The sequence below is a fragment of the Shimia sp. R9_1 genome (genome assembly GCF_017743775.1).
Lineage (GTDB): Bacteria > Pseudomonadota > Alphaproteobacteria > Rhodobacterales > Rhodobacteraceae > Shimia.
On record NZ_JAGHRN010000003.1, the window covers coordinates 338478 to 396148 of the forward strand.

Annotated in this window: 53 protein-coding genes and 3 tRNA genes (2 of these 56 cut by a window edge); 20 read left to right on the top strand and 36 right to left on the bottom strand. The window is 56.9% G+C overall.

From position 1 onward, the window contains the following. On the bottom strand, positions 1–282 hold the 5' end (the start) of the coding sequence (locus tag J7399_RS12630; protein WP_209086667.1) for a 50S ribosomal protein L21. 324 nt of this gene lie to the left of the window's left edge; 282 of the gene's 606 nt are visible here — the first part of the coding sequence; the start codon lies at positions 280–282; the stop codon falls past the left edge of the window. A 236-nt stretch (positions 283–518) separates the two neighbouring features. Continuing rightward, the gene (locus tag J7399_RS12635) at positions 519–1391 is read right to left on the bottom strand and encodes a DUF2059 domain-containing protein (protein ID WP_209086670.1); all 873 of its coding nucleotides are present in this window, start codon (positions 1389–1391) and stop codon (positions 519–521) included. 221 nt (positions 1392–1612) lie between these two features. On the opposite strand from J7399_RS12635, the gene J7399_RS12640 reads away from it, so the two are divergent. Both J7399_RS12640 and J7399_RS12645 read left to right on the top strand, forming a co-directional pair. Continuing rightward, positions 1613–1702 (top strand) — tRNA-Ser (locus J7399_RS12640). Positions 1703–2156: 454 nt separating this feature from the next. Beyond that, on the top strand, positions 2157–3941 hold the full coding sequence (locus tag J7399_RS12645; RefSeq protein WP_348539470.1) for a tetratricopeptide repeat protein: 1785 nt from the start codon (positions 2157–2159) through the stop codon (positions 3939–3941). Positions 3942–4078: 137 nt separating this feature from the next. Here the strand turns inward: J7399_RS12645 and gmd are convergent, their stop codons facing one another. The 9 genes from gmd to J7399_RS12690 all read right to left on the bottom strand — a co-directional run bounded on the left by gmd (position 4079) and on the right by J7399_RS12690 (position 12742). After that, positions 4079–5200 carry a GDP-mannose 4,6-dehydratase gene (gmd, locus tag J7399_RS12650; protein WP_209086676.1) on the bottom strand — a complete coding sequence of 374 codons (1122 nt, stop codon included), beginning with the start codon at positions 5198–5200 and terminating at the stop codon, positions 4079–4081. Positions 5201–5244: 44 nt separating this feature from the next. Continuing rightward, complete coding sequence (locus J7399_RS12655) at positions 5245–6438, bottom strand: DegT/DnrJ/EryC1/StrS family aminotransferase (RefSeq protein ID WP_209086678.1); 1194 nt, start codon at positions 6436–6438, stop codon at positions 5245–5247. Positions 6439–6468: 30 nt separating this feature from the next. Beyond that, positions 6469–7242 (bottom strand): glycosyltransferase family 2 protein, encoded by a 774-nt coding sequence (locus J7399_RS12660; RefSeq protein ID WP_209086680.1) that lies wholly within the window; start codon positions 7240–7242, stop codon positions 6469–6471. Further along, positions 7235–8056, bottom strand: a complete 822-nt coding sequence (locus tag J7399_RS12665; protein WP_209086682.1) for an NAD(P)-dependent oxidoreductase — start codon at positions 8054–8056, stop codon at positions 7235–7237. Before J7399_RS12665 ends, J7399_RS12660 begins: the two co-directional genes overlap by 8 nt. After that, entirely contained in the window at positions 8053–9003 is a 951-nt protein-coding gene (locus J7399_RS12670) for a glycosyltransferase family A protein (protein ID WP_209062752.1), read from the bottom strand. The genes J7399_RS12665 and J7399_RS12670 overlap by 4 nt, the downstream gene beginning before the upstream one ends. 195 nt (positions 9004–9198) lie before the next feature. Next, on the bottom strand, positions 9199–10167 hold the full coding sequence (locus J7399_RS12675) for a GDP-L-fucose synthase (protein ID WP_209086683.1): 969 nt from the start codon (positions 10165–10167) through the stop codon (positions 9199–9201). Positions 10168–10354: 187 nt separating this feature from the next. After that, positions 10355–11485, bottom strand: a complete 1131-nt coding sequence (locus J7399_RS12680) for a S8 family serine peptidase (protein WP_209086684.1) — start codon at positions 11483–11485, stop codon at positions 10355–10357. Positions 11486–11519: 34 nt separating this feature from the next. Next, positions 11520–12116: a hypothetical protein gene (locus J7399_RS12685; protein WP_209086685.1), complete on the bottom strand. Its 597-nt coding sequence runs from the start codon at positions 12114–12116 to the stop codon at positions 11520–11522. A gap of 83 nt (positions 12117–12199) precedes the next feature. Next, positions 12200–12742, bottom strand: coding sequence for a sigma-70 family RNA polymerase sigma factor (locus J7399_RS12690; RefSeq protein ID WP_247738732.1), 543 nt, complete (start codon positions 12740–12742; stop codon positions 12200–12202). 274 nt (positions 12743–13016) lie between these two features. Between J7399_RS12690 and J7399_RS12695 the strand changes: the two genes are divergently transcribed. Continuing rightward, positions 13017–13091 (top strand) — tRNA-Asn (locus J7399_RS12695). Between the two features lie 103 nt (positions 13092–13194). On the opposite strand, the gene J7399_RS12700 is transcribed toward J7399_RS12695, so the two are convergent. From J7399_RS12700 to dctP, 4 genes are all read right to left on the bottom strand, one after another. Next, the gene (locus J7399_RS12700; protein WP_209086686.1) at positions 13195–13497 is read right to left on the bottom strand and encodes a hypothetical protein; all 303 of its coding nucleotides are present in this window, start codon (positions 13495–13497) and stop codon (positions 13195–13197) included. Between the two features lie 165 nt (positions 13498–13662). Beyond that, positions 13663–14922, bottom strand: a complete 1260-nt coding sequence (locus J7399_RS12705) for a TRAP transporter large permease subunit (protein ID WP_209086687.1) — start codon at positions 14920–14922, stop codon at positions 13663–13665. A 1-nt stretch (position 14923) separates the two neighbouring features. After that, on the bottom strand, positions 14924–15397 hold the full coding sequence (locus tag J7399_RS12710) for a TRAP transporter small permease subunit (protein WP_209086688.1): 474 nt from the start codon (positions 15395–15397) through the stop codon (positions 14924–14926). 8 nt (positions 15398–15405) lie between these two features. Further along, positions 15406–16404 (bottom strand): TRAP transporter substrate-binding protein DctP, encoded by a 999-nt coding sequence (gene dctP / locus J7399_RS12715; RefSeq protein WP_209086689.1) that lies wholly within the window; start codon positions 16402–16404, stop codon positions 15406–15408. Between the two features lie 353 nt (positions 16405–16757). On the opposite strand from dctP, the gene J7399_RS21200 reads away from it, so the two are divergent. After that, positions 16758–17129 carry a helix-turn-helix transcriptional regulator gene (locus J7399_RS21200; protein ID WP_209086691.1) on the top strand — a complete coding sequence of 124 codons (372 nt, stop codon included), beginning with the start codon at positions 16758–16760 and terminating at the stop codon, positions 17127–17129. A gap of 24 nt (positions 17130–17153) precedes the next feature. Here J7399_RS21200 and J7399_RS12725 read toward each other — a convergent pair whose 3' ends face one another. The 8 genes from J7399_RS12725 to J7399_RS12760 form a co-directional block, all read right to left on the bottom strand. Next, positions 17154–18446, bottom strand: coding sequence for an amidohydrolase family protein (locus J7399_RS12725; RefSeq protein ID WP_209086693.1), 1293 nt, complete (start codon positions 18444–18446; stop codon positions 17154–17156). A 10-nt stretch (positions 18447–18456) separates the two neighbouring features. Beyond that, positions 18457–19398, bottom strand: coding sequence for an ABC transporter permease (locus J7399_RS12730; RefSeq protein ID WP_209086838.1), 942 nt, complete (start codon positions 19396–19398; stop codon positions 18457–18459). Beyond that, positions 19398–20471 carry an ABC transporter permease gene (locus tag J7399_RS12735; protein WP_348539471.1) on the bottom strand — a complete coding sequence of 358 codons (1074 nt, stop codon included), beginning with the start codon at positions 20469–20471 and terminating at the stop codon, positions 19398–19400. Before J7399_RS12735 ends, J7399_RS12730 begins: the two co-directional genes overlap by 1 nt. Continuing rightward, positions 20471–21988 carry an ABC transporter ATP-binding protein gene (locus J7399_RS12740; protein ID WP_209086696.1) on the bottom strand — a complete coding sequence of 506 codons (1518 nt, stop codon included), beginning with the start codon at positions 21986–21988 and terminating at the stop codon, positions 20471–20473. The genes J7399_RS12735 and J7399_RS12740 overlap by 1 nt, the downstream gene beginning before the upstream one ends. A gap of 39 nt (positions 21989–22027) precedes the next feature. Continuing rightward, complete coding sequence (locus tag J7399_RS12745; RefSeq protein ID WP_209086697.1) at positions 22028–23020, bottom strand: BMP family protein; 993 nt, start codon at positions 23018–23020, stop codon at positions 22028–22030. 203 nt (positions 23021–23223) lie between these two features. Further along, entirely contained in the window at positions 23224–24501 is a 1278-nt protein-coding gene (locus tag J7399_RS12750) for an aminotransferase class III-fold pyridoxal phosphate-dependent enzyme (protein ID WP_209086698.1), read from the bottom strand. A gap of 3 nt (positions 24502–24504) precedes the next feature. Beyond that, positions 24505–25608, bottom strand: a complete 1104-nt coding sequence (locus J7399_RS12755) for a mandelate racemase/muconate lactonizing enzyme family protein (RefSeq protein WP_209086699.1) — start codon at positions 25606–25608, stop codon at positions 24505–24507. Continuing rightward, on the bottom strand, positions 25599–28055 hold the full coding sequence (locus J7399_RS12760; protein WP_209086700.1) for an FAD-dependent oxidoreductase: 2457 nt from the start codon (positions 28053–28055) through the stop codon (positions 25599–25601). The genes J7399_RS12755 and J7399_RS12760 overlap by 10 nt, the downstream gene beginning before the upstream one ends. Positions 28056–28120: 65 nt before the next feature. On the opposite strand from J7399_RS12760, the gene J7399_RS12765 reads away from it, so the two are divergent. The 8 genes from J7399_RS12765 (at position 28121) to J7399_RS12800 (ending at position 37890) form a co-directional block, all read left to right on the top strand. Beyond that, on the top strand, positions 28121–29005 hold the full coding sequence (locus tag J7399_RS12765; protein ID WP_209086701.1) for a MurR/RpiR family transcriptional regulator: 885 nt from the start codon (positions 28121–28123) through the stop codon (positions 29003–29005). Beyond that, complete coding sequence (locus tag J7399_RS12770; RefSeq protein WP_209086703.1) at positions 29005–30096, top strand: aromatic ring-hydroxylating dioxygenase subunit alpha; 1092 nt, start codon at positions 29005–29007, stop codon at positions 30094–30096. Before J7399_RS12765 ends, J7399_RS12770 begins: the two co-directional genes overlap by 1 nt. Positions 30097–30334: 238 nt before the next feature. Continuing rightward, positions 30335–32224 (top strand): biosynthetic arginine decarboxylase, encoded by a 1890-nt coding sequence (speA, locus tag J7399_RS12775; protein ID WP_209086705.1) that lies wholly within the window; start codon positions 30335–30337, stop codon positions 32222–32224. A 31-nt stretch (positions 32225–32255) separates the two neighbouring features. Further along, a complete protein-coding gene (locus tag J7399_RS12780) occupies positions 32256–33467 on the top strand; it encodes a saccharopine dehydrogenase family protein (protein ID WP_209086707.1) in 1212 nt (403 codons plus the stop codon). A gap of 120 nt (positions 33468–33587) precedes the next feature. Continuing rightward, positions 33588–34757 carry a carboxynorspermidine decarboxylase gene (locus J7399_RS12785; protein ID WP_209086708.1) on the top strand — a complete coding sequence of 390 codons (1170 nt, stop codon included), beginning with the start codon at positions 33588–33590 and terminating at the stop codon, positions 34755–34757. Then, the gene (speB, locus tag J7399_RS12790) at positions 34754–35593 is read left to right on the top strand and encodes an agmatinase (protein ID WP_209086709.1); all 840 of its coding nucleotides are present in this window, start codon (positions 34754–34756) and stop codon (positions 35591–35593) included. The genes J7399_RS12785 and speB overlap by 4 nt, the downstream gene beginning before the upstream one ends. Before the next feature lie 107 nt (positions 35594–35700). After that, positions 35701–36576, top strand: coding sequence for a transferrin-binding protein-like solute binding protein (locus J7399_RS12795; RefSeq protein ID WP_209086710.1), 876 nt, complete (start codon positions 35701–35703; stop codon positions 36574–36576). A gap of 78 nt (positions 36577–36654) precedes the next feature. Then, positions 36655–37890, top strand: a complete 1236-nt coding sequence (locus tag J7399_RS12800; protein ID WP_209086711.1) for a tetratricopeptide repeat protein — start codon at positions 36655–36657, stop codon at positions 37888–37890. Positions 37891–37969: 79 nt separating this feature from the next. Here the strand turns inward: J7399_RS12800 and J7399_RS12805 are convergent. Then, positions 37970–38044, bottom strand: a tRNA-Asn gene (locus tag J7399_RS12805). Positions 38045–38149: 105 nt separating this feature from the next. Beyond that, positions 38150–39064, bottom strand: a complete 915-nt coding sequence (locus tag J7399_RS12810) for an MBL fold metallo-hydrolase (RefSeq protein WP_209086712.1) — start codon at positions 39062–39064, stop codon at positions 38150–38152. Between the two features lie 39 nt (positions 39065–39103). Here J7399_RS12810 and J7399_RS12815 point away from each other — a divergent pair, with 39 nt between their 5' ends. Next, entirely contained in the window at positions 39104–40408 is a 1305-nt protein-coding gene (locus J7399_RS12815; RefSeq protein ID WP_209086713.1) for an ATP-binding protein, read from the top strand. Between the two features lie 98 nt (positions 40409–40506). After that, a complete protein-coding gene (locus tag J7399_RS12820; RefSeq protein ID WP_209086714.1) occupies positions 40507–41538 on the top strand; it encodes an N-acetylneuraminate synthase family protein in 1032 nt (343 codons plus the stop codon). A 90-nt stretch (positions 41539–41628) separates the two neighbouring features. On the opposite strand, the gene J7399_RS12825 is transcribed toward J7399_RS12820, so the two are convergent. The 3 genes from J7399_RS12825 to J7399_RS12835 form a co-directional block, all read right to left on the bottom strand. Beyond that, the gene (locus J7399_RS12825; RefSeq protein WP_209086716.1) at positions 41629–42456 is read right to left on the bottom strand and encodes a glycosyltransferase family 2 protein; all 828 of its coding nucleotides are present in this window, start codon (positions 42454–42456) and stop codon (positions 41629–41631) included. Positions 42457–42460: 4 nt separating this feature from the next. Beyond that, on the bottom strand, positions 42461–43234 hold the full coding sequence (locus J7399_RS12830; protein ID WP_209086718.1) for a hypothetical protein: 774 nt from the start codon (positions 43232–43234) through the stop codon (positions 42461–42463). Between the two features lie 170 nt (positions 43235–43404). After that, complete coding sequence (locus J7399_RS12835; protein WP_209086720.1) at positions 43405–44079, bottom strand: class I SAM-dependent methyltransferase; 675 nt, start codon at positions 44077–44079, stop codon at positions 43405–43407. A gap of 229 nt (positions 44080–44308) precedes the next feature. On the opposite strand from J7399_RS12835, the gene neuC reads away from it, so the two are divergent. Beyond that, the gene (gene neuC / locus J7399_RS12840) at positions 44309–45430 is read left to right on the top strand and encodes a UDP-N-acetylglucosamine 2-epimerase (RefSeq protein WP_209086721.1); all 1122 of its coding nucleotides are present in this window, start codon (positions 44309–44311) and stop codon (positions 45428–45430) included. Between the two features lie 13 nt (positions 45431–45443). Here the strand turns inward: neuC and J7399_RS12845 are convergent, their stop codons facing one another. Genes J7399_RS12845 through J7399_RS12855 form a run of 3 tightly spaced genes read right to left on the bottom strand, consistent with a single transcriptional unit; the run spans position 45444 to position 47882 of the window. Then, complete coding sequence (locus J7399_RS12845; protein WP_209086722.1) at positions 45444–46379, bottom strand: Gfo/Idh/MocA family oxidoreductase; 936 nt, start codon at positions 46377–46379, stop codon at positions 45444–45446. Beyond that, a complete protein-coding gene (locus J7399_RS12850; RefSeq protein ID WP_209086723.1) occupies positions 46373–47164 on the bottom strand; it encodes an SDR family oxidoreductase in 792 nt (263 codons plus the stop codon). Before J7399_RS12850 ends, J7399_RS12845 begins: the two co-directional genes overlap by 7 nt. Before the next feature lie 13 nt (positions 47165–47177). Continuing rightward, positions 47178–47882: an acylneuraminate cytidylyltransferase family protein gene (locus J7399_RS12855; RefSeq protein ID WP_209086724.1), complete on the bottom strand. Its 705-nt coding sequence runs from the start codon at positions 47880–47882 to the stop codon at positions 47178–47180. Positions 47883–48102: 220 nt separating this feature from the next. Between J7399_RS12855 and J7399_RS12860 the strand changes: the two genes are divergently transcribed. Further along, the gene (locus J7399_RS12860; RefSeq protein WP_209086725.1) at positions 48103–49002 is read left to right on the top strand and encodes a lysophospholipid acyltransferase family protein; all 900 of its coding nucleotides are present in this window, start codon (positions 48103–48105) and stop codon (positions 49000–49002) included. Positions 49003–49135: 133 nt separating this feature from the next. Further along, the gene (locus J7399_RS12865; protein ID WP_209086727.1) at positions 49136–49339 is read left to right on the top strand and encodes a hypothetical protein; all 204 of its coding nucleotides are present in this window, start codon (positions 49136–49138) and stop codon (positions 49337–49339) included. 21 nt (positions 49340–49360) lie between these two features. Here J7399_RS12865 and J7399_RS12870 read toward each other — a convergent pair whose 3' ends face one another. Further along, a complete protein-coding gene (locus tag J7399_RS12870) occupies positions 49361–50077 on the bottom strand; it encodes an RlmE family RNA methyltransferase (RefSeq protein ID WP_209062827.1) in 717 nt (238 codons plus the stop codon). Positions 50078–50149: 72 nt separating this feature from the next. Beyond that, a complete protein-coding gene (locus J7399_RS12875; protein WP_209078809.1) occupies positions 50150–51262 on the bottom strand; it encodes a Ppx/GppA phosphatase family protein in 1113 nt (370 codons plus the stop codon). 300 nt (positions 51263–51562) lie between these two features. Here J7399_RS12875 and J7399_RS12880 point away from each other — a divergent pair, with 300 nt between their 5' ends. Genes J7399_RS12880 through J7399_RS12890 form a run of 3 tightly spaced genes read left to right on the top strand, consistent with a single transcriptional unit; the run spans position 51563 to position 53903 of the window. Then, the gene (locus J7399_RS12880) at positions 51563–51859 is read left to right on the top strand and encodes a virulence factor (protein WP_209086729.1); all 297 of its coding nucleotides are present in this window, start codon (positions 51563–51565) and stop codon (positions 51857–51859) included. A gap of 26 nt (positions 51860–51885) precedes the next feature. After that, entirely contained in the window at positions 51886–52824 is a 939-nt protein-coding gene (locus J7399_RS12885) for a methylenetetrahydrofolate reductase (RefSeq protein ID WP_209086731.1), read from the top strand. An 11-nt stretch (positions 52825–52835) separates the two neighbouring features. Next, positions 52836–53903 (top strand): methyltetrahydrofolate cobalamin methyltransferase, encoded by a 1068-nt coding sequence (locus J7399_RS12890; protein WP_209086732.1) that lies wholly within the window; start codon positions 52836–52838, stop codon positions 53901–53903. A 67-nt stretch (positions 53904–53970) separates the two neighbouring features. Here J7399_RS12890 and J7399_RS12895 read toward each other — a convergent pair whose 3' ends face one another. The 3 genes from J7399_RS12895 to J7399_RS12905 form a co-directional block, all read right to left on the bottom strand. Then, complete coding sequence (locus tag J7399_RS12895; RefSeq protein ID WP_209086733.1) at positions 53971–55572, bottom strand: AMP-binding protein; 1602 nt, start codon at positions 55570–55572, stop codon at positions 53971–53973. Positions 55573–55643: 71 nt separating this feature from the next. Continuing rightward, positions 55644–56489 (bottom strand): YihY/virulence factor BrkB family protein, encoded by an 846-nt coding sequence (locus tag J7399_RS12900; RefSeq protein WP_348539466.1) that lies wholly within the window; start codon positions 56487–56489, stop codon positions 55644–55646. Positions 56490–56987: 498 nt separating this feature from the next. After that, positions 56988–57671 carry the 3' portion of a NapC/NirT family cytochrome c gene (locus J7399_RS12905; RefSeq protein ID WP_209062842.1) on the bottom strand. Its footprint extends 18 nt past the window's final position, so only the last 684 of its 702 coding nucleotides appear in the window; its start codon lies off the right edge, out of view — the gene reads right to left on this strand; the stop codon is at positions 56988–56990.

Consider the following 57671-nt stretch of genomic DNA (forward strand, 5'->3'; position numbering starts at 1 on the left):
AGTCAGTTTCTGACGGTGGCCCACGGTGCGCTTGGAGCTGTGCTTACGACGACGCTTCACGAATTTGATCAGCTTTTCGCCTTTGATCTGGTCGATCACGTCTGCCTGCACGGCTGCGCCTTCAACGAAAGGTGCGCCAACAACGGTGTTGTCACCGCCAACCATCAGCACGTCGTTGAATTGGATTTTTTCGCCAGCGTCTGCAGCCAGTTTTTCGACACGCAGAACATCGCCTGCCTGTACTTTATACTGTTTGCCGCCGGTCTTCAGGACTGCGAACATGTCCTATTCCTTCGATCTGATCGCGTCCTGTGGCCCCTCCCCCTTGCGGGTTTGGCGTTTGTGGCTTTGTCTTACGACGGTGCCGCCTCGAACAGCGCGCCCCTTTTACGGGGCTGTGTTACAACAAAAACGCGGCGCAAAGTGCACACTCCACGCCGGTGGCGCGCTTATGCGTCGGATTTTGGTCTGGGTCAAGCCTTATATTGCAGGCGCTTCGCGTCCTCCAAGTTGGCCTTTCAGAGCTCTTGCGCCGGCTGCAAATCCGCCATCCGGGCGGCCAGAGCCTGAAAGCGGTTTGACATGACCTCAAAATGCACCGCGTTCATCAGCTCATAGACCGTCATCATGGTTGGGTCTTCCAAGGCTTCGGTGTACTCGACGAGCTCTTCAAGCGAGAAGTCCTGATAGGTATAGGCCGCATTGCGCAAGGTCGCCAGCGCGATCTCCTCCTCCATCTCCGCCGCGTTTTCGCTCAAAGCCGCGCGCAAACCGTCCTCATCCGTGCGCAGATCAATCACGCCCGCGTAAGATGCCGCCAAAATAAACCGCACCTGGATTTCAAGAATGGCATCTGAGCCGACATCTTCTGGATCAATTGCCACGGTCATGCGGCGAAAGAGATCCACTCGCGGGTCATCTGCGGCTTCAAGATCCGCGAGCAAAGCCCCGCCAATCAACTCTTTTTCCTCATCATCGCCCATATGCGCGGCGTTTTCGACCTCGACCAAACGCTGCCCAAGATCACTGGCATAGAAGGCCGCAGCATGCGCTAAGCTCTCATCATCCAGCGTTGCCTCCAGAATATCGAGCGCCCGGTTGTGCATGAAGTTCGTGTCAAAAACCTCCTTGGTCAGGGAGGTCCATTGCAGCCCGAAATCTTCCTCTTCAAGCCCCAAAAGAAGCGGTGCCGAAGAAGCTGACAGCGCAATGGATTCTATGGCCACATCAAAGCCGGTCACCTGCAGGAAGGCTTCTACCCGCGCACGATCAGCGGCCTGCGCCGTTGGAGTAAAAGCGCTAAACCAAGCAAAAATGGTAGCAACCAGAACAGTTGCCAGACTCGAAAACGGGACAGAGGACGGGGCCAGGCGGGCGGTGAGTGTGCTCATGGCTCTACGCTAGTTCATTTCCCAAAGCGTTTCGAGATTAAGTTGAAACACAACGAGATTTTGAAACGTCCGCGATGTCGATAGGGTCCGAGCATTTCGACGTATTGTTATGTCTCAACAATCAATCGAAAGGCTTTGGGCAAAACAATGCAAATCCCACTTGCGCCGAAATCGAAAGGTGATTAAACGACGCCCTCACCAAGACCACGGTCTATGCGGACGGAGAGGTGCCGGAGTGGTCGAACGGGGCGGTCTCGAAAACCGTTGTCCCTTCACGGGGACCCAGGGTTCGAATCCCTGTCTCTCCGCCATTTCTTCCCTTGATCTAATCTTCAAAACCACACTGAACTTCGATGTCACTCGGCTAGCTATACGTGACTTTCGTGCGTGTTGTCTGCAGCACTAACCAGCGTCTGCTTTTTGTGAGTGGCAACGCTCTCGCGCGCCGGGGTTTCCTCTCAAAAAAAGGGTCATGAGATATTGAAAAGAACCGTTTATTTCTTAAATTTCTCGTGGCTTTGCAAGGCTGGCTCCATGCGTTGAGGGGGCAAATATAGACAATCGGTTAACCATACTGTGCGAGGTTGAAGGCAAAGATGAGCTTTATGCTTTGTCGTATGTTGATGGGACAGATGATCAGCCATGCAAAAGAAAAAACTCAAAAAGCCAGTTCTTGCGCAACAAATTGATGCAGCTTTCAGACAGTTGTTTGAAAGTGGCATGTATGAGGATGTTATAGATCAAGGTCTTCCCGTTCTACAGCAGATGCCTGACCTGCATTCTGTAAAGCAATTCGTAGCCTTGGCTCTATCTAAGACTGGTCGCCACAGTGAGGCTGTGCCTTTTTTTGTGTCCCTTTTAAAAGTCTTCCCTGAGAACGTCACAACACTGCGAAATCTCGCTGTTTCTTTGCGTGAATCTCGTGAATATCAAGCAGCTGCAGATGTTTACCTGACACTTCTCCAATTGGATCCGACGACGGCACAGGAAGTGTATCTGAATCTGGCTGATATTTCCCGCCGTCTTGGCAATCGCTCAGCGGCGTTGGATTTTGCGCAAAAAGGCTATGAGCTTAACCCCGAAAACCTTGATCTTGCCAAAAACTATGTCGGCCTTCTATCGGCGCGCGGAAACATCTCCAAAGCCATTGAGATCGCGGAGAAAACACTTCTACAACATCCGACGCAGGATGATCTCAAAGCATTTGTGATCAAAGAGTTGGCGCATGTGTGTGACTGGGCCCGCCTCAAACCCTACGAAAATGAGATGAGCCAGATCGGGCTGGGTGCTGTGGCTGTTGATCCCTTCAGCTTCGTTTCGCTGGATGGCGATCCTGAGAGCACACGTCAAAGAATGCGCAAGCACACGGCGCGCGCGCTGGCTGCCACCCAGATGACACGCCCGCCTCTGGTATCGCCAGAGGGGCGCAAAATCCGCATTGGTTATTTTTCTTCCGATTTTTATGCCCATGCCACCATGGATTTGTTGCGCGGGGTTCTGCGAAACCACAATCGTGATCTGTTTGAAATCCACCTGTTTTACTATGCAGATTACGTGGATGATGCGGAGCATCAATTCGCAAAGACCCATTCAGATTTTGTCCACTATGTCAGAGACAAATCCGATCTGCAGATTGCACAGCTTTCGCGTGAGCTGAAGATTGACGTGGCCGTTGATCTGAAAGGCCATACCAACAACAACCGCATTGCGATCTTTGGTTGGGGTGCAGCGCCAATCACCATCAGCTATCTTGGCTACCCCGGCACGCTGGGCAGTGAGGTGTTTGATTACATGGTTGTTGATGCGGTGACTGTGCCACCTGAGTTTGAAAACCACTATGATGAAAAGCTGATTTTCATGCCTGGCTCGTATCAGCCAAATGACGATCAGCGTATGCAGCCTGACTGGACAAAGACACGTGCAGACTATGGTTTGCCCGAGGATGCATTTGTATTCTGTTCGTTCAACAGCGCCTATAAGATCACGGAAGACTGTTTTGAGCGCTGGATGGAGATCATGACGCGCGTTGAGAACAGTGTTTTGTGGCTGCTTGCACGCAATGATCTCGCCTTTGAAAATCTACAAAAGGAAGCACAGGTACGTGGCATTGCACCGGAAAGGCTGATCCGGGCACACCCTGTGTCTCGCATGGAGCACCTCGCCCGGCATCACTTGGCAGATTTGTTCATTGATACATTCACCTGTAACGCCCATACAACGGCCGCAGACGCGCTCTGGATGGGTCTGCCGGTCATCACTATGCCCGGACAGGTGTTTCAGTCACGCGTGGCAGCGAGCTTGCTGAGCGCGCTTGAGATGGATGAGCTGATCGTAGAGACGCAGGAAGAATATGTGGCGCTTGTTTGTAAGCTGGCACAATCAGATGCGGCCCTCAAAGCGGTCAAAGAAAAGATCCTCAAAAACCAGAAAAGCGCAGCGTTGTTTCACACGCAATCCTATACGCGGGCTTTGGAAAGCGCCTTTGTCGAAGCGGTGACGCGCCATCATCTTGGCAAGCCCCATGAGCACCTGCGCGTCGATAACGCTTGAGGCGCCAAAATATTTAGAGCGGCGCGACCTGCACCTATTTGAGCATCCCAATAAAAAATCGCGGTACATTCTACCGCGATTTTTTGTGCTCTTATGAGATGATTTGTAGAAATAGATCTCGCCATGGGCTGCGAGGGTCAGGCTTCCATACAGACCGGATACTCCATGCCATGTGCTTTGAGCAACGCGTGGCGTTTGGCAATCTTGAGATCCTCAGAAACCATCTCTGCACACATCTCTTTAACCGAGATTTCCGGCACCCAGCCGAGCTTCTCCTTGGCCTTGCTGGGGTCACCCAGAAGCGTGTCCACCTCAGCGGGGCGGAAATACCTTGGGTCAATGCGCATGATCACATCGCCAACAGAGAGTGCTGGCGCCTTGTCACCCTTGATAGCGGCCACCACAGCCACCTCATCTCCGCCCTGCCCCTTGAACTCCAGCGTAATGCCAAGTTCCTCGGCGGACCAGATAATGAATTCGCGCACGGAATGCTGCACACCTGTCGCGATGACAAAATCCTCAGCAGAGTCCTGTTGCAACATCATCCACTGCATGCGGACGTAGTCTTTTGCATGGCCCCAGTCGCGCAGGCTGTCGATGTTGCCCATATGCAAACAAGGCTCCAACCCTTGCGCAATGTTGGCCAGCCCGCGCGTGATCTTGCGCGTCACGAAGGTTTCGCCACGCCGGGGGCTTTCGTGGTTAAACAAAATCCCATTGCAGGCATACATTCCATAGGCTTCACGATAGTTCACGCAAATCCAATAGGCATACATTTTGGCAACCGCATAAGGAGAGCGCGGATGGAAAGGTGTGGTTTCCCGCTGTGGTGTTTCCTGTACCAAGCCAAAGAGCTCTGAGGTCGACGCCTGGTAAAAGCGTGTGGTTTTCTCCATGCCTAGAAAGCGGATGGCCTCCAGCAGGCGCAGCGTGCCCATGGCATCCACGTCTGCGGTGTATTCAGGCGTCTCAAAAGACACCGCAACGTGAGATTGCGCCCCGAGATTGTAGACCTCATCCGGAGCCACTTCGCGGATAATTCTGGTCAGATTAGATGTGTCTGAAAGGTCGCCGTAATGGAGCTTAAAGCGGGCGTTATCGACATGCGGGTCTTGATAAATATGATCAATCCGGTCGGTGTTAAACGAGGAGGCACGGCGCTTGATGCCATGCACCTCATAGCCTTTTTCAAGTAAAAACTCCGCCAGATAAGAGCCATCCTGACCGGTGATGCCAGTCACAAGAGCGCGTTTCGTCATGGGGTCCTCTTTTCTTTGTCAGATCGAGAAAGATCGTTTGGGGCTTAAGCGCGGCTTTCGAAGGGTTCGGTCAAGGGGCGAGCCACTGCGTTAAAGCAGTCCGCCACACGCGCTATGTCGGTCTCTGAGAGATTGTGATGGTTCGGCAGATAGATGCCAAAGTCATGGATCACATCAGCAGTCGGCAGGCTTTGTGCGCCATAGGTTCGCAGCCAGAAAGGGTGCCGGGCGATATTGCCGCAAATCAATGGACGGCACTCGATATCTTGGGCTTTGAGGGCCTGAGCCACTTCGATCCGGTTTTTCACCAGCGTGCCATAGGCGAAGGAAGACAGGAAATCGGTCTCGCTGCTTTGGGCATAAAACCCGGGCAGAAGCCTTTTATACGTGTCGAAGTTTTTCGCGCGGGTGACACCAATCTGATCGAGTTTTTCCAACTGTTGCAGGCCAATGTAGGCCTGAAGATCCGTTGAGCGGAGATTGAAGCCCGCATAATAAAAAGTGTAGAGATTGCGGAACTCGTCAATCTGATGGGTATTTTGCAGATCCGCCTGTCGGTGTGCTGACAAATCACGGCTCCACCCGTGTGAGCGCAACGACAGCATCACCTGATGAAGTTCCGGATCATCCGTGACCACCATCCCCCCTTCGATGGTCGAAATGTGATGGCCATAGTAGAAGGAAAAGCTGCCCGCCAAACCGTGGCAACCCAGTTTGCGCCCATCAAAGGTAGACCCAAGCGCTTCACAACTGTCTTCGAGCAAGACCACATCGTAGCGCTCACAGATGGCCTTGATTTCTTTCAAGTGATTGGCGTGACCAAGCACATGCACCAAGATCAGCATTGCAGGTGCCTCTTCTCGACAGAGTGTCTCCAGATGCTCAAGATCAAGGCCAAGGTTGACGGCATCGCAGTCACAAAGCCGGACATCAAAGCCCAGTTGCATCAGAGGTGACACGGTGGTCACCCAGCTAACAGCCGGAGCGATGACCTTGTTGTTGCGAAGACGCCCTGCCTCTTTGGCGGCGTAGATCATCAAGAGGTTGGCGGAGGAACCAGAATTGACAAATACGGCATGCTCGCAGCCCATCCAGGCAGCAAACGCTGCCTCAAATTCCGTTGTGACCTCCGCTTTGGTCAAACGATTGCCTGCAAGCATCCATGCTGCTGTGGTTTCAAGATCTTGCTGAGAGATGGTCTCTTCTGCCAGCAGAACCGGTTTGTGAGCTGAGGTCATGATCGAGCCTTTCCTGTCTTCTGGCTGCGTTTATTGAGTGGCTCGAACCATTTGCATGGCTTTTAGCTCGACGTAGTAGGCTCGCACCTCATTATAGGCTGCGGCGATCTCGCGCTGTTTTTGCGCATCTTTCAAAGCGTCGATGGTGATGCTGCCATCATGGGCCCGAAAGCTGGCCAGCGGCTCTCTCACAAACCCAAGTTTTGGATAGCGCAGCATCGACAGAAGCGAGACAAAGATGTCAGGGCCAACACCGTGATATTCGTTGGTTTGCAGGGGCAACCCGCCCTGATAAAGCGCATCAATCAGCACCTGTTTGCGATACAACGCCGCGCCCGGAGAAATCAAAGACGCGACGATGCTGTCTTCGGCCAGGTGATTTTCAAAAATCCCAGTCGCCGGTAGCCAATCGAGAAATTGGGTCATCATCTGTCGCCCGGTTTTGTCGTCAACGACCTCTGCACCGCTGAAGGCAAATCCTACGTCATCGCCCATGACACTCACACATTTTTCAATGAAGTTGTCTGCGATCCAATCATCGTCATACTGCAAATGCACATATGTGCCATTGGCGTGAAGAATGCCTTCCAACCAGCAGAAATGTGGTCCAAAATCTCGCTCGCGACGCACATAGGTGACTTTGTCGCCATACCCGGCCACGACATCAGGTGTCTTATCCGTGGCCCCATGATCCACCACGATGACTTCGCAGGGGAAAGTTTGCGCCAGAGCGCTGTCAATCGCCTTGGGGAGCATGGCTGCGCGGTTGAAAGTCGGGATGACGATGGAAACAGTCTCAGTCATTTACTTCTCCAAGGAGGCTTTTTAGGAGGGACACATCCGGCACCAGCGCATTGTCTGTGCCGATTGGTTTGATGTTCAAAGGAAATGGCGCGAGCGATTGTGCAAATTCCGCGACAGTCTGCGCCTTGCCAGATCCCACATTCACGACACCGTCGAAGGATGAAAAAGCCAAATCGACAAGATGTTGCGCCGCGGTTTTGGCAGGGAGAAAATCGCGCAAGCTGCCCGCGCCATGCAGCTCAAATACCTTCGCAGGGTCGGCATCTGCGAGACGCGTTGTCAGTGCGGGCCGCAGATAGCTGCCGGTTTGCGCGGGGTCGTGGATCGAAAACAGCCGCGCAACACACAGGGATCGCTCAGTCTCGGCACAAATGGAACGTGCCGCCTCCTCGCCCATCAGCTTGGTCTTGCCATAAACAGACGCTGGTGTTGTTGGGGCATCTTCACGAATAGGCTCCGCCTGAGGTGCGTAGACATGGCTCGAAGAGCAATAGAGCAACCGCGCCGATACGCCTGTCTCACGCTCACAGGAAGCCAAAGCGCTCAGAAGGTTGATTGTGCCACCGGCGTTGACAGCATAACCCAGCGCGGGGTTGCTGACCACATCATCAACGGGCACCAGCGCAGCAAGATGGATGACTAGATCGAGGGGGCCCGCAGCCTTTATCGCCTCTGTGGTCTCTGTCAAATTGGTCAAATCCACAGTGTTGCAGATCAGGCCACATTGCGGATGCTGCGCGCGGAGTGCGGTGGCCACATGGCGCCCGACAATACCATTGCTTCCCGTCAGAAAAATACGTTCGGGCCGGTTCATGCGGTGCGCCGTTCCTCTGCTGGGGCCTGTGTTGTTTGCCCAAATAGCGCGAGCATCTTCGCAGCCAAGTCACGGCTTTGTGTTTCGACCTTGTTGCGCGGAATTGGCAAGGTCTTAGGGGCCTGCTGCAGCATGTGGTCAAATGTCGTGCTGACCTGCTGTGCGAAGGACACTTTGTGAACACCATGGGTGCGCAAAGTCTCTTCGTCGTTATGTGGCCGAAACTCTGCCTGTGCGTCTGGGGAGGAATAGTACCGCCCTACCACCAAAGGCAGTCGCGCCATACGAAGTTTCTGGCTCATAAGATGGCGCCAGAACACGCTGTCACCAATCGACAGAATGGGGTCTTCGTTGCCAAAATAACTTGGATACCACCGCCCGGTTTTGTTCAGATCCCAAAGAGTTGCCGGGCCAAATGTGCCCCGCTCCCCGGTGCCACTCCCAAGCCGAAGCGGTTGCGCGTCTTCCAAGGGTTTTGGCGGCCAAGCGGATTCAAAGCCTGTTTGCTTAACTTCTGAAACCGGGAATTGTTGGGTTTGAAACGCATGATCAAAACTGATGATCCATTCGCCTCCAATCAGAGTCGCATTATGCTTTTGCAGTTGGGAGAGCATGATTTCGGCGGCATTGGTCGCCAGACGATCATCCATATTGAGATTCATGACATAGCGCGTACGCGCAAGCGCCACACCTGCTGACCAGGCCTCATAGATTGTCAGTGGTTCAGAAAAGGAATGCCAAGGCGCGTCAAGCCAATCTGGCGCTGTATCGCCGTTGTCAAAGATATAACAAGGTTCTACCTGAACTGACTGTTGCTTTAGGTTTTCCCAATGGGATTTCAGCAACTCTAGTTTGTTCGGTTGTTTATGCCACACTGCGCAGAACACGGTTACTGCGGGGCGTGCCGGTGCGTTCATATCCGGCGCATTATGGGATGCCAGGCGCATTCTGCGTCTCTCAATCTAGTGTTTATACGCCGAAGCGCAGGCCGTTTTGGCCCTTTAACACTCGTTAAATGAGATTGCTTAAATCGTGGTTAATGCGCGAAGGCCCTTCATGAAATTCAGTTGTACCTGATGCAGCTGTTGCCACTTTGTGGAAAGTAAAACGACCCTGTAGAGGCCTTGGCGCTCAGGCCTCAATTAGCTGCGAATGTCCTTGCTCGTTTTGTACCACGCATAGGTCTCTTTGAGCCCCTTCTCGAGAGGTATCTCAGCACGCCATCCCATATTGGCGAGCCGCGATACATCCATCAGCTTGCGTTCGGTTCCGTCCGGCTTGCTCGGATCGGTTTCGATTTTTCCTTTAAAACCGGTAGTATCTGCGATCATCTGAGCCAACTCTAAAATCGACATATCCGTACCGCTGCCTACGTTGATATGGCTGATCATTGGCTCTGTGTTGGCTGTATAGAGCCCCTTGTCCAACTCATGCACAAACAGGCTGGCGCGTGCCATGTCTTCCACGTGCAAAAATTCCCGGCGCGGTCTGCCGCTCCCCCAAATGGTCACACTCTTCGCGTCAGAACGGGCCGCTTCATCAAATCGTCTGATCAGCGCAGGAACAACATGAGAATTTTCCGCATGAAAATTGTCGCCAGGCCCATAGAGGTTCGTTGGCATCACCGATCGGTAATCAACCCCATATTGACGATTGTAACTTTCGCAGAGTTTGATACCCGCGATTTTGGCAATCGCATATGGTTCATTTGTGGCCTCTAACACACCGGTTAGCAAGGAATTTTCCGGCATAGGTTGTTGCACTGCGCGCGGATAGATGCAGCTCGACCCGAGCTGCAAAAGCTTGGGCACACCAACCTCAAAGGCAGCATTGATAACATTGCACTGAATCATCAGGTTTTGGTAGATGAAGTCGGCGGGGAAACTATTGTTGGCGTGGATCCCCCCCACTTTCGCGGCCGCAAGGATCACCTCATCGGGTTTTGCATCTTGCATGAACCGCTGCACTGCAGCCTGATTTGTCAGATCCAGCTCATTCGATGTACGCGTAATCAACTCTATCTTTTCACCCGTAGATTGACGGGCCTGAAGCTGTCTCAATATGGCACTGCCAACCATTCCTCGGTGGCCAGCAACATATATCTTACGCATTTTCGTTTGCTCCCGGTCTCTACTGTAACGAGCCAATTCACCGCTCAAGTGCCGATTAGGGTCGTAAGCCCAATGCACGCACATCTCAGCGTATTCGGCGCTGTATCATATCTCAGCAAACCGTCAACTTAGTGTTATTACGCAACATTTGGGAGGGAAATATCGCGAGAAACGCGCAAGCCGAGCACTACCGACAGGCCGCTGGTGCCTGTATCAGTCCCTGACCAAACACGTCATCTTGCCCCGGCGCGCCAATGTCGCGGGTCATGGTGCGCAGGTCTTCTTTAACCTCTTCGACCGAGAGCGCTTTCCAGCCGCTGTTGGCTGCAATGGAGGCTGTGACAAAGGGCGTTGCGGCCGAGGTGCCGCTGAGGATGCGTGTGCCGGTGCTGTCTTGCACCAGAATGTCGACGCCGGGGGCGGCAACATCAATCTGTGACCCCTGCACGGCCCGGTCATATACCGCTAGCGCGCTATCAACCGCCGTCACGGCCACAACATAAGGAAAGGCTGCCGGAAACTGCGGCGGGGCGCTGGCGCCTTGATTTCCTGCCGCTGCGACAAAGATCATGCCGTCATTGGCGGCACGCTCCATACCACGGTTGAGCAATTTGTTACGCGGCCCCGCGAGGCTGATGTTGACGACCTCCACATCCTGCTTTGCAAGCCAGTTCACCGCCTCAAGCATCGCGCTGACACCTGCGGTCGTCTCTCCGTCTGGGCCTTGTTCCACCACACCAGCGCTGTAAAGCACCGTATCCGACAGGCGCCCCTCTCCAATCAAAAGGCTTGCCATCTGCGCGCCATGCTCGGCGTTGGCAACGGGCTGAGGAGCGACAAAAGTGGTTTGGACAACCCGCCCTGAAGCCAGATGTTCGTGCGCTTGCGGCAGTGCTTTATCTATGAGGCCGACGCGGCGCACCGCGCGGCAGCCGTCGTCCCGCCATCCGATCAGCCCATTCGCGTAGTTGGCACCGGATGCGGTAAACGGGTTGGCTTGCAGGCGATACACATGATGCGCCCCGGCGGTGACCCCCGGCACGGCCTCCTCGATTTGCTTAATTGCCTCGGGTATGGAGAGCCCTTCGGGGATCGTGAAGGCGACCAGCACGTCCCCAAGCTCTTCAAGCGGGCGCACCGACCGGGTGACGTAGCCAAGGTTTTCGGCGTTGCTGATTAGCTCATCTGGCGCACCAGCAACCATGACAATGAGTTCGCGTGTATCGCGCACGTCCGCGCGTGCGACCGTAGAGGGACGTGAGCCGACACATGCGGTTAGTAACAGCGTTCCGAGCAGAACTCCGATAAGTCTGGACATGCACATTCCCTCACCTGTTTGGGTTTTAGCCCTATCACGGTTGTGCCACGAGGGTCACGATATCTGAGCTCTCCAAAAGGATTTTTCCATCAATGAGAGCTTGTTGTGATTGAAACTTCACACGAAAGAGCCCCAAGGCGCTCGGCCCATCCGCCAATTGCGCCCCAGCACTATCCAGAAGAGTGCCAATTTCAGCGATGCTGGCCTCTGCCTTAAACGCGATGGCCAATTCGATAGCCGCCTCTAGCTGAGACGCGGTTTGAAATCTTGCCTCGTTGGGGGCAAACGACGGCGCAACAAGGAATGCGCCCTGAATAAGTACGGCAACACCAAGGGCAATGGCTGCGATGCGCCAATTATCTGGCTGCGTGGGGGCAGACGTTTCGTTGGATTGAGGCGCATCCGCCAGCGCAACCTCCAGACGCCGCCAGCCAAGCTCACCCGGCGGCATGCCAGTCGCGATCTCGGAAAGCGCGGGCTTGAGGCCTTGCTGTAGGGAGATCTCCGCACGCAGTTTGTCGTTGTGCGCCATCTCCCGTTCGATCTCTTCTACAAGCGTCGGTGCCGCCTGCCCGCGTACAAACGCGGTGACGTCTTCTTCGCTGAACCTATGTTCCCATTCATCGCTCATCGATACTCTCGCTTACTTTAGGCACATCGCGTCGCATGACACGTCTGCCCATTGGTCGACTGGCACATCACAAAGGTTCAAAATTACTGCTCCCCCTTGGACAGGCAGCGCATCAGAAGCTGCTTGGCGTGAAAAATGCGCGATTTGATTGTGCCTTCTGGCACGTGTTCGATCTCAGCGATTTCCGCATAGGTCAGCTCTTCGAAGTAGGACAAGTGAATCGCCGCACGCTGACGTTCGCCAAGTTTGGTGATACACGCGCGCAAGCGATTGGCATCCTGAGCAGCGGCCACCACGACCTCGGCGATTGGGGCCTCATCCGGAACCGTATCATCCGCATCCCTCAAGTCGAGCCGCCCGTGTTTGCGCAGATGATCGACCACTTTGTTGCGTGCGATGGACAGCATCCAGGACCTGACAGAAGCCCTGCCCTCGTAACGTGCAGCGGTCCGCCATACGGTGATCATCGTTTCATGGACAATATCATTGGCTTCGAACTCATCGCTCAAGCGACTGCGCACAAAGCGCCAAACAGCTTCCGAATGCGCCTCATATAAAGCGCGCATGGCTGTCTGGTCACCTGACGCCACACGGGCGATCAGCGCGCTTTCGAGATCATTTTGCAATGGGGAGCTCATGAGGTTTGGAACAGTGCTCTCAATCAATAAAACAGCTATATTTTCTGTCACCTAAGGTCAGACTGTCAACCGCTGCTGATGCTGGAATTTCGGGTCTTGATGATGAGTTTCACGCTGCCGTTTCAAGTTGGGTGGCCAATACATGACCGATCAAAATGTCCTTCTGCGAGAAAAGTCACATTTCTTGCAGAGACCCTCTGGACGTCCCCGAAAAGCAAAGTTATACCCGCCACATCTTCTGAGCCAGCTCAGAGACAGATGTTCCGGCGTAGCTCAGCGGTAGAGCAGTTGACTGTTAATCAATTGGTCGTAGGTTCGATCCCTACCGCCGGAGCCATAAAAAGCCCTTAGGTCTCAACGATCTGAGGGCTTTTTTGCTTTTAGGAGCGCTTACAGGTTTGCTTGCCGCTGAAGATGCCCCATTTGTACCAAGCCGCACCTCATTCAGGATCGCGCACCGAGTTGACCACCTCTTCCGCATTGCAGCCGATTTCTTCCATGCAGATCGCTCCGAGCGTCTTGAGCAGCGACGCCGGCTCTTCGCTTTCCAAGACGCGGTTGGCATGCATCGACGTGATCACCGTGCGGGAGGGTAGCGCCGCGGTGAAGCCGCTGCCTTCTGGGACCACGACCCAGACAATGGCGGCCTCAGCGTCAAAAACACGTTGGGTGAGCGCACCTATGCGGGCTTTCAGGCTGGCTTCCACTGATTTCGGCACCTGCCCTGCCTGGACAACGCACATCACTGGGATCACCCCTTCTTGGCCTTCCTGCGGGTATGAAGGGCACTTAGACATGAAACTTCGTGGGAATTGGCGTGCTGCCGGTGTGGGTCCCCCGGCGCGTTTGATTTGCGCCGGGAGGAATGGCTTTTGTGATCAGCCCAAAGCGATCTGACCCGAGAGGTCTCATTTGATCAGATAGAGCGTCAGCTCCGGTATGAACGTCACCATCATCAACGCAAGAAGCATCAAGAGGATGAAGGGCACCACAGACAGGCTGACCTCGGCAAAGCGCTTTTTGAAGGCGCCTGAGGCAACCAAGAGATTGAGGCCAATGGGCGGCGTCAACAGGCCGATCTCCAAGTTGATGATCATGATGATGCCAAGCTGGATCGGGTGCACACCAAAGTGCTGCGCCGCCGCCAGCATGACCGGCGCAAGCAGCAGGACCGCCGACACCACATCAATCAGACAGCCCACCAGCAACAGCGCCACATTGAGCGCAAGCAGGAAGGCGATCTTGCTGGAAATCACGGTTTGCAGCCACTCTGCAAAGGCGCCGGGAATGCCTTCGATGGCCAGCACCGATTTCAGCGACAGGGCCACGGCCACAATCGGGAAAAGTGTGCCGAGCATCACCGCCGTTGAGACCGCCTCGTCAAAGAAATCTTTGGCCGAGAGTTCGCGATAGACCAGAAGCTCCACCAAGATGGCATAGCCCACGGCCACAGCCGCCGCCTCGGTTGGTGAGAAATAGCCGGTGTAGATGCCGCCAAGCAGGATCACCGGGGTCATCAGCGCAAAGATCCCTTTGCGCACCGCCTCAGCCAGCCGCGCCACAGAGAATGTGCCGCGCTCGTTGCCGAGATTGGTGGTCATGCCGTAGATCGCAAAAATCGCGGTCAGCAGAATGCCCGGAATGATCCCTGCGAGGAAGAGGTTTGCCACATTGGTTTCGGTGACAATCCCGTAGATGATCAGCGGGATCGACGGCGGGATCAGAATGCCCAGCGTGCCCGCCGAGGTGACCGCGCCGATGGCGAATTTTTCGGTGTAGCCGGCTTCTTTGAGCGCCGGATACATGACCACGCCCACCGCCAGCAATGTGGCCGCTGAGGAGCCGGAAACGGCTGCAAACAGCGCGCAGGACAGCACCGAAGCAATGCCAAGCCCGCCGGGCATCCAATCGGTCGCTGCGCGCACCATGGCGATGAGATCACGTGCGATAGAGCCGCGCGACATCAGCTTGCCTGCGATGATATACATCGGGATCGCCAGCAGGACGTGGTTGTCCATCGAGGACCAGAGGTCTTCGACCACATAAAGGATATCACCACCGGCCCAGACCAGCTGGATATAGGCGGTCACCACCAGAAGAATGAGAATGACGTTCTGGCGCAGGATCAATAGGCCCAGAACGATGCCAATCAGAATGAGAGCGTCCATATCAAGCGGTCCTCAGCTCGTCTTTTGCCTGAGGATTCAGTGCAAATATGGCGTGTTTGATGGCAGAGGAGATCATCGCGTAAGGCACCACGATCTGCACCGGCCAGAGCATCAGATTAACAACCGGCACACGGTCGCCAAAATCGCGGGATTCCAGAACGAACTCCACCGCGTAGTAAGCAATCACAGCAAAAAGCACCGCCGAGACCAGATCTCCGATCCGGTCAATGGCTTTGAAGCGCAGAACACCATCGGCAAATTCTGGCCGGAAATGCGCACCGCGCCCGGTGGCGAGCGTCAAACCGATCATACCCGCAAGGATGCTGCACAGGATTGCGGTCTGTTGGGCGCCCCAGAGGGATTGGGAGAAAAACTCACGCGCGACAACATCCGCCAGCAATAGCAAAGTGGTGGCGGCATAAGCCGCCGCCGCCACAATGGCCTCTGCTTTCATCAGAAAACGTAGAAGCAACATCATAGACTTCAGGAACCACAAGCCACTTTGGCCGCATTGATCTGCTCCAGAATGGAGACAGCCTTCGGACCAAGCTGCTCTGCCAGCTCTTCGCGCAGACCATCCGCAGAGGCGCGCCATTCCGCCGCTTCCTCATCGCTCAGACGCGCAACAGACAGCCCAGCACCTTCAAGTTTGCCCAAGAGCGCGCCTTCGGCCCCAAGAACTGCCGCAGACAGCGCCGCGCCACCTTCAGTGAAGGCAGACAGCCATTCTTTTTCCTGATCGCTCAGCTTGTTGTAGCTGCGCTGAGACACGGCCACGGTGCCAATCAGGCGGGTGTGGTTACTGACGGTGACATTGGGCGCAACTTTATGCGTGCCGATCGCGATGCCAAAAACGCCGGGCAGGAAGGCCGCTTCGACGTTGCCGGTTTGCAGTGCCGGGATGGTGTCAGAGGTACCCATTGGCACGCCAACCGCACCGATCTTGCGGGCAAAGAGCTCGTCTGCGGTGGTGGCGGCCACGCGGACCTTGCGGCCTTCGAGCGCGGATGGGGTGCGTGCCTCGTCTTTGGAGAAGACGATGTAGTTGCCAACTTCCATCCATGTCAGCGGCTCCAGACGGGCTTCGCGCAGGCTTGGGCCGAGAATTTCGCTCAGGTGGTTGAAGGCCACACAGCTGCCCTGTTCAACGCTGTCATAGAGGAAAGGCGAAGACACCAGATCCATCTCCTGGCCGATCAGGGACAGCGGAATGTTGGACACAAGCACCAGATCGACGCGGCCTTTCATGCCTTGGCGCAGGATGGTCTGCTCATCACCCAGCTGCGCATCGCCGATGACTTCGATTTTCATCTCGCCGCCGGACTCTTCTTCAATCTTTTTCGCCACGCCCTGTGCCCACTGACCCCATGGGGACGACAGCGGCGCAACGGTGGCCAGTTTCAAAGTGGTTTCCGCAAGCGCTGTGCTGCTCATAACGCCCAACGCGAGCGCACAGGTGGTGGCGAATTTGGTAAATTTCATCGGCTTACTCCTCGTTCTTATCCGATCGGAGGAAGGCAGATTGAAAAACCGCTGTGCATTGCAAGCTCTTGCTATCACATCATAAAAAAGCTCTCCCTCAAGCGCAGATATGCTTAAGGTTGGCTTGATGCGATCACGCAGACAAATGCTGCGCGGCCTGCCCCAACGTTTTTCAGACGCCTCCCTGGTCCTCCATCGGTATTTATGCTGGAGAGCGAAATTGGATGCTATGTCGCCATAGGCCAGAATTTTGACAATTTAGGACACGGGAAAATTACCGAAGTGGGGCCGCACAAAACCGGTTCCATGTGTCGCCCGATTGGTTTGAGCGCCCACTTGAGCGCGGAAACACTGTGACATTTCAGAGCGTTGTGCAGATGTGTGAAAGGGAACTTTCCGAGCTAAGCCAGCAAAATGCCATCTCCGCTCAGGTCCGCAATACTCTGCTGCAAAGCGGTTGCTTGTCCTCCAGCATGGAAGAGATTGCCGACCGCATGAACCTCACGAGCCGCACCCTGCGCCGCCACCTGAAGCGCGAAGAAACCACCTTTAGCGAGATTGTCGACATGACGCGCACCGAACTTGCGGTGAAATACTTGCGCGAGGCGGATCTGAGCATCGAAGAGATCGCCCGTGTTCTGGGCTTCTCGGAAACCGCAAGCTTTGTGCGCGCCTTTAAACGCTGCACCGGCAAGACCCCCAAAGCCTACCGGATTTCTGGGTAAGATCACGCGCCAAGGTGCGGGCTTTTAGCTGTCCGAGGACGGCGCATAGGCTGCCGGATCCACATGGCTTGGGCGGCCGGGCAGCGACAACTCTGTCACCTGCGGGGCGTTCTGTGCAATCACCTTACCGCTGCGGATCACGGCCAGACGATGCGCCCGCAGGCGGATCGCTTCAATCGGGTCTTGGGCCTGCAAGAGCACCATATTGGCGCGACAGCCCGGGGCCAGACCGTATCCTTCCAGCCCCATGATTTTGGCCGAATTGGTGGTCACAGCCTCAAAACACCAGGCCATATCCTCGCGGCTGGAGAGCTGCCCCACATGCAACCCCATGAAGGCCACATCAAGCATGTCTGCCTTACCGAGCGAATACCACGGGTCCATCACACAGTCAGAGCCAAAGCCCACGGTGATGCCCGCATCACGCAGCTCGCGCACACGGGTCTGGCCTCGGCGCTTGGGATAGGTGTCATGACGGCCCTGCAACATGATGTTGATCAGCGGATTGGGGATCGCGTGCACCCCTGCTTCGACCATCAAGGGGATCAGCTTGGACACGTAGTAGTTGTCCATCGAGTGCATGGAGGTCAGGTGCGAGCCTGCCACCCTGCCCTGCAGCCCCAGCCGCTGTGTCTCATAGGCCAGCGTTTCGATGTGGCGGCTGTGCGGATCGTCACTTTCGTCGCAATGCATGTCGACCATCAACCCGCGCTCTACCGCAACCTCACAAAGCTGGCGCACGGACTCTGCGCCATCGGCCATGGTGCGCTCAAAATGCGGGATGCCGCCGACCACATCCACACCCATATCAAGCGCGCGAATGGTGTTGGCCATCGCTGTCGGGTCGCGCAGCACGCCATCCTGCGGGAAGGCCACGAGCTGCAAATCAATGTAGTCTTTGACCTGCTCGCGCACCTCCAGCAGCGCCTGAACCCCTTTCAGTTCGTCATCGCAGGTGTCCACATGGGTGCGGATCGCACCAAGCCCCATAGAGGCCGCCAGATCGCAATAGCGTATGGCGCGTGCGATGATGTCCTCAACGCTTTGGATCGGCTTCAACTCGCCCCAAAGCGCGATGCCTTCCAGCAAGGTGCCAGAGACATTCATGCGCGGCGTGCCAAGCGACAGCGTGGCGTCCATGTGAAAATGCGGATCCACAAAGGGCGGCGACACAAGGTTTCCGCCTGCGTCGATCACCTCCTTGGCCTCAGCTGTGATGCCCGCCTCAACAGCGGCAATCATTCCGCCTTTCACGGCGATGTCCTGCCCCTTGCGCCCATCCGGCAGCGTGGCGTTTTTGACAATCAGATCAAACATCTCTCAATCCTCAACGTTGGCCTTTGAACCATGGCGCCAGAAGCGCGCGCGGATAATCAGCGCGGCGGGCGGCCACAACAAGGGCAATAATGGACAACACATAGGGTGCGGCCAGAAACGCCTGGCTTGGGATTACGGCTCCAACCTCGGTTTGCAGGCGCACCTGCAGCGCATCAAATGCCCCAAACAACAACGCCCCCAGTAGCGCTTTTCCCGGCCGCCAGCTTGCGAAAATCACAAGCGCAATGCAGATCCAGCCGCGCCCGTTCACCATGCCAAAGAAGAAAGCATCAAAGGCCGACATGGTGAGGAACGCGCCGCCAAGCGCCATTAGCGCAGAGCCGGCCACAACCGCGCCAATCCGCAGACCGTAGACAGAAAGACCCTGCGCATCAACACTGTCCGGATTGTCGCCCACGGCCTGAAACGCAACGCCAAGCGGGGTGCGGTACAGCACATACCAAATGACCACGACCATCAGCAGCGCGAGCCAGGTCAGCGCTGTCTGTTGAAACAGCATAGGCCCCAGAAACGGCAAGTCAGACAGCACCGGAATATCAAGCGCACGGAAGGGCTCGATGCGTGGTGGTGAAGAGACATTGGGCAAGGCGGTGCGGTAGGTGAAATAGCTCACTGAGGTCGCAAACAGCGTCACTCCGAGGCCCGAAACGTGTTGGCTGAGGCCCAGTGGCACGGTCAGCAATGCGTGAATGAGGCCAAAGAAAGCCCCCGCTCCTGCGGCGACCAAGACCCCGCCCCAAAGACCTGCGCCCAGCCAGACAGCCATCCACCCCGACATGGCGCCAGCCACAAAAATCCCTTCGATACCAAGGTTTAACACGCCAGACTTCTCACAAAGAAGCGCACCAAGAACGCCGAAGATCAGCGGGGTTGCGATGCGCAGAGAGGCGGCCCAGAAGCTTTCACTCAACAGGATGTTCAGAATATCCATCATGCGACTTCTCCTTTGCCGGAAGTCACGCGCGCGATGCGGAACCGGGCGAAGAAACCTCCGATTAGCACGCAGAGCAAAGACATCGCCACCACCAGATCCGCCAGATATGACGACACGCCCATGGCGCGGCTCATGGAATCTGCCCCAACAAAGACCGACGCAATGAACAAAGCGGAGATCACCACGCCCACCGGCGACAGCCCCGCGAGCATCGCAACCACAATGCCGGTGTAGCCAAAGCCTGGAGAGAGATCGGCGGTCAAATAACCTTTCAGACCCGCCACTTCGCTCACGCCAGCCATGCCAGCCAGCGCACCGGAGACAATGGCGACGCTCATCATGGTGCGGTTTACCGGGATACCTGCATGGCGTGCGGCAGCGGCGTTTTCACCAACCGCGCGCAATTTGAAGCCCCAAACAGACCGCGTGAGCATGAATTGCGCCACCACCGCACAGACGAGCGCAATGATCAGCCCGCTGTGCACGCGCATCCGCTCCATCAGCGGCGGCAACATGCCTTGATCCAGAATGGGTGCGCTTTGTGGCCAGCCCAGCCCCATCGGATCCTGCAAGGGACCTTCCAGCATATATTGCAGGAAAATCAAGATGATGAAGTTCAAAAGCAAAGTGGTCACCACCTCATCCGCACCAAAGCGGGTCTTCAGCGCAGTGGAGGCCACCATGCCTGCTGCCCCCGCAGCACAGCCGCAGAGAATGATGGTTGGAACCAACACAATGGCGGGCACATCAAGAAACCCGGCGCCCACGGCCACGGCGGCCATGGCACCAAGATAAAGCTGGCCTTCGGCACCAATGTTCCAGAGCCGCGCGCGGAACGCGAGTGCTGCGGCAAGTCCGGTGAAGATCAAAGGCGTCGCGCGGGTCAGCATTTCGGTGAAAGCAAATGTGGAGCCAAAGACTCCTCGGAACATTTCGCCGTATGCCGTGGCAACATTGGCTCCGGCAAACATCAACGGCACCGCGGCTAAGGCCAAGGCTATCAAGGCTGACAGCACCGGAATGCCCAGTGTCAAAGCGCGCGATGGCGCATTTCGTGGCTCGATGCGGATCATTCGTATTCTCCTGCCATCATCAGGCCGATTTCCTCTCGGTCTCTTGTAAAGGCTTCGATCAGCTCACCGTCGTGGATCACCATGATCCGATCCGACAGGCCAAGCAGCTCGTCCAGATCTTCGGAGATCAGCACCACTCCGGCCCCTTGTTTGCGCGCCTCAAGCAAGCGCCGCGCCACCTCAGCAGCAGCCCCCATATCAAGGCCCCGCGTCGGCTGGTTGGCCAGAATGAGCTTGGGCGATTGTTCAAACACCCGCGCCAGAATGAGCTTCTGGATATTGCCGCCTGACAGCAGCCGTGCCCGCGCACTCACACCCGGGCCGCGCACGTCATAGGCTTCCGTCAAACGCGCGGCGTTCTCAGAAATCGCCTCGCGTTTCAGAATGCCGCCGGACTGCACCTCAGGGTCATTCAACCGCTCGATCACCATGTTCTCGGCCACACTCATGGAGCCGACGATGCCGTCATGGTGGCGATCTTCGGGGATGCGCCCCACACCCGCTTTGATCATCGCAGAGGGGTTTCCATGGGCAATCACTTCGCCGTCGATTTTAAACACGCCGTTGCTCGGGATGTTCAGGCCAGAGATCAGCCCGGCGAGCGCGCTTTGCCCGTTGCCTGACACACCGGCAATACCAAGGATTTCATGGCGTGCGACTTGAAAACTTACGTTGGTCAGGCTGTCGCGTTTTGAGCGGCCCGTCACCGAGACATTTTCCAGAGTCATGATAGGTGCGCCCGGCGCCATCTCCTCGCGCTGGGTTTCGGGCGTGTCCGCGCCCACCATCATTCGCGCAATGCTGCGTTCATCCGCATCTTTGGTGGCGATCTCGCCCACCTTCACACCATGGCGCAGCACCGCGATGCGATGGGAAAACGCAAGCACTTCGCGCAGCTTGTGAGAAATGAAGATCACAGACAATCCGCGCTTGGTCATCGCGCCGATGTTCTCAAAAAGCGTGTCCGCTTCTTGCGGCGTCAACACAGCGGTCGGCTCATCCAGCACCAGAATGCGCACATCGCGGTAAAGCGCCTTCAGGATCTCGACACGCTGCCGTTCCCCCACTGACAACCGCCCGACAGGCACATCCAGAGCGACCTGCAAGCCTGTGTCAGACATGATCTTTTCGATCTTACTGCGTGCCATTGCACTGTCGCGACGCAGCCGCCAAAGCGGCTCTGAGCCGAGCACGATATTATCGAGCGCATTGAGGTTTTCGGCCAAGGTAAAGTGCTGGTGCACCATGCCGATGCCCGCAGAGAGCGCCGCCTGCGGATGGCCCAGCGTGAGTGGCTCAATCGCGCCAATTTCGTTGCGCACATCAATGGCGCCGCTGTCCGGCAAATAGTGGCCGAAAAGCATATTCATCAACGTGGTTTTGCCTGCGCCGTTTTCACCAAGCAGCGCCAGCACCTCACCCTGATGCAAATCAAGGCTCACGTCGTCATTGGCCACAACCGAGCCAAATCGCTTGGAGAGCCCTTTGAGGGATAGAACAATTGTCTGTGTCATGGATGTGTGAGGCCGGCGGATGGCCGGCCTCCTATGTCATCAGTTGTCAGACACGGGGCGTGCGTCGTTCACGTTCACACGGAACAGGCCGTCCATGATCTCGGTCTCCTTGGCACGCACAGCGTCGACCACCTCGGCAGGCACCAAGGCTTCATCCAGCACCAGAGAGCCGCCGCCGTAAGCCATGTAGCTGTATTGACCATAGTCTGCGGCCTCAAAGCTTCCACCTTTGACGTTGGCGATGGCTTTGTCGATGGTGGCTTCCATGTGCCACAGGGCTGAGGCCAGAATGGTGCCCGGATAGTCACCGGAGGTGTCAATTACGTTGCCCACGGCCTTCACGCCGCGTTCCACAGCCGCGTCAGACACGCCAAAGCGCTCGGCATACATCACGTCCGCGCCCGCATCCATCATCGCAAACGCGCTCTCTTTGGCTTTGGGTGGATCATACCAGCTGTCGATGAAGTTCACGATGAACTTAACCTCTGGGTTCACTTCGCGCGCACCGTCCATGAAGGCATGCATCAGGCGGTTCACCTCAGGGATCGCGTAGCCACCGACCATGCCGATCACATTGCTCTCCGTTGCCTTGCCCGCAATCATGCCGGACAGATAGCTCGGCTCGTGAATCCAGTTGTCAAAAACCGAGAAATTCGGTGCGACCGGACCAAAGGACGACCCCATCAGGAAGGCGGTTTCAGGATAATCCTTCGCCACTTTGCGCGCCGCGCGCTCCAGACCAAAGACTTCGCCAACAACCAGCTGTGCGCCCTGCTCCGCATATTCGCGCATCACGCGCTCATAGTCGGAGTTGGCCACGTTTTCAGAGAATGTGTACTCGATATCGCCGCGCTCAGCCGCTGCGTTCAGCGCCTTGTGAATGCGGCTGATCCACTGTTGCTCGACCGGCAGCGTGTAGATCGCCGAGACTTTCACCGCGTCTGCCACTGCCGCACCTGCGCCAGCGATCAAACCAAAGCCCAATGCCGACGCCAGCAATAAGCGCCGGTTTAAATTGCCTATTTTATTCATCTTTTTCCCCTGTTGGTGGCTTGTGAAACAACCGTTCGTGTTTTTACTTCTTGGTCAAGTTTCAGGTAGGAGCACGTTAACACATTTCCTCCGCCGCCCAAGAACTTTGCCAAAAAAAATGGCACAGCTCAAAATATGCGCGTTTCGAAAGGGGATGCAGAGATCGGGGCAGCTCATGTCCTGCGAGTTCGTTTTTCCGAAAACTAGCCTTCGGCAATGGCCCTGACAGCTTCAGAAACAGCACGTTCGGTCAGCGCCAGATCAGCTTCTGTCAGCGCTAGCGACGGGTAGAGTTTTCCCGGAGATTTGAACACGCCATGAGCGCGCAAGGTGGCATTATAGAGCGCATTTTGTTGCGGCACATCGTGCTGCGCGCTGCGATAATCCCGGCAAGGGGACCCGGTGAAATAGAGATCAAACAACGTTTCATCTCCGACGATCTGATGACTGATCCCAGCGGAGGTGAGCGCATCGCGTTGCATCTCTTGCAGCCTGCGCCCGGTTTCACGCAGCTTGTCATAAGTGCCTTCCCGCAGCAGCACCTCCATGGTCTTCAGCCCGGCTGTGGCCGCGACAGGATTGCCGGACAATGTACCAAGCTGCATGAGCCATTTTTCCGGGCCGATGACGGGCTTGTCAAAATGCGCCATGATCTCGCGACTGGCCCCAAGAGCGGCGAGCGGAAAGCCGCCCCCGATGATTTTGCCAAGGGTGCAAATATCTGGTGTCACGCCATAGCGCTCCTGCGCACCGCCATAAGCCAGCCGAAATCCGGTGACAATTTCATCAAAGATCAGCAACACGTGGTGCTCGTCACAGAGCGCGCGCAGCCCCTGCAAGAAACCTGCCTCCGGCGGGATGATACGCTGCAGTGGCTCCACAATGATTGCCGCGATATCCGCATGCTCTGAGAGCAGCGCCGCCACGGCGTCCAGATCATTAAAGGGCGCGATCAGCATCTGATCCGCCACGCCTTGCGGAATGCCTGCACTGTCCGGCACAGCTTGCGGAAAGTTCACGCGCTTACTTGGGGCAAGGCTCATCTGCGCCTCTGCACTCATCCCGTGATAGCCACCCTCAAACTTCAGGATCTTGTCGCGCCCGGTATAGGCCCGCGCCAGACGGATGGCGTACATATCCGCCTCTCCGCCAGAGGTGACAAATCGCACCTGCTCACAACAAGGCACAGCCTCCACGATCGCTTCTGCCAGTTCGATGCCTTTGGCGTTGTTGGCAAAAAACGTCATGCCCTTTGGAAGTTGCTCAAGCACGGCCTCCATAACTTCCGGATGGCCATGACCCAAAAGCATCGGACCGGAGCCAATCAGATAGTCGACGTATTCCTTGCCGTTTTCATCCCAAACCCGGCTGCCCTCACCACGTGCGATGATGATGTCAGCGTCAAAATTGCCAAATCCCGCCGATGGCAAAACTTCCTGCGCGCGCGCGATCCACTCCGCTTGGCTATGCACTCTGTTCATCATTCACTCCAGCTCTAAAATTGGCGATCCCAAGACATCCAGATCCGGTGCTACCCCCAATCCCGGTCCTTCCGGCGGCGCAATGCGGCCCGCGCTGCGTGTTGGCGCCTCAGGGTACAGCCGTGGGCTGACGTAGCCTGAAAGATCACAGGTGTTAAGCAGCGCGCCTTTGGGAGTTGAGGTCGCAAAATGCAGCGCTGCAGCGGTCACAATGTCTGATCCCCAGGTGCATTCCGAGCAGATCTCTGCGCCCAGATGCACCGTGAGATCCCGTGCGCGGCGCATGGCAGACAGCCCGCCAAACTTGGAGAGTTTCAAGGCCACCGCATCCAGAATGCCAAGCTCATGGGCACGCAACAGTGAGGCCAGATCATGCGCACCTTCATCCAGTTTCATCGGCAAACCTGTGGCCTGTCGCACGGCTGCGCAGTCCTCTAGCGTCTTGCAGGGCTGCTCCAGCATCACATCCAGATGCGCCACCGCCCGCCCGGTGCGCGTGGCCTGCAGGCGTGTCGCTCCGCAGTTCCAGTCGCCATAGACAATTGGTCCCATGCCCACCGCCTCGCGCACTTTGATCAGACGTTCCGCATCCGCTTGCCAATCTGCATCCGCGCCCAGCTTCACCTGAAACTGCCGGATGCCTGTGGCGTAGGCTTCCTTGGCAATCCGCGCCATCTCCACCGGCGCAATACAGGTGATCGAATGATAAAGCGGCATATCTCGCCGCGTGCGCCCGCCCAGTAAGGCATAGAGCGGTTGCCCCGTGATCTGACCCCAAAGGTCCCAAAGCGCGATATCAACGAGGGATTTGGCGTGCGGATGGCCGATCAGATGGGCGTCCAGTCGATGCATCAGCGCATCCACGCCTGCCAGCTCGGCCCCGAGGATTTCCGGCGCCATTTCGACAATCGCACTGGGTACACCCTTTGCAAAGGCAGGCAGGTAATGCGGGATCGGGCAGACCTCGCCCCACCCTTTCAGGCCCTCATTTGTCTCAAGACACAGCACATGGCTTTCCACGGTTGTGCAGCTTTTGCCCTCAGCCATGTAGTAGTTTTCATGGCTGGTCAGGTCCACGGACCAGAGCGAAAGCTTGACTACGGACATGTGACCACCTCGCGCGCATCCGCTCTAGGGCGCAGGCTGTCCGGATCATAGGCCGGTTGCCCAAGCACACGCGCCTGTCGCGGCTGCCCATGAATGACCACCTCCAGATCTGTGCCAGGTGCTGCGGCAGGAGGTTTCACATAGGCAAAGGCGAGAATTTTGCCGACAGTTGGCCCATATGCGACAGAGCTAGTTGCCCCGACCACCCCACCTTTGTGCAGAATCGCCTCACCGCCATGGCCGTCAATCTGCCCGTCCGGCTCAATTTCGAGGTAAGCACAGACCCAAGGCAGATCATGATTCAGGGTCATCTCCCGTCCGAGAAACGCTTTGTTTGCGCGCACAAACCGCAACACGTCTGCCTCCGCCAATGTGACCTCATTGGTCAGCTCGCCCGCGCCTTTGAAGCCCTTCTCCATGCGCATCACGTTCATGGCGAAGCTACCATAATCCGCGATCCCATGCGGCGCGCCAGCAGCCCAAAGCGCGTTGTAAACGTCCAGACAGGCTTGGGCAGGCATGTGCAACTCCCAGCCCAGCTCCCCAGCATAAGACATGCGCAGCGCCCAGACCTGATGCCCCGCGACGGTAATCTCTTGAGCAGACAGCCAGCGGAACGCAGCGTTGGACAAGTCTGCCTCGGTACAAGCGCCCAGCACGTCTCGGCTTTTTGGTCCGTTGAGTGACAACGCCGCCCAGACTTCTGAAAGCGGCGTCACCACCACCTGCTCCCCGGTGCGGTTGTGCGCCAGATGGTCCAGAAGGCGTTGTTCAAAAAACGCAGCACAAACAAGATAATACCGATCTTTATTCATGCGTAGAATGGTCGTTTCCAGCTCGATCCGGCCCCGCTTATTGAGCATATGGGTGAGCGTGATTGCCCCATCTTTCTGCGGCATTCGATTGGCGGTCAGCCTGTCCAAAAGCGCGTTGGCATCCGGGCCCGACACCTCAACTTTGGTAAACGCCGTGACATCCATAACGCCGACCCGTTCCCGTACCGCCTTAACCTCCGCAGCGACGACGTCGTCCACTGCCGAGCGACGGAAGGAGTAGTGATCCTGCTGCGCCACGCCACCCCGCGCAAACCAGCGCGGGCGCTCAAAGCCATAGACCTCTTCATGCACCGCGCCTTTGGCCTTCAGCGTGTCATAGAGAGGAGAGGGTTTGATCGGTCGCCCCGCCAAGCGGTTGTAATGCGGAAAAGGGATCTCATGGCGCAGGCAATAATCCTCATGCGCCTTGATCACCTGCCAGTCTTTGTGGGCGTAGCTGCCAAAGCGGCGCGGATCAAACTCCCGCATAGAGATATCCGCCGCGCCATGCACCATCCAGCGCGCCAGCTCCCGTGTCAGCCCCGGCCCCCAGCCAATGCCGATTTGCGTGCCACAACAGCACCAGTAATTGCGCACACCCGGCGCAGGTCCGATCAGCGGGTTGCCATCCGGCGGATGGCTGATCGCGCCGTGGACCTCGCGCTGGATGCCCAATTCCGCAAAAATTGGCATACGGTTTAGGCTTTCCTCAAGCCAGGGCATCACGCGGTCATAATCCGCGTCAAACAGCCAGTTTTCATAGTCCCAAGGGCAGTGATCATGCCATACAGAATTCGGATTGTTCTTCTCGTAAATCCCGATCAGCCCGCGTTTCTGCTCCATGCGAATATAGCCCGAGACCTTACGATCATCGCGGATCACAGGCAGTTCGCGCTCAAGCGCTGCAAACTCCGGCACAGGTTCGGTGACAAAGTAATGGTGCGTCATCGAGGTCATCGGCAGCTGCAGCTCAGACCATTCGCCCATCTGCCGCGCATAGGTGCCCCCGGCATTCACCACATGCTCACAGCGGATTGTGCCCTGCTCGGTTTCAACCAGCCATTCGCCACTTGGTGTCTGTGTGATGTTGGTAGCACGGCAATGGCGGATGATCCGCACGCCCTTTTGACGCGCGCCTGCCGCCATGGCCATGGTCACATTTGTAGGATCCACATGGCCATCATCCGGCGTGTGCAGAGCGCCCAGAACGCCCTCAAGATTATAGAACGGATGGTGTTTGGCGATCTCATCCGGCCCGACCAGCGAGATATTGAACCCCAGCGCGCGGCCCACCGACAGCGTGTGGCGCAGCCAATCCATTTCATCTTCGTTATAGGCCAGCCGGAAAGAGCCACAGCCATGCCATGTCACGGGCTGGCCGGTTTCAGCCTCAAGCGCGCCGGAATAGAGCCCAATGTTATAGTCCACACATTTGCCAAGGCCAAAGCTGGAGGTCGAATGGGTGATCTGGCCCGCCGCGTGCCAGGTGCTGCCGCTGGTCAACTCGGCCTTCTCAAGCAGAACTGTCTCTGTGCCCCAGCCTTCGTGACCCAGATGATAGGCCAACCCAACGCCCATCACACCGCCACCGACAATGACCACCCGTGCCTGAGTAGGAAATTCCGTTGCCACGTCCGCTTCCTCCTAGCGCATTTTTCTCTCGACAGGCTAAGCGATCAAAAATACCATCGTCAATCATGAATGGTACAAATGTGTCAAATACGATTCTGGAGCGACTGGCGGAGGAACTGCCTGCGCTGACGCCAGAGACGCGCAAGGCGGCGACCTATGTTCTGGAAAACCCGCGCGATGTGGGCGTTTCCACCGTGCGTGAAATCGCCGAGGCCGCGAATGTGAAGCCCAACACCGTTGTGCGCATGGCACGGCAGGTGGGATTTGAAGGCTACGATGATTTCCGCGAACCGTTTCGCGAAGCGATCCGCCGCGGGGCTGCGGATTTCCCCGACCGTGCGCGTCTATTGCAGGACATTCAGAAATCCGGCGATCTGGGCGGGCTTTATGCGGATATGGTGCAAAGCACCCTGCACAATATTGAAGACAGCTTTGCCGGGATCAGTGCAGAACACCTTCACGCCGCCGCCAAAGCCATCTGGGCCGCCGACAATGTCTTTACACTCGGCGTGGGGGTCAACAATTCCAACGCTCGCAATTTCACCTATCTTGCCTCCACAGGCATGGTGCGGTTTCACGCGATTCCCAAACCGGGCTCCACGCCCATTGACGATCTGGCCTGGGCGGCAGGCAAAGATGTCCTGATCGCAATCACCTGCCGCCCTTACCGCTCTGAGGTGGTGCAGGCGGTGGAAACCGCGCGAGATCAGGGCATGTGCATCATCGCCCTGTCTGACAGCCCCGCAAGCCCGATCATCCGCGCCGCGGATCATGGCTTTCTTGTCTCCTGCGACACGCCACAGTTTTTCCCCTCCTCCGTCAGCATCATCGCGCTCTTGGAGACGCTTTTGTCCTTTGTGATTGCCGCTGCGAGCGACGAGGTGGTGGAGCGTGTCGAAACCTTTCACGCCCGCCGGCACAAACTGGGGCTTTATCATGAGGAAGGGTGATGGCTGACATTCTGCGCTCGCTGGAGGCTCGCTATTACACCGATCCGGAGGTCTTCCGGATCGAAAAACAGGGTCTTCTGGCGCAGACGTGGCAATTCGCCTGCCATACCTCGGACCTCCCCGACCCGGGCAGCTATGCAACCTTTGACATCGCGGGCGAGAGCCTCTTTGCCATCCGGGGTCAGGATCAGAAAATCCGCGTGTTCTACAATGTGTGCCAGCACCGCGCACACCAACTGGTGCAAGGTACAGGCCGCACCCGTGTTGTCGTCTGCCCCTATCACGCATGGACCTATGAGCTTACCGGTCAACTGCGTGCTGGCCCCAATCTAAAGGCCGTGGAAGGTTTCGATAAATCAACGGTTTGTCTGACGGAAGTTCAGGTAGAGGAGTTCCTGGGATTTCTCTTTGTGAACCTTGATCCAGAGGCGGCACCGATGGAGGAGTGGTTTCCAAACGCACGGGCCGAGCTCTCTGAATGGGTCCCCAATTGGGCAGACCTCAAACCTTTGGAATGGGTCGAAATTCCAGAGCGCTGCAACTGGAAGGTCTCAGTCGAAAACTACTCGGAATGCTATCACTGCGCGCTCAATCATCCGACCTTTGCAAGCGGCGTGGTGAAGCCTGAAACCTATGACATTCAGCCCCAAGGAAAATGCCTACGTCACACCACCGAATGCCAAAGCCTTGAGGACATGACCTATGACATCCACTCAGGCTTTGATCATTTTGACGAATATTCCAGCTGGTTTCTCTGGCCGATGTTTTCTTTTCAGGTCTACCCCGGCAATGTGCTGAACACCTATCACTGGCGCGCGGTGGATGCGGATCATGTGCTGGTCTGGCGCGGCTGGTATTCCGTTGGTGGCGCAGAGGATCCGAAGCTGCGCCAGCTTGCCCAGCAAGACCGCGACACAACGGTGGCTGAGGACATCACCTTGGTCGAATCCGTGCAGCGCGGCTTGCAATCGCGCGGGTATAAACCCGGCCCGCTGGTAGTCGATCCAAAGGGCGGCGTGAACTCCGAACATCCCGTCATGCACCTGCAACGCTGGATGCGCGCGGCCATTGACAAAGGCTCCTCCGGGTGACGCCTCTGAGGATTTCTGCGCAGCGGTGATTTTTTCATTTGACAGAGGGCCTTTGCAAACTTAATGGCCAGCGCAGTTTCGTGCAGCGATGTCGCTGAGAAATGGCTTGGGAGTGTGCTCAGATGAAATGGCTTCATCTTCGTAATGCGGGGCAAATAGAGCCCGCCTAGTCGCCTGCGATCGCGTTATCGCCTGCCCCTTCTTCCATCTTATCAAATATCAGCTAAGGTTTGTTCTCATGTCCCATGAACAGCCGCTCTCTGACTCCATTTACGGCATCGATCGTTGGAGCAAAGGACTGGTCACTGTTCTGCCGAACGGTGATGTCGCGCTTTGTGATCCGGCCTTTCCGGACGCAAAGCCGATCAGCCTGCCCGGCATTCTCGAAGATCTCCAGCAACGCGGCATCGCAAGCCCGCTGTTGCTGCGTGTCAAAAGCTTTCTTGAAGCAGAAATTCGGCACCTCAACGAGAGCTTTGCGCAAGCGATCACCAAGACCAACTACCGTGGCAGCTATCGTGGTGTCTTCCCGATCAAGGTGAACCAGCAGTCGCAAGTGGTTGATCGCATTGTAGAGTTTGGGCGTCAGTATGAATTCGGCCTCGAAGCAGGCAGCAAACCGGAGCTGGTGATTGCTCTGGCGCACCGGCTTTCCAAAGAGGCGCTGATCATCTGCAACGGGGTGAAAGACGCCGAATTTGTGCGGCTTGCGATCCTGTCTCAGCGTTTGGGCTTCAACACCGTCATCGTGCTGGAGAGCCCAAAGGAAGCCGAGATCGTCATCGAGGTTGCCAAAGAGCTGGGCATTGATCCGCTGCTTGGGGTGCGGGTGAAACTCACCAACCAGATCAGCGGCAAATGGCAAAGCAGCTCTGGCGACCGCTCTGCCTTTGGCATGAACACTGACCAGCTTTTGCGCGTGGTGGATCGTCTGCGCAACGAAAACCTTCTGCATTGTCTGAAACTACAGCATTCCCATCTCGGCAGTCAGGTGCCGGATGTGAACGATGTGCGCCGCGCCGTCTCTGAGGCCTGCCGTTACTTCACCGAACTCACCCGCGAAGGCGTACCGCTCACCCATCTGGATCTCGGCGGCGGTCTGGGCGTGGACTACACCGGCGAAAAACGCGCCTCTGAAAACTCGATCAACTACACGGTCGAAGAATACTGCGCCAATATCGTGGAAACCGTTGGCTACGCCATGGATGAGGCGGAGCTGCCCCATCCGGTGCTGGTGACAGAAAGCGGCCGCGCGGTCTCTGCCACCTCTTCGATGCTGGTGTTTGATGTGCTTGAAAGCACGCTCTACGACGCACCCGACGCGCCAGAGGTGCAGCCAGACGACCACCACTATGTCACAGACCTTGCAGCAATTGGCGGCTATCTCATTCCCGCGCGCGTGCAGGAATGCTGGAACGACGCGCGGTTCTACCGCGACGAGCTGCGCGCCCTCTTCCGCCGTGGCCATATCGACCTGCGCCAGATGGCACGTGCGGAACGTATCTTTCTGCGTTTGATGTCTGATATCAAAGTGATAGCGCGCGAAAGCGAACCAAACAGCGATCTGGATCGCGAGCTGCAACAGGTGGCCGACGTCTACCACTGTAACTTCTCTCTGTTCCAATCCCTGCCGGATGTCTGGGCGATTGACCAGCTGCACCCGATTGTGCCGCTGCAGATGCTCAACCAGATGCCGGACCGCCGTGCGGTGCTCTCTGACATCACCTGTGACAGCGATGGCAAGATGGACAAATTCATCCTTGCCGGTGACATTGCGCCTTCCTTGCCGGTGCACACCCTGCCCGAAGATCGCCCCTATTATCTCGGCGTGTTCTTTGTGGGCGCTTATCAGGAAACGCTGGGCGATCTGCACAACCTCTTTGGCGACACCAATGTGGTGACCGTTGATCTGCGCGCAGATGGCGGCTTTGACCTACTGCATGAGCAGGAAGGCGACACCATCGCCGAGGTGCTCTCTTACGTGGAATATGACCCAGCCGACTGCATCGCGGCCTTCCGCAAAATGGTGGATGAGGCGATCTCTGCCGGCCACCTGCAATCCAAAGAACGCAAAACCCTCATCGGCGCCTATCGGGACTCGATGAACGGATACACCTATTTTGAATAACCCTCTGAAGACCAACAGTCAGGAGAACCTCATGGGAAAGACACTTGTCGTCGGCGCCGGTGGCGTCAGCCATGCCGCCGTTCATAAGATGGCGATGAATGCCGATATCTTCAGCGAGATCACGCTGGCGAGCCGCACCAAATCCAAATGTGACGACATCGCCGCAAGTGTGAAAGAACGCGTGGGTGTTGATATCAAGACCGAGGAACTGGACGCCATGGATGTGGCCGCCACGGTTGCCCTGATCAAAGAGACCGGTGCAGAGCTTCTGGTGAACCTCGCCCTGCCGTATCAGGATCTGGTGCTGATGGATGCCTGCCTTGAAGCGGGTTGCCACTATCTGGACACCGCAAACTACGAGCCCGAAGATGTGGCCAAGTTTGAATACCACTGGCAGTGGGCCTATCAGGACAAATTCAAAGAAGCAGGCCTGACCGCCATCCTCGGCTCCGGCTTTGATCCGGGCGTGACCTCTGTTTTTGCCACCTGGCTGAAAAAGCACAAGCTCGACACCATCCGCCAGATCGACATTCTGGATGCCAATGGCGGCGACAACGGGCAAGCCTTTGCCACCAATTTCAACCCGGAGATCAATCTGCGCGAAGTGCTCGCCGAGGTGCGTCACTGGGAAAACGGCGCATGGCAACACAGCCCGGCGCTGACCAATAAGGTGGAGTTTGACTTTCCCGGCGTTGGCATGAAAAACATGTACCAGATGTATCACGAAGAGCTGGAAAGCCTCGCGACGCATTTCCCGGAAATCGAGCGCGCGCGTTTCTGGATGACCTTTGGTGATGCCTACATCATGCACGCCACTGTGCTGCAGAACGTCGGCATGACCCGCATTGATCCGGTGATGCATGACGGCAAGGAAATCATTCCGATCCAGTTCCTGAAAACCCTGCTGCCCGATCCGGGTGATCTGGGCGCGCTGACCAAAGGCAAAGCCTGCATCGGCGACATCGCCACGGGTCAGGCCAAAGACGGCTCCGGCGAGAAGACCTTCTACATCTACAACATCTGCGATCACGAAGAGTGCTTTGCCGAGGTCGGCTCTCAGGCGGTGTCCTATACCACCGGCGTGCCTGCCATGATTGGCGCGGCGCAAGTTCTGAAAGGCAACTGGAAAGAGCCCGGCGTGTGGAACATGGAGCAGCTCGACCCGGACAACTTCATGGATATGCTCAATGCACACGGCCTGCCCTGGCAGGTACACGAGCTCGACGGTCCGGTCGATTTCTAAACCCCAAGCGGCGGCCTCATGCGGGCCGCCCATTCCTCTTGCCCAAATATCCCGGGGGAGTCACCGCCTGCGGTGACGGGGGCAGCGCCCCCTCCCATCCTCCGCCGCGTGGAGCCAAAGATGTCTGATATGATGCAAACCCAGGCCGGGGACGCAGGTGCGTTTCGCGACTTCGATCTCAGCCGCGTGCCCAGCCCCTGTTTTGTAGTGGATGAGGCTGCCATCACGCGCAACCTGCGCATCCTAAAAGATGTCTCTGACCGCTCCGGCGCCCATGTGCTGAGCGCACTCAAAGCCTTCTCCATGTTCTCTCTGGCGCCATTGGTGCGGCAATACCTCGGCGGCACCTGCGCCAGCGGCATATATGAGGCCCGTTTGGGCCGCGAAGAATACGGCGGCGAAGTCGCCACCTTCTGTGCAGGCTACAAAGACAGCGATATCGACGACATCCTCGCGCACTCTGACCACATCATCTTCAATAGCCCCGCACAAAAAAATCGATTTCTGAACAAAGCCCTCGCGGCCAATGTTCAGGTCGGTCTGCGCATCAATCCCGAACATTCTGAGGGAGAAATCCCCAAATATGACCCCTGCTCGCCCTGCTCGCGTCTGGGCACACCGGTGCGCCAGCTCACCCCGGAGATACTGAAGGTCGTGGATGGTCTGCACATGCATACTTTGTGTGAGCAGGGTTTTGACCCTCTGGCGCGCACATGGGCGGCGGTGGAGCCCAAACTGCGCCCCTATCTGCCGGATCTCAAATGGCTCAACTTCGGCGGCGGGCACCACATCACCCGGGCGGATTATGACCGCGACGCGCTGATTTCATTCATCCAAGAAATCCGCGCAACCTATGGTGTAGAGGTCTATCTGGAGCCCGGCGAAGCGGTGGCGCTGGATGCGGGCATTTTGGTTGGCGAAATCCTCGATTTGCCCACCAACGGTATGGATCTGGCGATCACCGATATTTCCGCCACCTGCCACATGCCCGATGTGATCGAGGCCCCCTATCGCCCTGCGCTTCTGGATGAGGCGGACGCGGGGCACAGCTACCGTCTTGGCGGGCCGTCCTGTCTCGCGGGTGACGTGATTGGCGACTACACTTGGGCGCAGCCGCTTGCGATCGGCCAGCGCTTTGCCTTTCTCGATCAGGCGCATTATTCCATGGTGAAAACCAACACCTTCAACGGCGTGCCCCTGCCCGCCATTGCGCTGTGGAACAGCGAAACCGACGCGCTCACCATGGTGCGCGAATTTGACTACACCGATTTTAAGGAGCGCCTGTCATGAGCGTTTTTCTGGACAGCGAACTGACTGAAGCCGAGCGCACTGAGGACGCGTTTTTCCACGTGATCCCCGTGCCGCTGGAGCGCACCGTATCGTATGGCGCAGGCACAAAGGCCGGCCCCGCCGCCATCATCGAAGCTTCCAACGAGCTTGAGCGTCTATGCAAAGATCAGGAGCCCTGCGCCAAAGGCATCTACACCCACGCCGCGCTGGACTGCGACGGCCCGCTGCCTGAGGTCATGGAACGCTTGGCCGCCAAGACCGAAGCCATTGTCAAAGCGGGCAAATTGCCCGTCACACTCGGCGGCGAGCATTCCCTCAGCTACGGCGCGGTCAGCGGCGTCGCCCGCGCTTTGGGCCAACCCATCGGCATTGTGCAGATCGACGCCCATGCGGATCTGCGCATCGCCTATCAGGGTGAAAAACACTCTCACGCTTCGGTCATGCATCTTCTGGCTGAGGATGGCATCCGTCTGGCCCAGTTCGGTGTCCGCGCACTCTGCCCGCAGGAAGCGGAAAGTCGCAAAGAAAACAATGTCTTTCATGTCGATGCTGAGGAGATCGTGGTCAACAATATCCACGCCATCGACCTGCCTGAAGACTTCCCGGAGCTGGTCTACGTGAGCTTTGACGTGGACGGCCTCGACCCAAGCCAGATGCCCGCCACCGGCACGCCGGTCCCCGGCGGCCTCGGCTTCTACCAAGCACTGCATCTGGTCGAACACGCCCTCAAACGCCGCCGCTGCGTGGGCTTTGATGTGGTTGAACTGGCCCCTAATGGCGAAGAAGCCTGGGATTTCACCGCCGCCCAGATCGTTTATCGCCTGATGGCTTTGTGACAACAATGTAGCTGACATAGCCCGTCACATTACCCTTGGGTTGTTGTTGACATCAGATAAACAACTCACATTAAGTACAATTAGAAATTGAACTTAAGGAAATATTAATGAACTTCAGAACTTCAAGCCTCGTGATCGCACTTTTGGCAGCACCAGCCTTGAGCGCATGCGGTGGTGGCGGCGGTGACGAAACAATAGCATTTACAAGTGTCAGTGAGCTCCCAGACGACGGGACAGTACGGTTGGAAGGACGCGGAAACTCAGCGAATTTCCGGGTAAACGCCAGCACGGGAGAGTTAACGCTCAACAATCGCCAGGCAGATCAGGCTGCGCGTTTGGACATCAAACGATCAGGCGGAAACGCAACAAATATATTGGCTAGTGCAGGCAGCGCAACTGTGTCTTTTGATACCAACGCCTCACCACTGACCGCAGTGCGCGATCTAGCAGCATTCGCGAGTCCGGACGGCGAACAAATTGCAGTTTTTGGCATTGGTGATGCGCGCACAGACTATGAGCATCAAGCGTTCGGCGCCTGGATAGATGGATTTGGATCTGACAACGGAAGCATTGCGACAGCATCGGTGGGCGCCCGTACCGACGCAGCAAATCTGCCCACGAATTCAGCGAGCTACAGAGGGCAGACTGTCGGTTTGGCACAGTTGAATGACGGCGATACCTACCTAGCTGATTCCGAACTAACGGTTAGCACGTCAGATTTCAGAACATTGAATTTAGACAGCACCAACACAATAGTTGAAAACTTAGATACTTTCGTAGTCCGCTCTGAATCCGATCTCAACTTCACAGGAACAGCCACTGTATCTGGCTCCGGTTTCAGCGGTAACATCTCTGGCACAGCTGTAAATGGCAATATCGAAGGAAATTTTTTCGGACCAAACGCCGAAGAAGTGGGCGGTGTTTTCGATTCTCAGTCCGGTGATACAGCCTACATCGGCAGCTTTGGCGCAGTGCGTAATTAAATAGAGAGACCGCAGCGGTCTTGGCCGCCCGCTCCCCGGGCGGTCTCTATTCATGCGCCAGGCTAGATAAGTTCTCAAATGCCTTTCAAAAATACAGCCATAAAAGTGATGCTCGCGCTCGCGCTGAGCGGCAGCGGAGCAAACGCAAAGCCCGCAGAAACTCAAGCTCAGATCGAGCGATACTTTCTCTCGGCACTGGCCAATGTAGAGGCTGGTCAGCCTGAAAAAGCCATTCCGGTGTTTCTTGAGATTTTGGCTCAGGATCCCACTCTGGTGCGCGTCCGTCTAGAATTGGCGCGCGCTTATTTCAATGCCGAAGACTGGCAACGCGCCCGTCAAGAATTCTTTATCGTGCTTTCAGCTGACCTGCCCGAACCGGTAAAAGACCGTGTTCTGGCCTTCATCCGTGCAATCGACAGCCGCCGGGGCTTTGATTGGGATCTCAGCCTGTCTGTGGTCAAGGTCGGCAATCAACGCCGCTATGCCTCAGACACGGTTTTGGTGGACTCCGGCGGCGTTATGCTGCCCTTTGTATTTGATCGTGAAACATCAGACGAATTTGGCCTCCGAGCTGTTGGTGCCCTAAATTTTCGCAGACCCATCGCGTCATTGAGCTCCCCCAAAGCCGCTGTCAGTGGATTTGCCACCTTGGGTTTCGATCTCACTGAGGCAAAGACCAACACCTATGATGACGCTATTTTCAGCCTCACCGCCGGGGTTCGCACTGCCAGGTCACAGCTTACCTACGCCTTCGCGCCTTCGATAAGCACCCGATACATTGCGGGCTCAAAATACGAAGATAGGTTGGGCCTGATTGCGAATTTTGAACGCCGGGGCCAAGAAGGTGGATCGGTGTTTGGACGCGCTACCTTTTTTGACGTCTCAAATGCCCGCAACGAAGCGCTCTCTGGCCATATCACCTCCGCAAGCCTTGGAGTGCGACAGGCTATTGGCGGGCGTGCAATCCTTGGGATTTCTGGCCGTATCGAACGTGAAAATGTACCAAGTGCGCAAGAGGATGCGGTTACCACGCAAATCACAGCCTTTGGCACCTTTGAGATGAAATACGGCCTGACCGCCCAACCCAGCCTCTACTTCCGCTACAAAGACCTTAAAAATCCGAGTCCGATCCTTCCCGCAAGCCCGGATGAGAAGACTTACGGAGCGCGGCTTCGGGTGGAGAAAAACGACTGGTTCATAGCTGGCAGCTATACGCCATTCGTTGAGGTCAGCTATGAGGAAACCCGCAGCGACATTGCGGCTTTCAGCTACACCGAGACCCGTAGCCAAATTGGCATCACACGGCGTTTTTGATCGCCTGTGACCGCTGGTCCTTCGCCCAATCCACCCAAACAAAAAAGCCCTCAGGCCGTTGAGACCTAAGGGCTTTTTATGGCTCCGGCGGTAGGGATCGAACCTACGACCAATTGATTAACAGTCAACTGCTCTACCGCTGAGCTACGCCGGAACATGCATCTCTGAGCTGGCCCAGAAGATGTGGCGGGGTATAGCTTTGCTTTTGAGAGACGTCCAGAGGATTTTTGGAAGTTTTTTGAAATTCCGCAAAAAACTTTTACAGAGGTTCAAAAACCGCCTCAGCGCTCAATCCACCCGGCGCAGACACCATATTTTTCCCATACAAATCAATGAGGTGCGCAAACACATTGCGCGTCGCTGCAGGCAGCAAAGCAGCGGGTGTTTCTACGTAAATCATCTCGGCAAGCGCTTGAGCGGTGGCCGGACCGTCTCGCAAGGCTTTCAGGATCTCCGCCTCCCGCCCCTTGCGATGTGTCATCAGCCAATCAAGGCGCCCTGCAGGATCGTCAATCGGTGCACCGTGGCCCGCATGAAACACCCGCCAGTCGCGCGCGCGCAGCTTTTCACAGGACGCCATGAAATCTGTCAGATCCCCGTCAGGCGGCGACACCAGCGAGCTGGCCCAGCCCATCACATGATCTCCGCAGAAACAAATGTCCTCCATCGCCAGCGAAATGTGATTTCCGAAATGTCCGGGCGTGTGGATCACCTCAAGCGCCCAGCCACGCCCGCGCAGCACTTCGCCCTCACAGACCACCCGGTCCGGCATAAAATCCGCATCGACGCCCTCCCCGCCGCCTGCCAGACCGCTGTCTGCGAGCTCCTGCATAACTGCGCTGCGTCCGGCGTCCACATCCCCATAGGCATAGATCGGTGCCCCGGTTTCCTCAGACAAAGCTTTTGCCAGCGGTGAATGATCCAGATGCGCGTGTGTCACAATGATATGGGTGATGCTCTGCCCAGGTGTCAGCGCCGCAAGGATGGCTTGCAGATGTTCGGCATTCTGCGGCCCCGGATCAATCACCGCGATCTCTGTTTCGCCGATCAGATAGGTGTTGGTGCCACGAAAGGTCATGGGCGACGGGTTGGGACACAACAGCCGGCGCACATTGGGTTCCAATTGCTCGGGCACACCGGGTTCAGGGTTGAAAGCCAAGATTTGCGGGTCCATGGTCGTCCTCTCGGGATAGTCAATGACCAAGGTGTAGGCATGTTTTTTCGCTGGCTCAAACACTATATGCCGCGCAGCCTCTACGGGCGCGCGGCGCTGATCCTGATCCTCCCGGTGGTGCTGTTGCAGGTGGTGGTGTCTTTTGTGCTCGTCAGCCGCCATTTCGAAGGTGTGACAGAACAGATGACCTTTGCCACATCTCGCGAAGTCATGCTGGTTCTTGAGGCCATGGAGGTGAGCGACACCTACCCGGACGCGCGGCCCACCGTCTTGGAAACGCTTGATATCTCGGTGTCCCACCCCGAGGCGCTCGCCACAGAGGACACCCGTCTTTGGTATGATTTCTCCGGCATCATCATGACGCGTGACTTCAAGAAGCTGCTGCCGGGTGTGCAGGCCGTTGAGCTGATTGATGACAGCAAAGTTGTGCTGAATCTGGCCACAGCCTCGGGCCCTTTAGTGGTGGAATTTGACCGCAAGCGCGTTTCGGCCTCCAATTCCCACCAGCTGTTTGTGAACATGCTGGTCTTTGGCGCGCTCCTGACTTTTGTCGCCTATCTCTATCTGCGCAATCAGCTGCGCCCAATCAAACGGCTGGCGGTGGCCGCCGAAGCCTTCGGGCGCGGGCATTCCCTGCCCTACTCTCCGCGTGGCGCTATCGAAGTGCGCGCGGCGGGCAATGCCTTTTTGGACATGCGTGCCCGGATTGAGCGTCAAATCGAACAGCGTACGCTCATGTTGTCTGGCGTCAGCCACGATCTGCGCACGCCGCTCACGCGCTTCAAACTCGGGCTATCGCTTTTGGAGGACGAAGACCGCGAGCCGCTGGAGAAAGACGTCGAAGAAATGCAGCGCATGCTGGATGCCTTTCTCGATTTCGCACGAGGCGTTTATGCCGACGAAAGCGAAGACACCGATCCAACGGCGCTCGTGGTGAATCTCGTCAACAGCTACACCCGTACCGGCGCAGAGGTTACTCTCAATGAACCGGTCGGGGCGGGCGAAATTCCGCTGCGCCCGGCCAGCGTCCGCCGCGCCGTCGACAATCTGATCGGCAACGCCATCCGCTATGGCACCCGCGCCGAGGTCTCCGTCGAAATCACCGACAAATATGTCCGTATCCGCGTGGAAGATGACGGCCCGGGCATCGCGCCGGAGCGTTATGAAGAAGCCCTGAAACCCTTTGCGCGGCTGGAACCGGGCCGCAACCAGAACAAAGGCATGGGGGTGGGATTGGGCTTGTCCATCGCCGCCGATGTGGCGCGCGCCCACGGCGGCATCCTGCGCCTGAGCGAGAGTTCAAAGCTTGGCGGGCTGCGTGCCGATCTTGTCCTTGGGCGCTGAACCCGCGGAAACGTCGGCCCAGCTTTACACCCGCCACCGAAGGCGGTAGCACTCAGGTCACCCTTCTGCGACGGAAAAGACGAATAAAAGGAAGCGTTATGCGTATTGGAAACCGTGACATTGGCCCCAATCACCCGCCCCTCGTGATCGCAGAGATTGGCATCAATCACGGCGGCGATCTGGCCGTGGCCAAAGAGATGGTGCGCCTCGCCGCCCTGTCCGGCTGTGAGATGGTCAAACATCAGACCCATTTTGTGGATGATGAAATGACCGAAGAGGCCAAGCAGATTTTCCCGCCCAACGCAGATGTCTCGATCTGGGAAGTGATGGAGCAATGCGCACTGTCCGGCGAGGAAGAGCTGGAGCTGATGCGCTACACAGAAGAGTTGGGCATGATCTTCATCTCAACGCCGTTTTCTCGCAAAGCCGCTGATTTTCTGGCCGAGGCGGATGTGCCCGCTTTCAAAATCGGCTCTGGTGAGGCCGACAACCTGCCCCTGATCCGCCACATCGCGTCCTTTGGCAGACCGGTCATCATGTCCACCGGCATGCAGACCATCGAAACCATGCAGCGCTCTGTCGCTATCCTCGAAGAGGCCGGCGTCGAATACGCTCTGCTGGAATGCACCAACCTCTACCCTTCCCCGCCTGAAATCGTTTCCCTGCGCGGCGTGACCGATCTGAAAGAGGCCTTTCCAAACGCGGTTGTGGGCTTCTCTGACCACTCCATCGGCCCGGAAATGGCTCTGGCCTCTGTGGCGCTTGGCGCCTGTATTCTGGAGCGTCACTATACCGACACCCGCTACCGTCAGGGCCCCGATATCATCAACTCGATGGACCCATCTGAGCTGCGGTTCCTGATCGAGCGCTCCCGCGAGATCTGGATTGCCGCCAACAACCCCAAACAACGCACCGAGGCCGAAGAGCCGGTTTATGCCTTCGCCCGCGCCTCTGTTGTGGCCGACAAAGACCTGCCCGCTGGCCATGTGATCACCGAGCAAGACATCTGGGCCCGCCGCCCGGGCTCCGGCGAAATTCCTGGCTACGACTTTGACAAAGTGGTTGGCAAAACCCTGACACGCGCAGTCACCCGCAACACCCAGCTGAAGTGGGAAGATCTGGAGGGATGAGAAACAAGCCTTCTCCGCGAGGCGAACTTCTCTCAGATAGTGTCAGAGACGTCGTGCGCAGCATCTCAGGTGCTGCGCATTTTCGTTGGTTCAGGCTTTCGTTCCGCCCCAAATGCCATAGGTCTCTCGGAAGTAGTCAATGCACGCGCGGTTGGCCGCAATGCGGTCATGACCCATGTAGACAAACTTCCTAAGTGCCGCGTCGCTGCCTTCGTTTTTGGGTTCCTTGGACCGAATTTTGTTGTCGGTGTTCAGCCAGATTGGAATGCCTCGGCGCTCAAGACATCCGGACAGCCAAACATCATCAACCGTCCAAAGCACGTCGGGGATGTCATAGCAGGCTTCGTCAAAGAACTCTGGGCGCACGAGCACACCGCCCCACCCCTCCAGAATGTCAACATAACCTGAACTCAGCGCCTTACTTGGCTTCCACTTGCCAAAAGTTGCAGCCCGCTTCACACGATACTTCCAGTCCTTTACCAGAAACTGCGCGCGTGGCCCTCTGCTCCCTCGCCAGCCGTCATGCGCATAGACCGGATTATCCAAATGGCCTGCCTCTTCTACGATGCAGCAATCTGGGTGTACCTTGGCGGCATCCACGTAGCGTTGAGCCCATTGGTTATCATAGAGCTTGTCGTCATCGCAGAACAGAATCTGCACATCTTGTCCGGCATACTCGCGCGCGGCCGGAAGAACCTTGGTCGCAGGCCCAAAATCTTCGTCAATAACACGCAGATTTACGCCTTCAGGTACAACCGGCAGATCCGCGGCATCATAGTCAAAACGACGATATTTGCGCGCCACATAGAGATTGATTTCAGCGATATCAGCAGTTTGCTCCAGAAGACGAGCAAGGTTTTTGTCAACATGCGGAAACCGTGGGGGGACCGTCGTGAGAGAAAGGACAAGTTTGGTCACGTTATCAATCCTGCAAAGAGCCGCCAAAGCCGACCCAATAGTCAACCATCCATGGCACGCGCCCGCGCCCATAGTGCGGGAACCGATCCCAGTTGCCACGCGGCGGATTGATTAGGTCAATCGGCCGCGGAATGCCATGAAAACAAAGAATCTTTGCACTGGGCGGATTCGGATGTTTGAAACGATCAACGCCGAGGGGCTGGCGCAAATGGTACTTGAAGCTCTGAATCCAATCATCAGGCCAGTATTGGATGTCGCCAAATCCGAGCGAGCCGAACTCTCCGTGCAGAAAGTCCTGTTCGTTTTCATAGGTCGACAAGTGACCATTCATATTCTCATGAAGTCGATCAACAACAGCACCTAACGCGTTTATATCAAAAGCAAAAATGCCCGTACCTGTTCTCGGCGCACCAGATTTATAGCGCCAGGGCCGAGAATCCAGGCAAACAAATGCGCCCGCAAAATCAAACATTTCTGCGAGATCTCCCGAAATGACCGTGTCGAGGTCGATAAACAACGCCCGACCACTCAAACCATAGAGTTCTTTTGAAAACACACCCAATTTGGGCCACGCGCCAGCTCCCCAGGCCGACTTAGGCAACCCGAGATCAGGGATATCATAGGCCTCGACCCCATCAACAAATCCAGTGTTGTCATCTGTGAGGCAGACGAAACGAAACGGGACGGACATGTGCGCTTTGCAGGCATTGTAGAGCACGTTCACATATTCGGCCGAATACAGCGTACCCCACTTCATCGTCAAAATAATGCGATCCAATATAATGCCCTCCGCGCGATCGTCTCTTTTGTTCTCGGAAGAGAAACTGCGTGAACTCGTGCTATGCGCTATGCAATTTGTTGTCCAGAAAAGATCTTCGCCCGACAGCGCTGGCTTGGCACCGGCAGAAGCATCTCGATGAATTACTACTAAACTGGACTTTGGCTGCGTCAATAATCGGGTATTTCAGAAACGCGCCACACGCCTAGGGATTTGTCACTGCGACTGCCCTTCACACCCGGCATACTCTCATCAATGGTGTAAAGCGGAGCCCCAAAAGAGAACGGCGGCTTGGTCAGGTCCAATGCCCGCCAATATCCGGTAGCAATGTCTTCGTTGGATTGAACCGTCGGATTTGTCGTGGTGATCAACCACGTTGAGCCCGAAGCCTTGATGTTGCGTAAGGCGTCCATGACATGGGCATTTGACAAGTGAACCAAACAATCGCGGGTAAACACAATATCATGACGCGGCACCGGACCTTCGATCAGATTGATGACTTCGAAAGTCACACCCTCACGACCATATTGTTTTTGGTTCTCTGCTATAAGATCGGAAACTATATCACCACCAGTGTATTTGGAAACGCCGAGATCCACTGTGCGCATCCAAAAAAAGTCGCCGCAAGGCAGGTCAAGAAAGCTATTTGCGTCGAGCGTTCTGACCATTTTTGGCAATGCTTTGCGAACAGATTGTGTTGTGTTCAAGTTAGACCCTTTTCCTGAACGGCTATCAGGATCCCCCCATTTGTTGGTTCTGTAGTACTTGGAGAAAATTTCAGATGGTTCTTGTTTGGAAAGCTTCCAAGACCGCATCCGCGATTTGAAATCCGATAGCAGTTTCATTTGGTAATCAAGGGCCTCTAGATTTGGAACACAACTGCGATCAAACCCTTGTACCAAGGTTCTATATCTCGCTTTGATGTCTCAACTCACAGTGTTGCGCCAAAGGCTCAGGCAACACAAGCTCGCTGGCGGGTTCCTAGCGAGAAATTGCGCCCCCTCCCGCGCTTGAGCTTCAAGAAGCTGTCAATTAAGGTCCGACGACCAAGGCGCAAATTCTATCGAGACTGCTATGACCCGCTCCCTCCTCTTCCTAACCGGTACCCGTGCGGATTTTGGCAAGCTGGAACCGCTCGCCGTTGCGGCGCGGGATGCTGGCTTTGACGTGACTTTTTTCATCACCGGCATGCATATGCTGGCGCGCTACGGACTAACGAAAATCGAAGTGCACCGTATGCCCGGTGTCACCAAGCACGAATTCCTCAACCAGCGTCCCGGTGACTCCCAAGATATCATTCTGGCCAAAACCGTGGTGGGATTTTCAGACTACATCACTGAAACCAAGCCGGATCTGGTGGTCGTGCATGGCGACCGTATCGAGGCGCTAGCGGGCGCGCTTGTGGCGGCGACCAACTACATCCCCTGCGCCCATATTGAAGGCGGCGAGGTCTCCGGCACGATTGACGAGATCTACCGCCACTGCAACACCAAGCTCTCCAGCCACCATTTTGTCAGCTCAGACGCGGCCAAAAAACGCGTGATGGCCATGGGAGAGCCGGAGGGTGCGATCCATGTGATCGGCTCACCAGAGCTTGATTTCCACGCCGGACCTTCCGGTGTGACGCTCGATCAGGTCAAAGCGCATTATGACATTCCGTTTGACGATTTTGGTCTGGTGACCTTCCATCCGGTCACCTCAGAGCAGGCCACCATGGGCGCACAGGCGAAAGACCTGTTTGATGAATTGAACGCATCGGGTAAAAACTTCATCGTGATTGCGCCCAACAATGATCCCGGTTCGGAAGACATCTTCAAAGTGCTCGACGCGCTGCCTAAAGACCGCTTCCGCCAATACCCGTCGATGCGGTTCAATCATTTCTCAGAGCTGATGAAAAACGCCGCCTGCATGATTGGCAATTCCTCCGCAGGTGTGCGTGAGGCGCCCTTCCTCGGTCTGCCATCACTGGACGTGGGTACCCGTCAGACCAACCGCGCGCAAGCCAGCTCTGTAGTGTCCTGCGCCGCTTCAGATCGCGCCGCGATCCGCGATTTCCTGTCCTCACAATGGGGCAAGCCGCACGCACCGCACACTGGCTTTGGTGAAGGCCATTCCGCAGACCGCTTTGTGGATCTGCTTAACAGCGACACCTTCTGGACCCAGGGTCTGCAAAAAGCCTTTCAGGACAACGCCTGAAAGGCTTGATGTTTCAGGACATATCCATGTCCACCTTGCCTGTGAAACGCCGCGCCTCCCAGGCGCGCGCAATCAACAGGCTGCTGTCACGCATGGTGTCAAACCGAGGCATCAGCGGGTTGCCGGATGTGTCCTGACCCCGCACAAGCGCCAGAAAATCACGCATCATGTCCATGAACATGTCATTGCGTTCAAAGACATAGGGCGTGGTCTTCATTCCCTGCCCCATATCTTCAGACAGGCTCGGCGCGAGAAAATCAAGATCTACCACACGGTCACGCCCGCGCAGCGCTGCCTTGCGCAGCGACACGGGTGAGACATAATCCATCGAAATGGTCCCCAACGCCCCCGAGGCCGCGACAACATCCACACGGGTGGCAAAATCAATCTGCGGGAAATCCTCATGTGCCAAGGCGCGCACATCAGAGATCTCAAGCGGGCCCATCACCGCCAGCGCCAGATCCATCTCGTGGCACAGGTCCATCAAGACACCGCCGCCTTCCGGCTCTGCGGCGTAGCTCCCGGCAAAAGACCAGTTTTCCCGCCACTGGCGCACGTCATGGCCGATCTCGAATGAAAACCCGTAGGTCTGACTCAGATTCAGCGCGGCCAGCGCCCGCACTGCCGGGTGATAGCGCATCATGAACCCAACCATGGAACGCGCCGCCACGGGGTCCGCTATCGCGTGAATGGCCTCCACCTGCGCCGCCCGCCAGGCCAGCGGTTTTTCTGCATAAAACGGCCAGTTGTGCGCGGCACACATCTCGATCAGTTCCAGACGGATTGGCGTGGAGGTGGCAATCACCACCGCCTCGATATCCTGCCGTGTCTCAAAGGCGACGCGGTCAAACCCGCGCCAGCCGATCAGCTCAACAGCCTCACCCAAGGCTGCCAGATTGGCGGCATGGCGTTTGCCAATCGAGCCTGCACCGATGACCGCGATCACCACGCGGAGAAGCCCCCATCCACATTGACCATTTGTCCGGTCATATGGCCTGCGTGTTTGCTGGCAAGGAACAGCATCACATCCGCGATTTCATCAGGCTGCGCCATCCGGTCCTGCATGATCAGCGCGCCAACCCGTTTTTGGAACTCCTCAGAGTGGCCATTGAACACAGCGCCCGGCGCAATGGTGTTCACGGTGGCGTCGCGCTTGGCCCAATAGCCTGCCAGCCACACGGTCATGCCGTGGATGCCCGCTTTGGAGACCCCATAAGCGGAAAAATTCTTGAACGGCATGCCATCATAAATCGGGTGATGCGCACCGTTGAGCGCATACATCGACGCCACATTGATCAGCGCGCTTGGGTATTTGCCCACAATGTCGCGATCCATCTGGCGGGCAATCATGAAAGCACCGGTGAGGTTGGTACGCATCGTGCGCTCAAAGTCTTCCACGCTGGTGTCGGCAAAATCCGGGAACGGCTTACCCGCCCCCATCAGCATCTCACCGGTGATGGCGGCGTTGTTGAGCACCACATTGGGCTGCCAGCCATCTGCCATCACCCGCTTGAAGATCTCGACCACTTCTTCTTCGACACCGACGTTCAGGTCGTAGTAGCCAAATTTCGGATTGTCGCCATGCGCCGCTTTGAGGGCATCCGCGCGTGCGCCGGGCAGGTCCGTGGCGACAACCTTTGCGCCAACATCCAGCATGCGGCGCACATAGGTGGAGCCCAAGACGCCGCCAGAGCCCGTGATAAATACCGTGCGTCCGTCCAACTGTTTGTCCATCTTGCGGCCTCCTTCAGCCTTTGCTGTCGAGCTGTTCTTGAAGCAGAAGCTCTACCAATTTGAAATCAAAAGGGGAATCGATGTCGATGCAGCGCTCTGGCGGCATCTCAAACGGGATCACCCGCCCCTCATAAATGGTCTGCGCCTCGCGCAGGTATTTGGGTGCAACCACATAGGTGGAGGCCGCATGCTCATAAACAGTGGGTGCAGCCTGACGGGCCCAGACCCCACCGGGCAAAGGTTTGCTCACATGCAGAGCGCCGGATTCATCCGGTTCCACGAGGTTGAAATAAGGGTTCTTGCGCGCCTCACAGACGCTCATCACCATGTCCGGCTGTTCTTTCTGATAAAGCTTCAGTGCGCCAGTAATGTCTTCGGGCAGGCGCAAGGGCGAGGTGCAATCCAGATCAAGAAAAGCTGTCGCAGCCTTGCCCGCTGCCGCCTCGCCAGCTTCCATCGCATGTTGCCAAACACCCCATTTAGGCGCTTCATCTGTCGCCAGATGCGCAGGCCTCAGCCCAATCGGCAACGCGCCTTTGGCGACCGCATGTTCATACATCTCTTCATCATCTGTAGAGACCACAACCGCATCCACCATCGGGTGGGCAAAAAGCTGATCCAGCGACCAATCAATCATCGGCTTGCCGCATAAGTCTTTGAAGTTCTTGCGAACCACCCCTTTGGAGCCTTTGCGCGCTCCGATGTGACCAAGGATCATAAATGGCTCTCCTGTGTTGCGGGCTCTCAGCGTCTTGCCTGCCAGTATCGCAAGCGCGCCGCGCCCGTCCAGCGCGAAACGACGCGCCGCCCTGCTGTGATCTTGTTACGCAAGCCCCCAAAACCACGCAACGCCAAACTGGCAAACGGCTTGCGCGGAAAATCCGCAAACCATATGTATCGGCTATCTTGTTGGCGCAGAATGATTGATCACACCCCCCATGCCGCTTTTCTCCCGCTCCTTCGGCCATTGGCTCACAGATACGGCCATCCGCAGCTTTTTGTCTGCGATGCGCAGGCTGCCCTATGAAACGCGCATCAATACCTGCGGTCAGATCATGACCAAAGTGATCGCGCCCCTCACAGGCAACCGCCGCCGCATCCGCGAAAACCTCGCCCTTGTGATGCCGGAGCTGTCATCGGAGGCGCGCGAAGCCATTGTGCGTGAAGTACCCGAAACCATGGGACGGATGCTGATGGAGATGTACTCTGCCGAGGAATTCTCTGCACGCGTGGCGACCTATCCGATCAAAGGCCCCGGTCTTGCCGCTCTCAAAGCGGCAAAGGAAGAGGGCAAAGGCGCAATGCTGGTCACTGGCCATTTTGGCAACTACCTCGCCGTCCGCGCCGCCCTTCTGGCGCAGGGCATTCCGGTTGGTGGGCTCTACAAAAAGATGTCCAACCCCTATTTCAACGCACACTATGTGGCTGCGATGGAAGACTTTGGCAAACCGGTGTTTGAGCGTGGCCGTCGCGGCATGTCCGGCATGATCAAGCATCTGCGCAGCGGCGGTTTTCTGGGGATCGTGCAGGATCAGCGCATCAATGATGCGCCGGTGATGGACTTCATGGGAAAACCGGCACGCACCGCGACCTCTGCTGCCGAACTGGCGCTCAAATACAAAGTTGATCTTGTGCCCTGCTATGGCATCCGCCAGCCTGACGGCACCTATGTGATTGAGACCGAGGCTCCGGTGCCGCACACAACTGCAGAAGAAATGACGCAGGCCCTGAACGACAGCCTTGAAGCGCTGATCCGGGCCTATCCCGGTCAATGGATGTGGACCCACAACCGCTGGCGTGGCGCCGGACATGACACATCTGAGGATCGTGCGCGGTAGATGCCCTGAGCATTCGCTGCAATTTTTCCACAAAATCATCCCATTTGCGCAACTTTTTAACCATTTCGCTCCTTTAGCAAGGTCAGTGACCCTGAAACGACTTTGCGGGTTACTGTTGCCAAAGGAGACTGTTGTGTTCCACGTCCGCTCGTCCGCCTACGCCAAACCCGCGCGTCATGCGCGCCTGTTTGAGCTGCTGCGCCAGCAAAATCTGGCCTTGGCGCATGAAGAGGCGCTCGCGCGCCAACCCGTTGATATGTTTAAAGCGGATCACTTTGAATTTCGCGCCGAACGCATGGTCAAAAACGCCACAGAGTCTCTGCTGCGCAGCGCCTAACCAACTCAACAACTGAGGGCTTTAGCCCCTGAACCCTGTGGCCACCACAAACTTTTCGGAACTGTCCGCGCGGCTGCTTGGGGGTTTCACATTCGCCACTTTGGTGAATTTCTGCTTCAGAAGCTTTTGCAGCTCCCCTTCGGCACCACCAGCCAATACCTTGGCCACAAACGTGCCGCCTTCTTCCAGCACATCAAAGGCAAAATAAGCCGCCGCCTCACACAGCGCCATAATGCGCAAGTGGTCGGTCTGCTTGTGACCCGAGCTGGCCGCCGCCATGTCGCTCATGACAACATCCGCTTTGCCGCCCAGCCAGTCTTTGACCTTCACATCCGCATCGTCTTCCATGAAGTCGAGCTGATGGATGTCACAGCCGGCAATGGCTTCCACTTCCTGAAGGTCGATCCCCAGAATAGTGCCAACCTTTTTGCCGGATTTCTCCCCTAGCGCATTCACGCGCGGCACGGCCACCTGGCACCAGCCTCCGGGGGCACAGCCAAGGTCCACAACCCGGGCGCCAGGCACCAGAAAGCGGTATTTGTCGTCCAATTCCATGATCTTAAACGCCGCGCGCCCACGATAGCCTTCGGCCTTTGCACGCTGCACATAAGGGTCATTGAGCTGACGTTGCAACCAGCGGGTGCTCGACAGTTTGCGCCCGCGCGCAGACTTCACCTTCACGGTCAAATCGCGCTGTCCGCGCCCGGATGTGTTCTTGCCGGTCGGTTTCTTGGCCATCTCGCTCACCACTTTGCTTTGAAACAAAGCCTTCTAGTCATTTTTGCCGTCACTTCAAGCTGTCTTGCAAGCTCAGAACGGTCCGTCCTCTAGCACGCCATCCGCGCTCATCTGCGCATAAAGCAACCCTTCACGCAGCCCACGGTCCGCAACGGAAAGCCGATCTGTCGGCCAGCAGCGCAGCAGCGCCTGCAAAATCGCCGAGCCACTCATGATCAGCGCCTGCCGGTCCTGCCCGATCCGCGGGTCATTGCGCCGCCCCTTGGGGCCAAGATCGAGATAGCCCCGGATGACCTTATCAATCTGGTCACTGGTCATGCGCAGACCGTCTACTTTGGTCCGGTCATAACGGCGCAGCCCCAGATGGCTTGCCGCCACGGTGGTCACCGTGCCGCTTGTGCCGATGATCTGAAAGCCTTCGCTCGGCGGCGCATCCTTATAGGGGGCGAACTCGCTGAGGTTTTCCTCAAAGAACCAGCTCATCAATGCAAAGCGTGCGGCATCATCCTCCACATCGCGAAACTGGTCGCGCAAAGTGGCCACACCCAGCGGCACGCTGATCCAATCCACCACTTTGGCGGCCGGAAACGGACTGTCCGCGGTGTGAAACCCGCCGCGCAGACGCATGATTGCGCGCGACCGCTCGATCGGCGGGACAGAGGACAGGTCGATCCAGACAAGCTCTGTTGACCCGCCGCCAATATCCACCACCAAGAGTTGCTCGGTCTTCATGGAAACAAGCGGTGCACAGCTGATCACCGCCAAACGCGCTTCTTCCTCGGCCTGAATGATTTCCAGCTGCAAACCGGTCTCGCGTCGCACCTGCCGCACAAAGTCCCGCGCATTCTTGGCGCGCCGACAGGCCTCAGTGGCCACCAAACGCATGCGTTTGACCTTATGGCGCTTAAGCTTCTGCTGACAGATCCGCATCGCTTGGATCGTGCGCCGCATGGAGCCACGGGAAAGCCTTCCGGTGCTTTCCAGCCCGGAGCCCAATTGGACAGACTTGCTAAAGCTGTCCACCACATGAATTTGACTGCCCTTGGGTTGGGCAATCAACATGCGACAACTGTTCGTGCCCAGATCCAAGGCCGCGTAAAGCGTACTTGGATCAGGCGGTTTCGGCGCGGGGCTCTCAACCGGTTTTGGGAATGCGCCCGCACCTTTGGGACGCTTGGGCGCCATCGTCACGCCCTCCATTTCGTGTTGCCTTCAACCTAGTCTCTCGCTGCCCCCCGCGCAATCCCTCCTTGGATGACGCCGCGCATCTTTGGGACACGCTCTTGGCACAACGCCCCGGAAGCTCATCTTTTTCATGCAAAGATTTCACGCGCCCGGCCATAGCCAGAGCGCCGCTCAGACCGCTACAAGCAGCTCACAACAATGCGCTAGGTCGCGGAATGCTGTCTTCGTGTCGAAATTGACACAAAGCGACAGGCGGCCCTGATTTACGTATGATGTACTGATACCGGAGGAATCAAACCCATGCCTGATGTCACCATTGTCTACTGGCGCGATATTCCTGCTCAGGTGATCGTTGGCAAAGGGCGTCGCGGCGCAAAGAAACCTTTGGCTGAACGGTTTGAGCAAGCCATCGACCGAGCAGCAATGAAGGTTGGCGCATCCGACACGGATGCCTATCTAGCAGAGTGGCGGAAGGCAGATCCGTATCCGGTTGAGGGCGAGCCGCAGGCGATTGCTGAACAAGAAGTCGCACGGCTTGAAGCAGAGTACGATCAGACGCGCATCAAGGCGCTGATCGACAATGAAGGCTGGGCATGACACGCCCCTCGATTTGGGAGGCCGCAATGGCTTTGTTGAATTTCAAGCGCAAGACCGATGAGGTCAAATCCGCCACACCGGAAATGGAAGCTTTCCTGAAAGGCTACTCCATCGAAGTGATGCCGCGCACGGCCGCCAAAGTCGACGACTTCCGCGTGCTTCTGCCTGAGGGCACCCGCGTCTATATCGCCCACATCGAGGGCACCCCGATCGAGGATATGGTCGCCACCGCCAAGCGCATCAAAAGCGAAGGCTATGACGTGATGCCCCACTTCCCGGCGCGCATCATCAAGGACAAGGCAACGCTTGAGAACTGGATCTCCATGTATCAAGGCGAAGCCGACGTGAAACAGGCGCTCCTGCTGGCCGGTGGCGTTGCCAACCCGCATGGTGATTTCTCTGACTCCATGCAGCTGCTGGACACAGGCCTGTTTGACAAAGCCGGTTTCACCAACCTGCACGTTGCGGGCCACCCAGAGCCCAACATGGACATCGACCCGGACGGCGGTCGCGCCAACACCTACGCCGCTCTGGACTGGAAACTCGAGTTCTCCAAGCGCACCGACGCGGATATGGCTCTGGCCACCCAGTTCTGCTTTGAGGCAGAGCCAGTGATCGAATGGGCCAACACCCTGAAAGAGCGCGGCATGACCCTCCCGATCCACATCGGCATCGCGGGCCCTGCCAAGCTGCAGACCATGATCAAATTCGCCATTGCCTGCGGCGTTGGCCCGTCTCTCAAAGTGCTACAAAAGCGCGCCAAAGACGTCTCCAAACTGCTGCTTCCGCATGAGCCAACCGAAGTTCTCGCCGGTCTGGCCGCCCACAAAGCGGCAAACCCGGATTTCAACATCGAGAAAGTCCACTTCTTCCCGCTTGGCGGCATCAAAACCAACGCCAACTGGGCAATCGAAAACGGCGGCGCCTCTACGCAGCCAGCCGCCCCACAAAGCACCTCTGTCTGACAGGATAAAACATGACCCGGACCATCATTGAATCACAAACAAAAACAGCGATCATGGGTTTTGATCAGCCGTTCACTGTTATCGGTGAGCGCATCAACCCAACCGGCCGCAAGATCCTGAACGCAGAGCTGGAAGCGGGCGATTTCTCCCGCGTGCAAGCAGATGCACTGGCACAGGTGGCCGCAGGCGCTACTGTTCTGGACATCAACTCCGGCGCGGTTTTCTCCAACAAAATGGCCGAAGACCCACGCTACGCGGACAACAACTTTGTTGAGCCTGACCTGATGCGCCAGCTGGTGGAAAAGGTGCAGGAAGTCACCGACTGCCCGCTCTGCATCGACAGCTCGGTTCCCGGCGCGCTTGAGGCCGGTCTGGAAGCGGCCAAAGGTCGTCCGCTGCTGAACTCTGTGACAGGCGAAGAAGAGCGTCTGGAAATCGTTCTGCCGCTGGTCAAGAAATACAACGTGCCTGTGGTGGCCATCTCCAACGACGACACCGGCATCTCTGAGGACCCAGAAGTCCGCTTTGCCGTGGCCAAAAAGATCGTTGAGCGCGCAGCTGACTTCGGCATCCCGGCCCATGACATCGTGGTCGACCCACTGGTGATGCCAATCGGCGCCATGGGCACTGCTGGCCTGCAGGTCTTTGAACTCAATCATCGTCTGCGCAACGAGCTGGGCGTGAACACCACCTGTGGTGCGTCCAACATCTCCTTCGGCCTTCCAAACCGTCACGGCATCAACAACGCCTTCCTGCCAATGGCGATGGCGACCGGCATGACCTCCGCGATCATGAACCCGATTGCACTGCCTGTAGGCCCTAAAAAGCTGGCCGAGAAGAAAGCCGAAATCGCCGCCAAAGGCATCATCATTCCAGAGGACATGGATGACGAAGCCTTCTGCGAAACCTTCGGTCTGGGCTCCACCAAAGCCCGCGCAGGTAAGGAAATGGAGGCCATCCGCGCCGCCAACTTCCTGACCAACAACGACGAAGGTGGTGCTGAGTGGATCAAATTCAACAAATCCCCTGCAGATGCAGCCGCAGGTGGCCGGGGCGGTCGCCGTCGCCGTCGCGCCTAAGCGCGCCTTGATATGACGAAAAAGCCCGCATCCTTTGATGCGGGCTTTTTTGTTTTATGTGAATGATTTATCCGCGCTTCTTAAGGTTGCGATAGTCGTCAGCTCCCACCGTGGGATCGTCACCTTCGCCAAACAGGCTGTGTTTCTGCACCTTTTGGGTGCCCGTCACCGGAACCTCTTGAACAAACCGTATCCACCCCGGAGCCTTGTAGTAGGCCAGTCGCGCAAAGCACCAATCAAACAGCTCCTGTGACAAGGACTCGCCCCGCGTACCAACCACCTGCACGCAGGCCATGACCTCTTCGTCGCGCATCTCGTCTGGCACAGCCACCACCGCCACACGCTCAACAGCCGGGTGATCCTGCAGACAAGCCTCAATCTCCGCCGCCGCAATGTTTTCACCAGACCGTCGGATGATGTTTTTCTTTCGATCCACAAAGGTGATCATGTCCGTTTCATCCATCACCACCGTATCGCCGGTGTGAAACCATCCCCCACGCCAGGCTTCCTCAGTGGCCTCCGGAAGGTTGAGATAGCCCGAAAAAGCCCCCCGCCGCGGGGTCTCAGCACTGTAGCGCAGCACCATTTCGCCCGCCGTGCCCCGTGGCACCTCTTGATCGTCACCATCCACGACGCGCACGTCCAAGCCCGGTTGCGGGCGACCCATCGCGCGAGTGTCGATCCGGCGCGGCTCTTCATAGTCGCCCAGAATGCGGCACATCTCTGTCATGCCCCAGACCTCGATCAACGGAAACCCAAAGCGCTCTTCAAACGGACGGTGCAGCGTGGGCTCTACCCCTGCCCCAACAGCGAATTTCACCTTGTGTTTCTTTTCCCAAGCCTCAGGTGCCCGATTCATCAACGCCGGAATGACGATCCCCAGATAATGCGCCGCCGTGGCTTCTGTTTCCGCCAGTTCGCGCCACCATGCGCTGGCCCGGAACCGCTCCGGCGCGATCTGCGCGCTGCCGGTTTCAATCACCGCCATGAACAGCAGGATCGCGGCGTTCACATGGAACAGCGGCAGCGGGCAATAGACCTTGGTCACCCCGGCCTCAAATTCGATGAGGCCACCACGTGAGGCATACCACTGCCCCATCTCCACCTCATAGCCATGGCTCAGAATACAGCCCTTGGGCCGTCCCGTGGTGCCTGAGGTATAGATCAGGCTGGCCTCGGTCTCCTGCGTGATCGGGCCCGTGTTGGGCGCAGCGGATTTGCTCGGTGGCAACGCAGGCAAAGTGGTGCCCATCTCCACCATCGGCACATCCAGACCACTCTCCGCAATCCCCGCCTCCATAAGCGCGCGCTGCTCCCGCACCACAAGCGCCAGCTCCGCGCCGCTGTCTTGCAGCAGATAGGCCACCTCTGCGGGGCGGTAATCCGGGTTCACCGGCACCCAACTGATGCCCAGCTCTGACAACGCCAATTTCAGCAAGAGCATCTCAGGGCGGTTTTCCAGCAGCGCTGCGATCCGGTGCCCATGGCCGTAGCCTGCGGCTTTCAGCGTGGCCACCATCGACGAAACCTGCGCCTGCGCCTCGCCATAGGTGCAGAGGTATCCCTCCGGGTGATATGCGCGCTCTGCGTTGGCAGGCACCTGTAAAAACAGCTTGTCGGCATAAGTCTTTGCCCGTTCGGCAAACAGCGCACCAATCGTCATGCTCATGAGCATTCCTTCCTCTTCTTGGCGCGCGACTTTAGCGGAGCGCACAGCGAGCGCAATCACCGTAGAAACACCTAGGCGCCGCCGCGTTCCTGCATCTTGCGCGCATCCATCAGTTGGCCGTTGAATTCCGCGCTCAGCACAAAAATCGCCGACATCAGATAGAGATACACCAGCGTCGACATGATCCCGGCAAGCCCGGCATAGGTGACCGAATAGGTCGAAAACCGGCTGAGGTAGAATCCAAACCCTTTTGAAACCGCCCACCACAGGACGATACAGAGCAAGATCCCCGGCAACAGCTCGCGCGATGAATGGGGCATGCCCGGCAACCATTTGTGGCAGGCAAACAGGAAAAAAACCGAAACCGATAGGGTGACAATCTGACGAAACTGTTCGTTGCTCAAAATCGACTGTCCTAGCCAAGGGACAAGATCATCAAAGTAGTGCACCGCCAACGGTACAATCACGTTGAACGCCCCGGCCACGACAATCACGCCGGACCCCGCAATCACAAACAGGATCGCCAGTGCACGCGTTTTCCAAAACGGCCGCGGATCTTCATCGCGGTACGCATCCGTAATCACCAAACGAATGGCCTGCACCCCGTTTGAAGCAAAAAAGATCGCCAGAACCGCCCCGAAGGTCAACGTGGAACTCCCCGCCTGCAGCACCGCGCGCAGCTCGCTCTCAATGGAATCGGCAATCGCATCCGGCCAAGCGCCAATGGTGAACTCGACCACATCGTCGATATGCGCCTGGGGGCTCAGCACCCCCGCCAATGAAAGCGCAAACAGACAGAAGGGAAAAATCGCAAAGAGAAAAGACAGCGCAAGGTGCGAGCTGCGCACAGCACCGCCTTTTGACCCAAATCTGCGGACGGCTTCAAAAAAACTTTGCAGGAAATTCAACAGACCCACTCACATTCAGCGACTTCAGTTCACCAACATAATAGATTGAATAAAAGGGGTTTTCCATGACCCCAATCCAACAATCCCAGCTCTGACGCAGGGGATTCGGGTCGCCTCCTAAAATTTTAGGTAAATACCGCTAAAAACTGATGACAGTCTAAAAGGATATTTTCAGAAACTCGCTCTAACACTGGTCTCAGAGGGAAGACGCGGTCTGGGGACACAGCCGCAGCCTTCCTTAAGGGTCATGCAGCAGCCTCTCCAAACGTGTTGCGTGGCCTCGGACGACCGGCGCGCGCTCTCCCTCCCGGTGGCGCTGGTTGGGCGTAAGATCGCTACGCCTTGGCGGTTTTGCAATGTCTGTGCCCATGCCAGACCACTCACAGAACCAAGGCTGGTGCTGGCTCTACTCCAAGGAGCCAGCACCAAATTCCCCAACCGCCATCAAGCACCGCGCAAAAAAGGCGCCCCACCCCGGGACGCCTGAAACCCTGTTTTGTGGATGCGTTAGTTTGCACCCAGATAGGATTGGATATCGCTTTGCGCGCGGGCCACGTCACGCCCTTTGGGCGCGGGTATCTCGCCGGCCTCAGCCATCTCTTCCACCAGCGACCGATAGGTCTCCAGATAGTTCTCCGGCAGATTATGGGCGATGCCCTGGTGGCAATCGATACAGGTTTTGCCTTCATCCAGCGCCTGCTGGTGATTGGCCGCCGCGCGGTTCTCCTGAATGGTGAAATCCATATATTCGAAGTTGTGGCAGTTGCGGCATTCGCGGCTGTCGGACTTCTTCATTTTCACCCAGGATTTGGACGCCATGCCAAGCCGGTGTTCCTCGTATTTCTCCGGTGTGTTTATCGTGCCCACCAGCGTATGATACACATCTTTGCTGGCCAGAATCTTGGCTTTGATCTTGTGCTGCCATTCCTTTGGTACGTGGCAATCCGGACAGGTCGCCCGCACACCGGAGTGGTTGTTGTAATGCACCGTCTCTTTGTACTCGACAAAGTTGGTCTCCATCTCGTGGCAAGAGACACAGAACTCCTCGGTGTTGGTCAGCTCCAGCGCCCAGTGGAAGCCCCCCCAAAACAGGATGCCCCCCACAAAGCCCCCGATCAGCAACCCACCCAGAGAGAAGGTTGTCGTGGGCGATGTCACCGTGCGCCACACACGCCGGAAAAAGCCGGGTTT

Bases quoted from the DNA above. Each gene is read 5' to 3' on its own strand.
- J7399_RS12795 (WP_209086710.1), top strand. From the start codon at position 35,701: ATGAACTTCAGAACTTCAAGCCTCGTGATCGCACTTTTGGCAGCACCA.
- J7399_RS12700 (WP_209086686.1), bottom strand. From the start codon at position 13,497: ATGTGCGTTGTCCAGGCAGGGCAGGTGCCGAAATCAGTGGAAGCCAGC.
- J7399_RS12765 (WP_209086701.1), top strand. From the start codon at position 28,121: ATGAATGGTACAAATGTGTCAAATACGATTCTGGAGCGACTGGCGGAG.
- dctP (WP_209086689.1), bottom strand. From the start codon at position 16,404: ATGAAATTTACCAAATTCGCCACCACCTGTGCGCTCGCGTTGGGCGTT.
- J7399_RS12645 (WP_348539470.1), top strand. From the start codon at position 2,157: ATGCCTGACCTGCATTCTGTAAAGCAATTCGTAGCCTTGGCTCTATCT.
- J7399_RS12750 (WP_209086698.1), bottom strand. From the start codon at position 24,501: ATGAACAGAGTGCATAGCCAAGCGGAGTGGATCGCGCGCGCGCAGGAA.
- J7399_RS12685 (WP_209086685.1), bottom strand. From the start codon at position 12,116: ATGAGCGATGAATGGGAACATAGGTTCAGCGAAGAAGACGTCACCGCG.
- speA (WP_209086705.1), top strand. From the start codon at position 30,335: ATGTCCCATGAACAGCCGCTCTCTGACTCCATTTACGGCATCGATCGT.
- J7399_RS12660 (WP_209086680.1), bottom strand. From the start codon at position 7,242: ATGACTGAGACTGTTTCCATCGTCATCCCGACTTTCAACCGCGCAGCC.
- J7399_RS12780 (WP_209086707.1), top strand. From the start codon at position 32,256: ATGGGAAAGACACTTGTCGTCGGCGCCGGTGGCGTCAGCCATGCCGCC.
- J7399_RS12705 (WP_209086687.1), bottom strand. From the start codon at position 14,922: ATGGACGCTCTCATTCTGATTGGCATCGTTCTGGGCCTATTGATCCTG.
- J7399_RS12885 (WP_209086731.1), top strand. From the start codon at position 51,886: ATGGCTTTGTTGAATTTCAAGCGCAAGACCGATGAGGTCAAATCCGCC.
- J7399_RS12875 (WP_209078809.1), bottom strand. From the start codon at position 51,262: ATGGCGCCCAAGCGTCCCAAAGGTGCGGGCGCATTCCCAAAACCGGTT.
- neuC (WP_209086721.1), top strand. From the start codon at position 44,309: ATGACCCGCTCCCTCCTCTTCCTAACCGGTACCCGTGCGGATTTTGGC.
- J7399_RS12870 (WP_209062827.1), bottom strand. From the start codon at position 50,077: ATGGCCAAGAAACCGACCGGCAAGAACACATCCGGGCGCGGACAGCGC.
- J7399_RS12725 (WP_209086693.1), bottom strand. From the start codon at position 18,446: ATGTTTGATCTGATTGTCAAAAACGCCACGCTGCCGGATGGGCGCAAG.
- J7399_RS12835 (WP_209086720.1), bottom strand. From the start codon at position 44,079: ATGAAACTGCTATCGGATTTCAAATCGCGGATGCGGTCTTGGAAGCTT.
- J7399_RS12895 (WP_209086733.1), bottom strand. From the start codon at position 55,572: ATGAGCATGACGATTGGTGCGCTGTTTGCCGAACGGGCAAAGACTTAT.
- J7399_RS12800 (WP_209086711.1), top strand. From the start codon at position 36,655: ATGCCTTTCAAAAATACAGCCATAAAAGTGATGCTCGCGCTCGCGCTG.
- J7399_RS12665 (WP_209086682.1), bottom strand. From the start codon at position 8,056: ATGAACCGGCCCGAACGTATTTTTCTGACGGGAAGCAATGGTATTGTC.
- J7399_RS12755 (WP_209086699.1), bottom strand. From the start codon at position 25,608: ATGTCCGTAGTCAAGCTTTCGCTCTGGTCCGTGGACCTGACCAGCCAT.
- speB (WP_209086709.1), top strand. From the start codon at position 34,754: ATGAGCGTTTTTCTGGACAGCGAACTGACTGAAGCCGAGCGCACTGAG.
- J7399_RS12635 (WP_209086670.1), bottom strand. From the start codon at position 1,391: ATGAGCACACTCACCGCCCGCCTGGCCCCGTCCTCTGTCCCGTTTTCG.
- J7399_RS12850 (WP_209086723.1), bottom strand. From the start codon at position 47,164: ATGGACAAACAGTTGGACGGACGCACGGTATTTATCACGGGCTCTGGC.
- J7399_RS12730 (WP_209086838.1), bottom strand. From the start codon at position 19,398: ATGGATATTCTGAACATCCTGTTGAGTGAAAGCTTCTGGGCCGCCTCT.
- J7399_RS12740 (WP_209086696.1), bottom strand. From the start codon at position 21,988: ATGACACAGACAATTGTTCTATCCCTCAAAGGGCTCTCCAAGCGATTT.
- J7399_RS12820 (WP_209086714.1), top strand. From the start codon at position 40,507: ATGCGTATTGGAAACCGTGACATTGGCCCCAATCACCCGCCCCTCGTG.
- J7399_RS12675 (WP_209086683.1), bottom strand. From the start codon at position 10,167: ATGCGTAAGATATATGTTGCTGGCCACCGAGGAATGGTTGGCAGTGCC.
- J7399_RS12855 (WP_209086724.1), bottom strand. From the start codon at position 47,882: ATGATCCTTGGTCACATCGGAGCGCGCAAAGGCTCCAAAGGGGTGGTT.
- J7399_RS12710 (WP_209086688.1), bottom strand. From the start codon at position 15,397: ATGTTGCTTCTACGTTTTCTGATGAAAGCAGAGGCCATTGTGGCGGCG.
- J7399_RS12810 (WP_209086712.1), bottom strand. From the start codon at position 39,064: ATGGACCCGCAAATCTTGGCTTTCAACCCTGAACCCGGTGTGCCCGAG.
- J7399_RS12745 (WP_209086697.1), bottom strand. From the start codon at position 23,020: ATGAATAAAATAGGCAATTTAAACCGGCGCTTATTGCTGGCGTCGGCA.
- J7399_RS12880 (WP_209086729.1), top strand. From the start codon at position 51,563: ATGCCTGATGTCACCATTGTCTACTGGCGCGATATTCCTGCTCAGGTG.
- J7399_RS12785 (WP_209086708.1), top strand. From the start codon at position 33,588: ATGTCTGATATGATGCAAACCCAGGCCGGGGACGCAGGTGCGTTTCGC.
- J7399_RS12860 (WP_209086725.1), top strand. From the start codon at position 48,103: ATGCCGCTTTTCTCCCGCTCCTTCGGCCATTGGCTCACAGATACGGCC.
- J7399_RS12655 (WP_209086678.1), bottom strand. From the start codon at position 6,438: ATGACCTCAGCTCACAAACCGGTTCTGCTGGCAGAAGAGACCATCTCT.
- J7399_RS12680 (WP_209086684.1), bottom strand. From the start codon at position 11,485: ATGTCCAGACTTATCGGAGTTCTGCTCGGAACGCTGTTACTAACCGCA.
- J7399_RS12815 (WP_209086713.1), top strand. From the start codon at position 39,104: ATGTTTTTTCGCTGGCTCAAACACTATATGCCGCGCAGCCTCTACGGG.
- gmd (WP_209086676.1), bottom strand. From the start codon at position 5,200: ATGACGAAACGCGCTCTTGTGACTGGCATCACCGGTCAGGATGGCTCT.
- J7399_RS12670 (WP_209062752.1), bottom strand. From the start codon at position 9,003: ATGCGCCTGGCATCCCATAATGCGCCGGATATGAACGCACCGGCACGC.
- J7399_RS12770 (WP_209086703.1), top strand. From the start codon at position 29,005: ATGGCTGACATTCTGCGCTCGCTGGAGGCTCGCTATTACACCGATCCG.
- J7399_RS12890 (WP_209086732.1), top strand. From the start codon at position 52,836: ATGACCCGGACCATCATTGAATCACAAACAAAAACAGCGATCATGGGT.